54 protein-coding genes (1 of these 54 running past the window's edge) are annotated in these 57,671 nt (G+C 55.2%); 37 read left to right on the plus strand and 17 right to left on the minus strand.

What is annotated here, in order from left to right:
* Positions 1-302: 302 nt before the first annotated feature.
* Complete coding sequence (locus NP590_RS07270) at positions 303-608, minus strand: hypothetical protein (protein WP_256601649.1); 306 nt, start codon at positions 606-608, stop codon at positions 303-305.
* A gap of 56 nt (positions 609-664) precedes the next feature.
* Positions 665-1,069, minus strand: coding sequence for a hypothetical protein (locus NP590_RS07275; protein ID WP_256601650.1), 405 nt, complete (start codon positions 1,067-1,069; stop codon positions 665-667).
* A 180-nt stretch (positions 1,070-1,249) separates the two neighbouring features.
* Here NP590_RS07275 and NP590_RS07280 point away from each other — a divergent pair, with 180 nt between their 5' ends.
* Genes NP590_RS07280 through NP590_RS07290 form a run of 3 tightly spaced genes read left to right on the plus strand, consistent with a single transcriptional unit; the run spans position 1,250 to position 4,010 of the window.
* On the plus strand, positions 1,250-1,483 hold the full coding sequence (locus tag NP590_RS07280; protein WP_196436834.1) for a FeoA family protein: 234 nt from the start codon (positions 1,250-1,252) through the stop codon (positions 1,481-1,483).
* A complete protein-coding gene (gene feoB, locus NP590_RS07285) occupies positions 1,480-3,792 on the plus strand; it encodes a Fe(2+) transporter permease subunit FeoB (protein WP_256601651.1) in 2,313 nt (770 codons plus the stop codon). The genes NP590_RS07280 and feoB overlap by 4 nt, the downstream gene beginning before the upstream one ends.
* On the plus strand, positions 3,789-4,010 hold the full coding sequence (locus tag NP590_RS07290; RefSeq protein ID WP_256601652.1) for a FeoC-like transcriptional regulator: 222 nt from the start codon (positions 3,789-3,791) through the stop codon (positions 4,008-4,010). The genes feoB and NP590_RS07290 overlap by 4 nt, the downstream gene beginning before the upstream one ends.
* 49 nt (positions 4,011-4,059) lie before the next feature.
* Here NP590_RS07290 and NP590_RS07295 read toward each other — a convergent pair whose 3' ends face one another.
* The 3 genes from NP590_RS07295 to NP590_RS07305 form a co-directional block, all read right to left on the minus strand.
* Complete coding sequence (locus NP590_RS07295; RefSeq protein WP_256601653.1) at positions 4,060-4,347, minus strand: hypothetical protein; 288 nt, start codon at positions 4,345-4,347, stop codon at positions 4,060-4,062.
* Between the two features lie 46 nt (positions 4,348-4,393).
* Positions 4,394-5,344 (minus strand): beta-propeller fold lactonase family protein, encoded by a 951-nt coding sequence (locus NP590_RS07300; RefSeq protein ID WP_256601654.1) that lies wholly within the window; start codon positions 5,342-5,344, stop codon positions 4,394-4,396.
* Between the two features lie 66 nt (positions 5,345-5,410).
* Entirely contained in the window at positions 5,411-6,007 is a 597-nt protein-coding gene (locus NP590_RS07305; RefSeq protein ID WP_256601655.1) for an SRPBCC family protein, read from the minus strand.
* A gap of 126 nt (positions 6,008-6,133) precedes the next feature.
* Here NP590_RS07305 and sbcB point away from each other — a divergent pair, with 126 nt between their 5' ends.
* The 9 genes from sbcB to NP590_RS07350 all read left to right on the plus strand — a co-directional run bounded on the left by sbcB (position 6,134) and on the right by NP590_RS07350 (position 15,596).
* The gene (gene sbcB / locus NP590_RS07310; protein ID WP_256601656.1) at positions 6,134-7,567 is read left to right on the plus strand and encodes an exodeoxyribonuclease I; all 1,434 of its coding nucleotides are present in this window, start codon (positions 6,134-6,136) and stop codon (positions 7,565-7,567) included.
* Between the two features lie 438 nt (positions 7,568-8,005).
* A complete protein-coding gene (locus tag NP590_RS07315) occupies positions 8,006-9,376 on the plus strand; it encodes an alginate export family protein (RefSeq protein WP_371927269.1) in 1,371 nt (456 codons plus the stop codon).
* A 60-nt stretch (positions 9,377-9,436) separates the two neighbouring features.
* A complete protein-coding gene (locus NP590_RS07320; RefSeq protein WP_256601657.1) occupies positions 9,437-10,222 on the plus strand; it encodes a sulfite exporter TauE/SafE family protein in 786 nt (261 codons plus the stop codon).
* A 297-nt stretch (positions 10,223-10,519) separates the two neighbouring features.
* Positions 10,520-11,290, plus strand: coding sequence for a molybdate ABC transporter substrate-binding protein (gene modA / locus NP590_RS07325; RefSeq protein ID WP_256601658.1), 771 nt, complete (start codon positions 10,520-10,522; stop codon positions 11,288-11,290).
* Between the two features lie 12 nt (positions 11,291-11,302).
* A complete protein-coding gene (gene modB / locus NP590_RS07330; protein ID WP_256601659.1) occupies positions 11,303-11,989 on the plus strand; it encodes a molybdate ABC transporter permease subunit in 687 nt (228 codons plus the stop codon).
* Positions 11,986-13,059, plus strand: a complete 1,074-nt coding sequence (gene modC, locus NP590_RS07335) for a molybdenum ABC transporter ATP-binding protein (protein ID WP_256601660.1) — start codon at positions 11,986-11,988, stop codon at positions 13,057-13,059. Before modB ends, modC begins: the two co-directional genes overlap by 4 nt.
* 22 nt (positions 13,060-13,081) lie before the next feature.
* Positions 13,082-13,510, plus strand: coding sequence for a TOBE domain-containing protein (locus tag NP590_RS07340; protein WP_256601661.1), 429 nt, complete (start codon positions 13,082-13,084; stop codon positions 13,508-13,510).
* 108 nt (positions 13,511-13,618) lie between these two features.
* Positions 13,619-14,242 (plus strand): inorganic pyrophosphatase, encoded by a 624-nt coding sequence (locus tag NP590_RS07345; RefSeq protein ID WP_256601662.1) that lies wholly within the window; start codon positions 13,619-13,621, stop codon positions 14,240-14,242.
* A gap of 982 nt (positions 14,243-15,224) precedes the next feature.
* Entirely contained in the window at positions 15,225-15,596 is a 372-nt protein-coding gene (locus NP590_RS07350) for an IS66 family transposase (RefSeq protein ID WP_256601752.1), read from the plus strand.
* A gap of 105 nt (positions 15,597-15,701) precedes the next feature.
* Here the strand turns inward: NP590_RS07350 and NP590_RS07355 are convergent, their stop codons facing one another.
* Positions 15,702-16,766, minus strand: a complete 1,065-nt coding sequence (locus tag NP590_RS07355; RefSeq protein ID WP_256601663.1) for an alpha/beta hydrolase — start codon at positions 16,764-16,766, stop codon at positions 15,702-15,704.
* On the opposite strand from NP590_RS07355, the gene NP590_RS07360 reads away from it, so the two are divergent.
* The gene (locus tag NP590_RS07360; protein ID WP_256601664.1) at positions 16,747-17,298 is read left to right on the plus strand and encodes a GNAT family N-acetyltransferase; all 552 of its coding nucleotides are present in this window, start codon (positions 16,747-16,749) and stop codon (positions 17,296-17,298) included. The two genes, NP590_RS07355 and NP590_RS07360, sit on opposite strands and share 20 nt — an antisense overlap.
* A gap of 6 nt (positions 17,299-17,304) precedes the next feature.
* Here NP590_RS07360 and NP590_RS07365 read toward each other — a convergent pair whose 3' ends face one another.
* From NP590_RS07365 to NP590_RS07380, 4 genes are all read right to left on the minus strand, one after another.
* Positions 17,305-18,243, minus strand: a complete 939-nt coding sequence (locus tag NP590_RS07365; protein WP_256601665.1) for a response regulator transcription factor — start codon at positions 18,241-18,243, stop codon at positions 17,305-17,307.
* Complete coding sequence (locus NP590_RS07370) at positions 18,240-21,617, minus strand: hybrid sensor histidine kinase/response regulator (RefSeq protein WP_256601666.1); 3,378 nt, start codon at positions 21,615-21,617, stop codon at positions 18,240-18,242. Before NP590_RS07370 ends, NP590_RS07365 begins: the two co-directional genes overlap by 4 nt.
* Positions 21,618-21,790: 173 nt before the next feature.
* Positions 21,791-22,345, minus strand: coding sequence for an REP-associated tyrosine transposase (locus tag NP590_RS07375; RefSeq protein ID WP_256601667.1), 555 nt, complete (start codon positions 22,343-22,345; stop codon positions 21,791-21,793).
* A 112-nt stretch (positions 22,346-22,457) separates the two neighbouring features.
* Positions 22,458-23,207, minus strand: coding sequence for a hypothetical protein (locus NP590_RS07380; RefSeq protein ID WP_256601668.1), 750 nt, complete (start codon positions 23,205-23,207; stop codon positions 22,458-22,460).
* Between the two features lie 183 nt (positions 23,208-23,390).
* Between NP590_RS07380 and NP590_RS07385 the strand changes: the two genes are divergently transcribed.
* The 9 genes from NP590_RS07385 (at position 23,391) to NP590_RS07425 (ending at position 33,587) form a co-directional block, all read left to right on the plus strand.
* Positions 23,391-24,632: a putative porin gene (locus NP590_RS07385; RefSeq protein WP_256601669.1), complete on the plus strand. Its 1,242-nt coding sequence runs from the start codon at positions 23,391-23,393 to the stop codon at positions 24,630-24,632.
* A gap of 91 nt (positions 24,633-24,723) precedes the next feature.
* Positions 24,724-26,028, plus strand: a complete 1,305-nt coding sequence (urtA, locus tag NP590_RS07390) for an urea ABC transporter substrate-binding protein (protein WP_256601670.1) — start codon at positions 24,724-24,726, stop codon at positions 26,026-26,028.
* Between the two features lie 340 nt (positions 26,029-26,368).
* Entirely contained in the window at positions 26,369-28,144 is a 1,776-nt protein-coding gene (urtB, locus tag NP590_RS07395) for an urea ABC transporter permease subunit UrtB (protein WP_256601671.1), read from the plus strand.
* Between the two features lie 180 nt (positions 28,145-28,324).
* A complete protein-coding gene (urtC, locus tag NP590_RS07400; protein ID WP_256601672.1) occupies positions 28,325-29,437 on the plus strand; it encodes an urea ABC transporter permease subunit UrtC in 1,113 nt (370 codons plus the stop codon).
* A complete protein-coding gene (gene urtD, locus NP590_RS07405; RefSeq protein WP_256601673.1) occupies positions 29,434-30,240 on the plus strand; it encodes an urea ABC transporter ATP-binding protein UrtD in 807 nt (268 codons plus the stop codon). Before urtC ends, urtD begins: the two co-directional genes overlap by 4 nt.
* The gene (locus NP590_RS07410; protein ID WP_256601674.1) at positions 30,240-31,016 is read left to right on the plus strand and encodes an ABC transporter ATP-binding protein; all 777 of its coding nucleotides are present in this window, start codon (positions 30,240-30,242) and stop codon (positions 31,014-31,016) included. Before urtD ends, NP590_RS07410 begins: the two co-directional genes overlap by 1 nt.
* Positions 31,017-31,120: 104 nt before the next feature.
* Positions 31,121-31,426: a hypothetical protein gene (locus tag NP590_RS07415; RefSeq protein WP_256601675.1), complete on the plus strand. Its 306-nt coding sequence runs from the start codon at positions 31,121-31,123 to the stop codon at positions 31,424-31,426.
* Between the two features lie 18 nt (positions 31,427-31,444).
* Positions 31,445-32,296 (plus strand): urease accessory protein UreD, encoded by an 852-nt coding sequence (locus NP590_RS07420; RefSeq protein ID WP_256601676.1) that lies wholly within the window; start codon positions 31,445-31,447, stop codon positions 32,294-32,296.
* Between the two features lie 505 nt (positions 32,297-32,801).
* On the plus strand, positions 32,802-33,587 hold the full coding sequence (locus NP590_RS07425; RefSeq protein WP_256601677.1) for a DUF3825 domain-containing protein: 786 nt from the start codon (positions 32,802-32,804) through the stop codon (positions 33,585-33,587).
* A 278-nt stretch (positions 33,588-33,865) separates the two neighbouring features.
* Here the strand turns inward: NP590_RS07425 and NP590_RS07430 are convergent, their stop codons facing one another.
* A complete protein-coding gene (locus NP590_RS07430; protein ID WP_256601678.1) occupies positions 33,866-34,126 on the minus strand; it encodes a Txe/YoeB family addiction module toxin in 261 nt (86 codons plus the stop codon).
* Positions 34,123-34,374: a type II toxin-antitoxin system Phd/YefM family antitoxin gene (locus tag NP590_RS07435; protein ID WP_256601679.1), complete on the minus strand. Its 252-nt coding sequence runs from the start codon at positions 34,372-34,374 to the stop codon at positions 34,123-34,125. The genes NP590_RS07430 and NP590_RS07435 overlap by 4 nt, the downstream gene beginning before the upstream one ends.
* 129 nt (positions 34,375-34,503) lie before the next feature.
* Between NP590_RS07435 and ureA the strand changes: the two genes are divergently transcribed.
* The 7 genes from ureA to ureG all read left to right on the plus strand — a co-directional run bounded on the left by ureA (position 34,504) and on the right by ureG (position 41,447).
* Positions 34,504-34,806, plus strand: a complete 303-nt coding sequence (gene ureA, locus NP590_RS07440) for an urease subunit gamma (RefSeq protein WP_256601680.1) — start codon at positions 34,504-34,506, stop codon at positions 34,804-34,806.
* A gap of 349 nt (positions 34,807-35,155) precedes the next feature.
* Positions 35,156-35,473, plus strand: coding sequence for an urease subunit beta (locus NP590_RS07445; RefSeq protein ID WP_256601682.1), 318 nt, complete (start codon positions 35,156-35,158; stop codon positions 35,471-35,473).
* Complete coding sequence (gene ureC, locus NP590_RS07450) at positions 35,470-37,173, plus strand: urease subunit alpha (RefSeq protein WP_256601683.1); 1,704 nt, start codon at positions 35,470-35,472, stop codon at positions 37,171-37,173. Before NP590_RS07445 ends, ureC begins: the two co-directional genes overlap by 4 nt.
* 382 nt (positions 37,174-37,555) lie before the next feature.
* Complete coding sequence (locus NP590_RS07455; protein ID WP_256601684.1) at positions 37,556-39,223, plus strand: hypothetical protein; 1,668 nt, start codon at positions 37,556-37,558, stop codon at positions 39,221-39,223.
* Between the two features lie 418 nt (positions 39,224-39,641).
* A complete protein-coding gene (gene ureE, locus NP590_RS07460) occupies positions 39,642-40,073 on the plus strand; it encodes an urease accessory protein UreE (protein ID WP_256601685.1) in 432 nt (143 codons plus the stop codon).
* A complete protein-coding gene (locus tag NP590_RS07465; protein WP_256601686.1) occupies positions 40,063-40,737 on the plus strand; it encodes an urease accessory protein UreF in 675 nt (224 codons plus the stop codon). Before ureE ends, NP590_RS07465 begins: the two co-directional genes overlap by 11 nt.
* 95 nt (positions 40,738-40,832) lie before the next feature.
* Positions 40,833-41,447, plus strand: a complete 615-nt coding sequence (ureG, locus tag NP590_RS07470; RefSeq protein WP_256601687.1) for an urease accessory protein UreG — start codon at positions 40,833-40,835, stop codon at positions 41,445-41,447.
* A gap of 14 nt (positions 41,448-41,461) precedes the next feature.
* Here ureG and NP590_RS20580 read toward each other — a convergent pair whose 3' ends face one another.
* On the minus strand, positions 41,462-41,620 hold the full coding sequence (locus NP590_RS20580) for a hypothetical protein (RefSeq protein ID WP_256601757.1): 159 nt from the start codon (positions 41,618-41,620) through the stop codon (positions 41,462-41,464).
* Here NP590_RS20580 and NP590_RS07480 point away from each other — a divergent pair.
* The gene (locus tag NP590_RS07480) at positions 41,574-42,917 is read left to right on the plus strand and encodes an L-serine ammonia-lyase (protein ID WP_256601753.1); all 1,344 of its coding nucleotides are present in this window, start codon (positions 41,574-41,576) and stop codon (positions 42,915-42,917) included. The two genes, NP590_RS20580 and NP590_RS07480, sit on opposite strands and share 47 nt — an antisense overlap.
* A gap of 3 nt (positions 42,918-42,920) precedes the next feature.
* Here NP590_RS07480 and NP590_RS07485 read toward each other — a convergent pair whose 3' ends face one another.
* From NP590_RS07485 to NP590_RS07500, 4 genes are all read right to left on the minus strand, one after another.
* Positions 42,921-44,048 (minus strand): sensor domain-containing diguanylate cyclase, encoded by a 1,128-nt coding sequence (locus NP590_RS07485; RefSeq protein WP_256601688.1) that lies wholly within the window; start codon positions 44,046-44,048, stop codon positions 42,921-42,923.
* A gap of 233 nt (positions 44,049-44,281) precedes the next feature.
* On the minus strand, positions 44,282-46,840 hold the full coding sequence (gene acnB, locus NP590_RS07490) for a bifunctional aconitate hydratase 2/2-methylisocitrate dehydratase (RefSeq protein ID WP_256601689.1): 2,559 nt from the start codon (positions 46,838-46,840) through the stop codon (positions 44,282-44,284).
* Positions 46,841-46,893: 53 nt separating this feature from the next.
* Entirely contained in the window at positions 46,894-47,508 is a 615-nt protein-coding gene (locus NP590_RS07495; protein WP_256601690.1) for a Uma2 family endonuclease, read from the minus strand.
* A gap of 44 nt (positions 47,509-47,552) precedes the next feature.
* On the minus strand, positions 47,553-48,563 hold the full coding sequence (locus tag NP590_RS07500) for an isocitrate/isopropylmalate dehydrogenase family protein (RefSeq protein ID WP_256601691.1): 1,011 nt from the start codon (positions 48,561-48,563) through the stop codon (positions 47,553-47,555).
* 334 nt (positions 48,564-48,897) lie between these two features.
* Between NP590_RS07500 and NP590_RS07505 the strand changes: the two genes are divergently transcribed.
* From NP590_RS07505 to NP590_RS07535, 7 genes are all read left to right on the plus strand, one after another.
* Positions 48,898-49,767 (plus strand): ion transporter, encoded by an 870-nt coding sequence (locus tag NP590_RS07505; RefSeq protein WP_256601692.1) that lies wholly within the window; start codon positions 48,898-48,900, stop codon positions 49,765-49,767.
* A 184-nt stretch (positions 49,768-49,951) separates the two neighbouring features.
* Entirely contained in the window at positions 49,952-51,694 is a 1,743-nt protein-coding gene (locus NP590_RS07510; RefSeq protein ID WP_256601693.1) for a L,D-transpeptidase family protein, read from the plus strand.
* Positions 51,695-51,891: 197 nt separating this feature from the next.
* On the plus strand, positions 51,892-53,064 hold the full coding sequence (locus NP590_RS07515) for an acetylornithine transaminase (protein WP_256601694.1): 1,173 nt from the start codon (positions 51,892-51,894) through the stop codon (positions 53,062-53,064).
* Positions 53,065-53,071: 7 nt separating this feature from the next.
* On the plus strand, positions 53,072-53,971 hold the full coding sequence (argF, locus tag NP590_RS07520) for an ornithine carbamoyltransferase (protein ID WP_256601695.1): 900 nt from the start codon (positions 53,072-53,074) through the stop codon (positions 53,969-53,971).
* Positions 53,972-54,016: 45 nt separating this feature from the next.
* Positions 54,017-54,655, plus strand: a complete 639-nt coding sequence (locus NP590_RS07525) for a TIGR04211 family SH3 domain-containing protein (protein ID WP_256601696.1) — start codon at positions 54,017-54,019, stop codon at positions 54,653-54,655.
* A gap of 96 nt (positions 54,656-54,751) precedes the next feature.
* Positions 54,752-56,596 (plus strand): dihydroxy-acid dehydratase, encoded by a 1,845-nt coding sequence (gene ilvD, locus NP590_RS07530; protein ID WP_256601697.1) that lies wholly within the window; start codon positions 54,752-54,754, stop codon positions 56,594-56,596.
* Between the two features lie 568 nt (positions 56,597-57,164).
* Positions 57,165-57,671: the 5' portion of an AlbA family DNA-binding domain-containing protein gene (locus NP590_RS07535; RefSeq protein WP_256601698.1), read on the plus strand. The gene runs 327 nt beyond the window's last position; the window shows 507 of its 834 coding nt (coding positions 1-507); it begins with the start codon at positions 57,165-57,167; its stop codon lies beyond the right edge, outside the window.

Raw genomic sequence — 57,671 nt, forward strand, 5'->3', positions numbered from 1 at the left:
GAGGCATTAAAAAATGCGTTTCAATTTGGCAATATGGGTTCTTTTTCGGTGGCGCGGTAGCGCCGCCGAAAAAGTGTGGGAAGTGTTAGTAACACCCACACTTTACCGTGATAACCCACGGTAACTTCCAACGGTAGAATGCGGCCACAGCCCAAGCAAAATCAGGCAACGCATTGAAAAATAACAAATAAAAAGACAAACCCACGGCAAAGTGTAATGTCTAACAGAACACTCAGCGGCTTTAATTTACCCCACGGCAAAGTGTAATATCTAACAAAAATACTCAGTCGTAAAAATATAAGTCATTGTTTTTGTTCACATAGTTTTTTATACGTTTTGACGTGATACCAGCATTTTCCGTGTTCGGATTCGACTAAACCCCACATGTCGCGGTGTGCTTCTGGCGGCATGTCATCATCGGCGTTGTATTTCACTAGCCCCGTCTTGATTTTGTGTTGCTTTTCCATGTTTTTGATAATTGGTTCGGCAATTATTTTTTGCGATTGGTCGGCGGTGAATTTGACAAAATCGTCAAGGAATCCCGCTTCTGACGGCTGGCTTAAGCCGACAAACAATAAAGTTGTCAGTAATTTTGATGTGTTGTTCATGATTTTACCTTTCAGTTCTGCGCGGTTCGATTCTAACCGGTTTGTCTAAAAAGTAATCAATCCATCCTTAAGCCGCGCCTAGCTTTGTGATGTCGTACACAATCCACAGCTTTACGCACAGAAAATGTGAATAACCCGCGCCATGTTTTGAGCCGCGAAATTTCGCGCCTAAGCGCGTCCAGCTCTTCGCGTTGGTCGTGTACGGCTTTCAGCATTGCCGGAGTCCACCGTCGATTTTTCCAGCGTAAAACACCGCGAGAAAACAAAAACCCGTCCCAACCATCGCAACCCACGTGTTTAGAGTCCCATAAAAGCAAAAGGCGCTCCGCAATGGGAGCGCCTTCGGCATCGAATCGGCGGATATCGTCAATCGTGCAACCGATTACCTCGGCTGCACGGGCTTCGTTCAAACCGCAACGATTCCAGCGGGTGTGATAGAAAGAGCTTTTCTTACGTGCCATTTTATTGTCTCCGAAAAAAAGGAAATGGCTCTAACGCAAAATCCGCGCCGACGGCGTCTTTGACTTCGTATAATGTATATTATGTTAAATTAAATAATTATATATATCGTCGAATGCTGATGTGTTATATTGGGTTTTAATGAGAACCATTATTAATAACCTTCTGGCTACAGGCTGCATATGATGACTTCGTTAAAGATGCTGGCGACCGGCGATTCCGGTCGTATCGTGGGTTTTGATCAGGCTGGCGGCGCGTATCGAAAAAAATTGCTAGCCATGGGACTGACGCCGGGAACCGAGTTCACCATCACCCGTTTCGCGCCCATGGGCGATCCGGTGGAAATCAAGCTACGCGGATTTTCCTTATCGCTGCGCAAAAACGAAGCCTCGGTGTTAATGATAGAAAAACTATGAGCCACGAGTTTACGGTCGGCGTCGTCGGTAATCCCAATTGCGGTAAAACCACGCTGTTCAATGCATTGACCGGCTCCCGGCAGCACGTCGGCAATTGGCCCGGCGTTACGGTCGAGAAAAAAACCGGCGAATATCAGTTTCACGGCGAACGCATCGTGGTGGTCGATTTGCCCGGCACTTATTCTCTGGAAGCCGACGACGACAGCGTCTCCCTGGATGAAAAAGTCGCCCGCGATTTCGTGGCTTCCAGGCAAGCCGATTTAATCGTCAATATCATCGACGCCTCCAACATCGAGCGCAATCTATATCTGACTTCGCAACTGATAGAAATGCGGGTACCGATGATTGTGGTTCTGAATATGATGGATGCCGTAAAAAAACGCGGTATTAAAATCGATCTCGACGAATTGTCCAGGCAGTTGTCCTGCCCCGTTGTCGCTGTTGTCGCCGCAACCGGCCAAGGTTTGCGGGAGTTGCGTGAAACCATGCGGCAAGCTTGCCATAAGCCCACGGTGCCCGTCTTATCGGTCGGATATCATCCGGCCATCGAAGCCGCGGTTTCGGCCTTGCACCTTGAATTGACCGCCCAGGCGGAACATTACGATTTGCGCTGGTTGGCCTTGCGCCTGCTGGAAAATGACACCCTGGCCAAACAACTGGCCGGCTGCCGAGCGCAAGCGGTTGCCGAGAATTTGCGCTTGTCCATCGAAACCGAAACCGACGACGAAATCGACATCCTGGCGGCGGACGCCCGTTACGGTCTGGTGAATCAACTGGTTCAGGCATCGGTTTGCAAGCTCAACGAAGTCTCCCGCCATACCACCGAACGAATCGATGCGGTGGTGTTGAACCGCTTTCTCGGCATACCGGTATTTTTACTGGTCATGTATGCCATGTTCATGTTCACCATTAATATTGGCAGCGCTTTCGTCGATTTTTTCGATCAAGCCGTCGGCGCCTTGCTGGTGGACGGCATGAACGCCCTGCTCACTTCCCTGAACTGGCCCGATTGGCTGGTGGTGTTGATCAGTAACGGCATCGGCGGCGGCATTCAGGTGGTTGCTACCTTTATTCCGATTGTGGGTTTTTTGTTTATCTTTCTGTCCGCGCTGGAAGACTCCGGTTACATGTCCCGAGCCGCGTTCGTCATGGACCGCTTGATGTGCGTGATAGGCCTGCCGGGCAAATCCTTCGTGCCGATGATAGTGGGTTTCGGTTGCAACGTGCCCGCCATCATCGCTACCCGCACGCTGGATAATCAACGCGACCGGGTGTTGACCAATCTGATGAACCCCTTCATGTCCTGCGGCGCCCGCCTGCCGGTGTATGCCTTGTTTGCCGCCGCCTTTTTTCCGGTCGGTGGCCAAAACCTGGTGTTCGGCCTGTATCTGTTCGGCATACTGGTTGCGGTATGCACGGGACTGATCATGCGCCACACTCTGCTGCAAGGCGATCCTACGCCGTTTTTGATGGAACTGCCGACTTATCACCTCCCTACCCCGCGCGGTATTTACATCAAAACCTGGGACAGGCTGAAAACCTTTATCGTCAATGCCGGCAAAGTGATCGTGCCCATGGTTCTGGTGCTGAATATCCTGAATTCCCTGGGTACGGACGGCAGTTTCGGGCGGGAAAACAGCGACAAATCGGTATTGAGCCAGATCGGCCGATCGTTGACCCCGGCGTTCCGGCCCATGGGAATTCGGGAGGACAACTGGCCGGCCACCGTGGGTATTTTTACCGGAGTGCTGGCCAAGGAAGCCGTGGTCGGTACCTTGGATGCCTTATACAGCCAAATGGTCCTGGACGCCGAGCAAACGGAAGAAGAACAGGCTTTCGACCTGCGGCGGGCCTTGCTGGCGGCTTGCCAAAGCATTCCGGACAACCTGTCCGAAATTGCCGATAAATTGCTGGACCCCTTGGGTTTGGGGATTGCAGATATCGATGACGTGGCGGCGGCGGCCGAGAAGCAGGAAGTAAAAATAGCTACCTTCGGCGTCATGCAGAATCAATTCGACGGGCAGACAGGCGCTTTTGCCTATTTGTTGTTTATTTTGCTATATGCGCCCTGTGTGGCGGCGACGGCGGCCATCTATAAGGAAACGGGCAGCGGTTGGACGCTGTTTGTGGTGGCCTGGACCACGTTCGTGGCCTATTCGACCGCTACCCTTTTTTATCAAGGCATGACCTTTGCCGAACATCCGGCCAGCGCCGGCTTTTGGTTCGCGCTGCTGGCATTGATGTTCGTTGCCATTGTGTCGTTGTTACGCTTCTACGGCACACGTCAACATACCGGAGTAGTGTCATGATTCTATCGGATTTACGCAACTATCTGCGCGATAAGCGGCGGGTAACGCTGAACGATCTGGTGTTGCATTTTCATGTCGACGCCAATGCCTTGCGCGGCATGTTGGCGAAATGGATCAGCAAGGGTAAGGTGCGGGTATCGCCCACCAGCGGCAATTGCGGTAGCGGTTGTTGCAAATGCGACCCGCTGTTGACGGAGATTTACGAATGGGTAGACTGACGAGAGTCGCCGCTAAAAGCCAGCCCCCTCGCCCATCCCCGTGTCGGCTTTATTTATCGGCCAACCAGCCCTGCAGGGCTTCGATCAATTCCAGGGCTTGTTTCTCGCTGGATATGTTGAATTTGGATTTTTGCTGATATTCGCCGTTGCGTTTTTGATAGCGGCGAATGCTGAATCTGTCCTGACTGTATTGTTCCTTGCTCGGCTCCCAATCCTGATAGCGGTAAATCACCGTGGCCCAGGCGCCCTTGCTCAATACCTTTTTATCCAGTTCCTTAACGGTTTCAATGCCGCCATCTTCGTAGCGGATGGTCAATTCTTCTACGGTCTCAGCCATTTTGTTCTCAACGTGGTTAAATCGCCGCGCAGTGTATCACAAGCCGTCAGGGGCTGATAAATTCACCGAAGGCGCGACTGCCCTCCCCCGTCGCGATGGTATGCACCACTTGCAGGGTTTCGGCGTCGATCACCGAAACATTGTTGTCGAACCAGTTCGCCACATAGACGAAGCGGCCGTCCGGATGGGTGCCGATACCTTCGGGCTTGTCGCCCACTTCGATCACGGCCAGGGTTTTCAAGCTGGCGGTATCGATAGCCGACACGGTGCCGTCGTCCTGATTGGTGACGAACAAAATTTTGTCATCCTTGGCCAACGCAACCGCATACGGCCGCGCGCCTACTTTCAGGGTGGCAATCCGTTTCATGCGCCGGGTATCCAGCACGCTGACATCGTTACTCTCCACGTTGGCTGCATACAGGCGCGTGCCCTTACCGTCGACGGCGATACCGAAGGGATGGGCGCCGACCTTGGTGGTGTTGCGGATACTGAGTTTCTTCAGATCGATTTGAGAAATGGAGTTGTCGACCCGGTTGGCCACATACAGCCATTTATTGTCCGGACTGACGGTCATGCCGGAAGGCGACTTGCCGACGCTGATGAGGCCGATTTGGGCAAAGTCCTTGGTGTCGAACACCGTGATCGAATGCTCGTACCAATCCGCCACGAAAACCCGTTCGCCGGGCTTATCGACGGCGATACCCAGGGACGCGCCGCCGACTTTGACCGTCCGTAACACTTTAAAGGATTTTCTGTCCAATACGGCAAAACCGCCGCCTTCCGGGGTGCTGACGTAAATATGGCTTTTGCCGGGATTGACGGCAACCCCGGCCGGCTTGCCGCCGACCGCGACCGTGTCGACGACCTTCTGCCTTTCGGTATCGATCACCGAAACCGTGTTATCCAGCTGATTGGTGATGAAGGCATGCGGTTGTGCGTTAACAACGCCCGCAAAAGCCGAGATAAAAGCAACAACAGCAAGCGATGGTTTGGGCATGGTCACTCGGGGAGCAGTCGGGGGAGCGGTTTCCATCCGCGGATGGAAACCGGGTGGGGCAAAAATTTAGCGTTTCAGATCGATACTGACTTCGGCCTTGCCGCTGGGCGCCAGCTTCTTGGCCAAGGCTTCCAGGCCGGTGCTCAATACCGCGGTAACCGCCTTGTCGGCGGCTTCTTCGTTCAGCTCGGCCGGTGGATTGTTGTTCACGTAGGCCCGGTAGTATGTGGCCACCCATTCGACTTCGGCTTTGCCGCCCTTGTCCGCCACCGACAGTTCAGCCGCATAGTTGCCGACCGGCAGCACCGGAATTTCTTCGTCCTGGCCGGCATGTTTGATGCTGCCGCTGGAGCTCATTTCGGTGATTTTGTATTTATAAGCCATTTTGCCGTCGTCGTGCGATTTCAACTCTTCGGTGATGGTGCCGCCGTTGGCCAAGGTCAGAGTGCGCACGGCGCCTTTTTCATTACCGCCGCCTTTCACGCTTTTGATGCTGGGGTGCCAGGACATGTCGCCGTAATCCTTGATGACTTCCCATACCTTGGCGGCGGGTGCTTCGATGGTGATGGTTGCGGTCATTTTTCCCCTGACCGGGCCATGGGCGTTAACCATGCCGGTAAACATCAATAAGGCTGCCGAAATAACGAGCGAGGTTTTTTTCATAACACGTTCCTAATGGTGGTCACATAAAGTTGAGCGTGCGATTATAAAATAAATTGCCGGCGCGGGTAGCCGCAAAACCGCCGTTACGGAATTTTTCCCGCTTTTTCAATTTTCATGGTCTTCAGCATGTCCGCAGCGAGTTTTTATTGGCACGATTACGAAACCTTCGGTACCGACCCACAACGCGACCGCGCCTGTCAATTTGCCGGAGTACGCACCGATACCGACTTCAACATCATCGGCGAGCCCTTGATGGTGTATTGCAAAACCGCCGACGACTATCTGCCGAATCCCGAAGCCTGCCTGATCACCGGCATCACCCCGCAACTGGCCACCGAAAAAGGCGTTTGCGAAGCCGAATTCATCGGCATGATTCACGCGCAATTAGCCCAAGCCGGCACCTGCGGTATCGGTTACAACAGTATCCGCTTCGACGATGAGGTAACCCGCAACCTGCTCTACCGGAATTTTTACGATCCCTATGCCCGGGAGTGGCAAAACGGCAATTCGCGCTGGGATCTGATAGACATTGCCCGCGCCGCCCGTGCCCTGCGTCCGGACGGCATCAACTGGCCGCTCAATGCGGACGGCGTTGCCAGTTTTCGCCTGGAAGAACTGACGCTGGCCAACGATATCGCCCACCAGTCGGCTCACGATGCCTTGTCCGATGTTTATGCCACCATCGCCCTCGCCCGCCTGATCAAGCAAAAGCAACCCAAACTTTACGCTTACCTCTACGCCAACCGGCACAAACAAACCGCGCTGGGCTTGTTGGATTTGGGCAGATTCAAACCCCTGGTGCATGTGTCCGGGCGGTTTCCGGCCAGTAAAAACTGTCTGGCCGTCGTGCTACCGCTTTATCCGCATCCGCGTAACGGCAACGAGGTGATAGTCTACGATTTGTCCGTCGACCCGGAGGCCTTATTGGCGCTCTGCGCGGAAGAAATACAACAGCGGCTGTTTACCGCCAGCCAGGACCTGCCGGAAAACGTCGAGCGCATTGCGTTAAAAACCGTGCACATCAACAAAAGCCCGGTGTTGGCGCCCCTGTCGGTAATTCGCCCGGTCGACGAGCAACGCCTGGGGCTGGATTTGGATCGATGCCGGCAAAATTTAACCCGTATCCAGGCCGCCGCCGGCCCCGCGTTGGAGCAGAAGTTGGCGGCGGTTTTCAGCCGCGCATACGCCGATACGCCCGCCGACCCCGATCTGATGATTTATAGCGGCGGCTTTTTCAGCCCCAGAGACAAAGCCGCCATGCAAAAAATTCGTCAGACACCAGCGGGGAAGCTGGCGAACATTGCCGTCGACTTCGACGATGCCCGTCTGCCCGAGATGTTGTTCCGTTATCGCGGCCGAAATTACCCCGACAGCCTGAGCGAGGCGGACGGCGAACGCTGGCGCCAATTTTGCCGCCAGCGGCTACTCGAGGCCGACAGCGCCGGCGGTTTGGCAAGATTCCGGGAAGATTTACGCCGCTTACAAAGTCTGCCCAACCTTAATCAACCACTGTTGGCTCAATTGGAACAATTTGCTTGCGCCAAGCAGCTGCGGTTGTAATCCGTACGCTGCCGTGTACTACCTTCCCGGTCCGGGCCGATTCGGGTTGCCGTCATTTGCCGCTAGCCGCGAAATCCGCTGTCACAAAGCCTACAAAAGATCACGACATGCTTGATTCACAACAGCATCCAAACCCTATCTCATATTAATTTTATATAAAATTCAATCGTTTAACTTATTTTTAGCATTGGCCTAAACATTGCTGTGTAGATGAGCATCATTCGTTATATACTTTTGTACGTTACGAATTGAGCAACTGTACCGTTGTTGGTGCGATTTTCAGGCTTATATTTATGAAGTCATAAAATGATGCATACCCCCTCTGTTTGTCGGTGCTGTAAACCCATTATTTTCGGCCTGCTAGTTGCCGGTGGATTAAACATTATTGCCACTACAGCGGCTCCGGCAGCGGAAAAAAGAACTTACACTAAACCGCCCATGGCCGCTTTCGCGAGTCAGATGTCCGATGCCTTGTTGGGCAGTGACAAGTACGAAAAACCGGTCTGGAATCTGCACGATGCGCTGAATTTGCCTAAATGGCTGGCTGTGTCGGTCGAGCAGCGCACCCGCTACGAAACTCAAGACGGCCAATTCAAGGCCAACGGCAAAGGCGGAGACCAACAAATTGCGCTGCAAACCGACTTGTGGCTGCAAGCCTGCCTGGGCAAATTTCGCGCCGGCGCCGAATTTCTGGATGCCCGCGCGCTGTGGGCCGACAGCGGTTCCGGCGTCAACAACACCCACGCCGATACGGCGGATTTCATCCAAGGTTATGTGGCCTGGGCCGACCAGAATATTTTTTACAGCGGCTACGGCGCCGAAGTCATCGCCGGCCGGCAAACCCTCAATTTCGGCAGTCGCCGCCTGGTCGCCAGAAATGCGATGCGCAATACCATCAACAGCTTTACCGGCGTCAGGCTCAGGCTGGTCGATTACAATCACTGGCAATTCAACGGCTTCGTGACGATGCCTGTCGTGCGTTACCCGACCGCGGCGGCAGATATACTCGACGAAACTCACGAGTTCGACGAGGAAGACACCCACACCTGGTTTTCCGGCGGTATTCTGGAGCTCAGCGAGCTGTTTTGGGGCATCAACAGCGATGTTTACTTGTATCATCTGGACGAAGGCGACAGCCAGCGCAACCGGACCCGCAACCGCCGTTATTTCACGCCCGGCCTGCGTTTTTACCTGAAACCCAGGAAAGGCCAATTCGACTTTCAAACCGAAACCATCGCTCAGTTCGGCACGGTGCGCTCCAGCACCGCCGCCAGCAATGGCCGGGATCTGGATCACGAAGCCTGGTATCAGCATCTGGATGTCGGTTACACCTTCGACTTAGCCTGGTCGCCGCGTCTGGCTTTGGAATACGACTATGCCAGCGGCGATCACGATCCCAACGACAATAAAGACCAGCGCTTCGATACCTTGTACGGCGCCCGCCGTTTCGAGTTCGGCCCTACAGGCATGTATGGCGCCTTCGCCCGCGCCAATATGAACAGTCCCGGTCTGCGCATTACCGCGACGCCCACTCCCGACGTCCTGCTAGGGCTGAGTCATAGGATTCACTGGCTGGCGGAAGACAAGGACAGTTGGACCACGGCTAACCTGCGCGATACCAGCGGCAACACCGGTAATTACATCGGCCAGCAGTTGGAGTTGAGCGCGCGCTGGGATGTCAACAGCAGCCTGAATTTCGAAACCGCCTGGGCGCATTTATTTAAGGGAGCGTTTGCAAGGGAAACCCAAAACGCTCCGAATCCTGAAGACATCAATTACTTTTACGTGCAGAGCCAGCTGCGGTTTTGATGAGAATTGCCATTTACACCAAAATTAGAGACTAACTTGACACTGGGACATGAAGACCGCATGACAAACAACAAACCGGCCGTTTTCGCTGGCGGCGCGCTGATAGGAATGTTGGGAGGGCTGATAGGCTTGGGTGGGGCCGAATTAAGGTTGCCGCAGTTGATCGGTCTGTTCGGATTCGCCTCGCTGGAGGCGGTGATCCTAAACAAGGTCATGAGTCTGATCGTCGTCGCATCGGCCCTGCCATTCAGGGCCGGCACCATCCCGTTCGCCGAGTTGTTGACACATTGGCCGGTAATTCTGAATCTGTTGGCCGGCAGTCTGTTGGGGGCTTGGTTCGGCGCCGGTTTTGCGCTTGGCATGAAGCGCGAAACCCTGTATCGGGTGATCGCGGTGTTGCTGGTGTTGATTTCGGTACTGCTGCTATTCGGCCATAACCCGGCAAACAGTCATCAGCCGGCATTATCCGGCAGTGCGCTGCTGTTGGCCGGAGTCGCGTCGGGTTTAGGCATCGGCCTGGTTGCCTCGCTGATGGGCGTCGCGGGCGGGGAACTGCTGATCCCGACCCTGGTTTTGCTGTTCGGCGTTGACATCAAGCTGGCCGGCAGCCTGTCGCTGGCGATTAGTCTGCCGACGATGTTGATCGGCATCGCCCGCTACCGTAACGACCAAAGCTTTGCGGTAGTGGGCTGCAACCGGAATTTTGTCTTGGTGATGGCGGCCGGCTCGCTGTTCGGTGCCTTCGCGGGAGGGCAATTGGTCGGCACGATAGCCGCCGAAATTTTATTGCCCTTGCTGGCCGCGATACTTGTTATATCGGCCATCAAGGTCTGGCGGCACAAATAAGCTCCTCCTTCTGCGACAACCTCCGGAGGGCGTCGTAAAAGCTCCCTCTCCTCGCGGGAGAGGGCTGGGGTGAAGGGAATATATAATGTAAACAATGATTTATACACCCTCATCCTAGCCTTCTCCCGAAGGGAGAAGGAACTGTTTGGACTTTTGCGACAAGCTCCGTGAGAAGAGGAAGATTTCACGACAAGCCTCCTTGAAAAAAGGGGCAAGGGAGGAGTTATTTTTGACCATATCCTTATCCTGAAAAATGGAGTTTTGAACGCACTATTTTTTTAACCCTTGGAGAACTTTATGCTCAATCATCGTTTTTTCCGCGCACTCGTGCTGGCGGCGTTTATTTTTCCCGCTTCCTCGGCCTGGTCCGCAACTACCATAGTTGCCGTCGCCGCCGACTTCACCAAGCCGATGACCGAAATCGCCGCCGAGTTCCAAAAAGCCACCGGCCACGAGGCCAAGTTGTCTTTCGGTTCGTCCGGCAAGGCCTTCGCCCAAATCCAGAGCGGCGCGCCGTTCGAAGTGTATTTGTCCGCCAGCGAAAAATACCCGGTGGAACTGGAAAAAGCCGGTCTGGTCGTACCCGGCAGCCGTTTCGTCTACGCCATCGGCAAATTGGTGCTGTGGTCGGCGACGCCCGGCTATGTCGACGATAAGGGCGAAATCCTCAAAACAGGCGCCTTCAAACACATCGCCTTGGCCGATCCCACTCACGCCCCCTATGGCGTGGTAGCGGAAGAGGTCATGACCAGCGTCGGCGTGCTGGACAAACTGCGGCCCTTGTTCGTGATGGGCGAAAACATCTCGCAAACCTTCCAATTCGTCACCACCGGCAATGCCGAACTGGGTTTCGTGGCGCTGGCTCAGGTGATCGATCTGAATACCGGCAAAATCGGCAGTGGCTCGGGCTGGTTGATACCCGACGAGTTGCACGGCCCGTTCAACCAAACGGCGGTGTTGTTGCAAACCGGCGCCGAAAATCCGGCGGCACAGGCCCTGGTGGATTTTCTGAAATCGCCAGCCGCGCGGGCCGTGATCAAGAAATACGGCTTTGGCTCACCCGAGTAAGGCGATAAAGCCATGTTGAACGAAGCCGATATTGCCACGCTGTGGCTGACCTTCAAGGTCGCCAGCTTGGCAACCTTGATCATGCTGATGCTGGGTACACCGCTGGCCTGGTGGCTGGCCCGCACCAGTTCGCGCTTCAAAGGCATTTGCAATGCGCTGGTGGCCTTGCCGTTGGTGTTGCCGCCGACGGTGCTGGGATTCTATCTGTTGGTGATGCTGGGACCCAAGGGCCCCGTCGGCCGATTGACCAGCGAACTGGGTTGGGGGACCTTGCCGTTCACCTTTGGCGGTCTGATCGTCGCTTCGGTGTTGTATTCCCTGCCGTTTGTTGTTCAACCTCTGCAAGCCTCGTTCGCCGCCATCGGCAGGCAACCCCTGGAAGCCGCCGCCACCTTGCGGGCCGGGCCGCTGGATACGTTTTTCAACGTGGTGGTTCCGCTGGCCAAACCCGGCTTCATGACCGCCGCGATTTTGGGTTTTGCCCATACGGTCGGCGAATTCGGTGTGGTGCTGATGGTGGGTGGCAATATTCCGGACAAGACCCGCGTGGTGTCGGTGCAAATCTACAATCATGTCGAAGCACTGGAGTACGAGCAAGCCCATTGGCTGGCCGGCGGCTTGCTGCTGTTTTCCTTCACGGTGCTGCTAGTGCTGTACAGCGCGCTGAAGACTCACCCCGTTGCCCATCAACTCAAATGACCACGCCAATCCACGCAAAATTCGAACTCGACTACGGCGAATTCCGCCTCAACGTAGACCTGGATTTGCCCGGCAGCGGCGTCACGGTGCTGTTCGGCCATTCCGGTTCCGGCAAGACCACGCTGCTGCGCTGCATCGCCGGTTTGCAGCAGGCACCGAATGGTTTTTTACAAATCAACGGCGAGGTCTGGCAGGACAGCGAGCGTAACTTGTTTCTGCCGACCCATAAGCGTTCGTTGGGCTATGTGTTTCAGGAAGCCAATCTGTTTCCGCATCTGTCGGTCAAGGGCAATCTGCAATTCGGCTTGAAACGCACCGGCTTGGCCGGTGCCGATTTGACACATATCCTGGAACTCTTGGGCATCGCTCATCTATTGGAACGCTTGCCGGACGGGCTGTCCGGCGGCGAACGCCAGCGAGTAGCCATCGCCAGGGCGCTGGCGCTGAATCCGCAAATTCTGTTGATGGACGAGCCGCTGGCGGCCCTGGATTTCAAACGCAAGCAGGAAATCCTGCCCTATCTGGGTCGCTTGCATCGGGAATTGAACATACCTGTGCTCTATGTTACCCATTCCCAGCAGGAAGTCGCGCAACTGGCGGATCATCTGGTGATCATGGACGAAGGCAAAGCGCTGGCTTCCGGCCCGCTGTCGGAAACCTTGAGCCGGTTGGATGTGCCGCTGGCCCACGATAGGGAAGCAGCGACGGTTTGGCAAGTGACGGTTGCTGGCCATGAAGCGGAATATCATCTGACACGGGTGGCCTTCGCTGGCGGTACGCTGAGTCTGACCCACCTGAGCGCGGAAATCGGTACACCATTGCGGCTACAGATTTACGCCCGCGATGTCAGCATTACCCTGCAAAAACCCAGCGATACCAGCATCCTGAACGTGCTACCCGCCGTCATAACCGACATTGCCGATGATGACAGCGGGCAGAGCGTGGTGGGCTTACTGGTCGGCGATCAGCCATTGCTGGCTCACATTACCCGCAAATCCCGGATGCTACTGGGCTTGCGGGTCGATATGAATGTTTATGTGCAAATCAAGGGCACATCGATACTCAATTAATTCACCCATAAGGAGATTCATCATGAAAGCAAGTGCACGTAATCAATTCACCGGTACAGTTCGCGACGTGATTGTCGGCGCGGTCAATGCCGAAGTTCATGTCGGTCTGAAAGGTGGCGAGATCATCGCCGCCACGGTAACCAAGGAATCGGTCGACGAACTCGGCATCAAATCCGGCATGGATGTCATTGCTATGGTCAAGGCACCGCAAGTCATTATCGTTACCGATTTCGGCGGCTACCAATTGTCGGCCCGTAATCAATTGCAAGGCTTGGTAACCGATATCAAGCCCGGCAAGGTTAACGCCGAAATCGATATCGAATTAAAAGGCGGCGAAAAAATCGCCGCCACCGTTACCAACGATAGTGTGGAAACCCTGGGCCTGGCCAAAGGCAAAACCGCCACCGCGGCATTTAAAGCCGGCGCGGTGATTTTAGCGGTCAAAGCTTGAGTCGAAATCGTTACGCCGAGGTCATCGGCGGATTTACAGCGTCCGCCGGGGGACATGACGATTGAAGCATGGTAAATTAATCTCATCCGAATCAGCACACGCTCCCACATGACCATTCAAAACAAAGCACACCCCTGGCACGGCATCTCGCCGGGTGACAACACGCCCGACATTGTTACGGCCTTTATCGAAATCGTCCCTTCCGATACGGTTAAATACGAAATCGACAAACAAAGCGGCTATTTAAAAATCGACCGCCCGCAAAAGTTTTCCAACATGATTCCGACCTTGTACGGCTTTATCCCGCGCACCTATTGCGCGGAAAGAACCGCCGAATACGCCGCGGCCATGTCGGGCAAAACCGTAGCCAAGGGCGACGGCGACCCGCTGGATATCTGTGTGCTCAGCGAACGCAGCGTCACGCATGGCGACATTTTGCTGCAGGCCATACCGATAGGCGGGTTTCGCTTACTGGACGGCGGCGAGGCCGACGACAAGATCATTGCCGTCATGAAAGGCGACGAGTTTTACCGGCAATGGAACGATGTATCCGATTGCCCGGAGTCCTACATCAACCGCCTGAAGCATTATTTTCTGACCTACAAACATTTGCCCCACGAAGTCAACGCCTGCGAGATTACGCACGTCTACGGCCGCGAAGAAGCTCACGAAGTGATCAGGCGCGCCATAGCGGATTATCAGTACCATTTTTGCTGCCAGGATGCGGAATAGTCGCCGCCAACCTGGTTGAATCCGTTATAAGTCCGATGACGATCGACAGGATTCGGTTGACCAAATTGCAAGCCATCGGCCTGTGGACAATACTGCTGTCGGGCCCGCCATTTCAACCCTGCTCTGCCGCCATCTTGCGGTCGGAGCCCAATACCGGCTGAAATTGTCCAGTCAGGCGGACGGACTGGCAAAAGACACTGAAAACGCTTGAATGCTTTTCAGGCTGATCACTTTACCTTGGCGACACGAAGTTTGACGTCTTGCAACCCAGTAGCACCACCCTCGCCGTGGTTGCCAACGCCTTGAACGATGCTAGCGGAGAGTCGTTGCGGAATGTTAGCGTGCAATCATCGGTAACCGTTACCAGCGTACCCATGCCGGCCGCCGCCTGGTTAATGTCAAGCGGCTTATGGCTTGGGTTGCGACGATCTCGATGCCGGGAAATGTAGTTGGGCTGTTTTTACCCATTCCCCCGAAAAGGTATAAATTCAGCAATATCGGTATTTATTCAGCCCGACGCATCGCAAAAACGTTTACACGGCGAACTTGCCAGCAAAGAATTAAATGACCGAAAAACCGAAGAATTATGATATCGCCGAGGATTTAGGGGCCGGGTATAAATAAAACAAGGAATTCATATGGTTACGAATGGCGCGGTGTGCGAGCATTCGCTGTAAACAGACCCCCTTTGCAACTCCAGGTCATTGGCGGCATCCGGCCAAAAGCAGACAGTTGGTTTTTCTGACGAAGGTCTACTGATTGATCTACAGCCGCCAGCCGTAATCCCAAAAAGGTGCGACCACCTATAGCTTGTTCCTAGCCATGCGAGGCGCAACGATCGCGAACGGTGCGCCTGACCGGCAGCACCCTATAGTCCGCGCATCTTATGGCCTTGGGCTCGGGCGACGAAACGGCTGCTGCAGACCGCGTGCATCCGTGTGTCTAAAAAACCGGAAGGCTAAATCAGACCGCACTGGCCACCCTGCATAAGCGCTATCAGAGGATTCTAAGCCACGGCGAAAAAGAGCTGCCGGAGATTTTGCCCAAGCCTGGCGCTAGACGCGGCAAGCTGGCCAAATCAGATGCGCATAATCTGTGGGAACGACTACAAAAACATGAAGTCGCGGCGTTATTGTTTGCCAAAGACCCGCATGTGGCGTTTACCAAAAATCGTGCTGAACAGGATTTGCGGATGGCCAAGGTCAAACAGAAGCTCTCCGGTTGTTTCCGCTCGGAAGATTATGCGCATGCCTACTGCCGCATCTCCAGCTATCCGCAAACCATGGCCAATAAAGGTTATAACCCTCTCATCGCAATTCAAATGGCGTTCGCCGGGGTGTGGCGGGGGGGATAGGCGTGAGTAGTTACAAAATAACTTGGGCATTCCAAATCCCGTTCGGCCTTCGACAAGCCCGGCGTGAACGGTTCTCAAACGCTTCACGGCAATTTCGTTGTTAGCTCATTGCGCTTGCGGATGCTCCGGCTGGTCGCCGGCCGGGTCGCTCCGCCGCACCAGTTTTTCGAGATTGCGATCGGCGCCCGACGGCAGGTTGGACTTGTTTTCCAGAATCCAATGGGCGATGTCCCGCCAAATCAGCGGGGCTTGCAGGTCTCTGAGCAACATGTGGTAGCCGTTTTCATAGTAGGCGACGGTGCGTGTGCCGGCGGGGCTGTGCAATAACTCTTGCACAAAGCGGCGGGTGGGCTCCAGCGGAACGATTTGATCTTTTTCGCCGTAAAGCAGCAAGGTGTCGCCATGCAGTTTGTCCGCCGAACTCAAGGCGATATCCATCAGGTTGGCCAGCCCGTAGATTGCATCGACTCGGGTTTCCTTGATCACCAGCGGATCGCGGCCCAGGGCTCTCAACATTTCGACGTTATCGGACGGGATGATGCCCAAATCCCTGCCGCTCAACGCCATCCAGGGTACGGTGTGCGACAGTGCCCACAACAGGGATGTTTGATACCAGGGCATGGTCTCCCGCCCCCAGACCGCCGGCGCGGAAAGCACGATGCCGGCCGCATCCGGCCTGTCTCGCCGACTCATGGCGTCGATGATGATCGCGCCGCCCATACTTTCGCCCAACAGATAAACAGGCGTACCGGGGTGTTCGGCTTTGACCAGCGCGGTAATTTGTCTCAGATCGTCGCTATAGACGTCGTTGCCCGCCCAGATGCCGGGCGCCACGCTTTCGCCGAAACCGCGCTGATCGTAGGCGTAACAATAAATATGCTGTTGTTGTAGATACTCCGCCGGTGCGCCGAAAAAGCGCCGGTAGTCATTGAAGCCATGCAAGGCGATAATGACGGCCCTGGGGTTTTCCGCCGGCCAACGGCTCAAGTGCAGCTGGACGCCGTCGGCGGCGATGAAACGGTCGGCCGTCAAGCGGGCCGGGCCTGCGGCGGAGCCGGGGGGCGGCAGGGCCGGCGCGCAACCGGCCACCAGCATAACGAACAACAACAGCCATGCCGTTGAAGGGCGGATTCCGAACAGGTAGAAATATATGCGAGTTATCAATGACATAAGCGAACAGCATGCCGAGGTCACGGGTTTGGATGTCCGGCGGGTGAATGAATCGGCTGAAATGCAAAGCGTCAGCCGGCTGGCCGGAGAGTTATGGCGAAATCATTATATGCCGATTATCGGCCCGGCGCAGGTCGAATACATGCTGGATCGTTTTCAAAGCCCGTCGGCCATCGCGGGGCAGATCGCGGCGGGATATCAGTATTTTATGCTCTACCATGACTCACGGCCGATAGGATATTTCGCCTGGCTGGCGGACAGCGCCGATAGTTCGCTGCAAATCGGCAAATTGTATATCGGCCAAAGCCGACAACGAACGGGACTGGGTAGCCGCGTCATCGCCTTTACGGAGCGCCATTGCCGGACGCAAGATCTGCGGCAAATCTGGTTGACGGTCAATCGCCGTAACCACTCGGCCATGGCGTTTTATTTACGCAATGGTTTTGTCAACGGCGGTTGCTTGCTTCAGGATATCGGCGCCGGCTTTGTAATGGACGACTATCGCATGGTTAAGGAGCTGCCGCCGGCCTGACAAGCGTCAACCCCGCTCCAACACCATCGCCACCGCCGCCGCGCGGGTCGAGACTCCCAGCTTTTCGAAAATGTGCTCCAGGTGTTTATTGACCGTGCGCGGGCTGCTATCCAGGATAATGCCGATTTCTTTATTGGTTTTGCCGCGCGCTATCCACATCAATATTTCCGCCTCGCGCGGGGTCAGTTTCAGTTTGCCGCGCAAGGTTTGCAGATCCCACTCGGCATTGCCGTCCGGCCGCCGCAGTAACAGCAGGTATTCATCCGGATGGCCGCAGGCGCTGATGCTGACAGCAAAACCCGGTAATACCGCATGCTCGGCGGATTCGTCCGCGCCGCTCCGGCGGTTTTGCTGCTGCCATTCTTGAAACCAATACAACAGCTTACCGGGTAACGGATCCTTGAGCCGCCAAGCCGCTTGCAAGTCTTGCCGGGCATTGAAATCCGCCAGCCAAGCCTCGCCGGCGGGCGTCAGCCAGTTCATGCGTCCGCCGCTATCCACCGACATGGCGGCGAACCCGCCTTCGGTCAGCAATTGTTCGGCGCGCCGCAGGTTGCGGGTCTGGCTCAAATGTACCTCGATGCGCGCCAGCACTTCGGCCGGCCGGATCGGTTTGACTATGTAATCCAGCGCGCCTTCGCCGAAGCCGCGCAGCAAATCGTCCAATTCGCTCAGGCCGGTCATGAACAGCACCGGAATGGCCGCGGTGGCCGGATCGGCCTTCAGCCGACCGCAGGTTTCAAAGCCGTCGATACCCGGCATCATCACGTCCAACAAAATGATATCCGGCTTGACGTATTGAATCTGCTCCAGTGCCGCGCTGCCGTCGATGGCCACCAACACCCGGTAATTCGCCTCCGACAGCGTATCGGACAACAGCGCCAGATTGCCCGGCGTATCGTCGACTATCAATACCGTGCCGTTGTGTGCGGAAGAATCCATCATTGTCGTGTCTCCTTATTTACGGGCATATCCAAACATTTCTTGATTTCGGCAATGCGAAAAGTATCGGCCAGTCCCTTCAGCTTGGCAAAAAAAGCCGCGTAACCCGGCTCCTCGCGGCTTAACTGCTCCAGCGTCAGTTTCAAGCCTTGCAGGTCGCCGATACGCACCAAATCCATGCAGGGCTGCAATATCGACGACGGCGGAATCTCGATGGCCGTGGTGCCGGGATGCCGTGGCGGCGGCGATGTATCCCGATATTGCCAATCCAGCGCCAGATGCATTTTCAGCTTTTCCATCAATTCCTCTACATTGAGGGGTTTGGACAGAAAATCGGTGCAGCCGGCATTCAAGGCCACCAGCCGGTCGGCCGGATAGGCATTGGCGCTCAGTACCACCACAGGCATGTCCCAGCCTTGCTGGCGCAATTGAATGGCGGTTTCTATTCCGTCTATACCCGTCATGGAAATATCCAAAACAATCAAATCGGGCGGATTTTCGGCCACCTTAAGCAAGCATTCCTCGCCCGACCCCGCTTCGGCCAAATAAAACCCCAGAGGTTCCAATAAAGCCAGCAATAATTCCCTGTGTTCGCGCTGATCGTCCACCAGTAAAACTTTCCGCCGCCGGCCGGCATAGCCGACAATTTTACTGTCGCCGCCAAGCTCGGTTTCCGCGCCCAGGCTGGGCAGCAACAGCCGCACGCTGAATGTGGAGCCCTGCCCGGCCCGACTTTTCACGCTCAATTCGCCGCCCATCAACTCGGTAATGATCTTGCTGATGGTCAAACCCAGGCCGCTGCCGGCTTCGGCGTTGCCGGTGGAACCGTTGACGCGGGTGAAGGGCTGGAAAATATTCTGCAACTGGCCCTCGTCTATACCGCTGCCGGTATCGACCACCTGAAAATTGGCCACCCCGCCGCTGTAACCGACGCGCAATATCACGTGGCCGTTGGCGGTAAATTTGACGGCGTTGCCGAGCAGGTTCATCAGGATCTGCCCTACCCGCTTTTCGTCGCCGCGTACCCGCTCCGGCAGTGTATTGACGAATTCGCACTTGAACTCCAGGCCTTTCTGTTCGGCCTGAGCCTGAAAACTGTCCACCAGATGCCGGATAAAATCCGGAAAATTGAACGGATGGCTTTTCAACTCGAACTTGCGGGCTTCAATGCGGGCAATATCCAGAATATCCTCGACCAGCGCGCATAAATGCTCGCCGCTGCGTTTCAGGGTTTCCACGGCCCTGCGGCGGTTTTCCGGTATCTCCGGGTCGTTGTGCAAGATGTGTGCATAGCCCAGAATGCTATTCAGCGGCGAGCGGATTTCATGACTCATGCTGGACAGAAACCGGCTCTTGGCTTGATTGGCGCTATCCGCCATCTTGATGGCCTGTTGCAGCTTGCTGTCGGTTGCCTTGTGGTTTTCGATTTCCAGCAACAACAATTGGGTTTGTCTGGCGCTTTCTTCGTGCGCCACCCGCCGGCTTTCCGCGCTCAGAATCAGCAGCCAGGTGCATAAACCGATAAACACCAGCAGCGCCGCGTAGATTTTGAAAAAGTTATACAGCAACAGATCGAAGGCGGCCAAATCCCGTCGCACGCTCAATAAATCCTGATAATAAATGATGCTGATAAAAATCCCGGTCAGCACCGACAGAAACGAAAACATCAGACCAAAGCGCAGCAACCTGAGCCGGGCGTTCAGACTCATGCTCTTCGGCAAGAAGCGCCGGGCGAAGGCTTCCAGATAATCCTCGAAGCGATAGCCGGTTTTACAGACGTCCAGGCAGCGGGCGTCCAGCGTGCAGCATAAAGAACAAATGCTGCCGGCATAGGCCGGACAATAAGCCATGTCCTCCTGCTCGAAGCGATTTTCGCAAATCGAACACTTGGCTTGCGCCTGGGCGGGATCCGCTTCCCGCTCGCGGGCCAAATAACGGCGCGACCGCGTCAGCCACGCCACGCCGGGCGTCAGCATAAAAGCCAGACCCAGCGACATGAAGGCCGAAAACGCCTTGGGATAGTCGCCGAACAGGCCCACATACGCCAGTATGGAAATCAAGGAGGCCAGCGCGGTGGACAGAATGCCGACCGGATTCAGGTCGGTCAGATAGGCGCGCTTGAACTCGATGATTTTCGGACTGAGTCCGAGCGGCTTGTTGATCATCAGTTCGGCCGCCACCGAGCCTATCCAGGCGATAGACATATTGGAAAACAGCCCCAGCACTTTTTCCAGGGCGCCGAAAACGCCGAACTCCATCAACAACAAGGCGATCAACACATTGAACACCAGCCACACCACCCGGCCCGGATGGCTATGGGTCAGGCGCGAAAAAAAATTCGACCAGGCCAGCGAACCGGCGTAGGCATTGGTCACGTTGATTTTGATCTGGCTCAATACCACGAACAGCGTGGTGACCGCCAAGGCCCAGCGCGGATTGTCGAACAACTCGTTGTAGGCCACCAGATACATCTGGGTAGGTTCGTGGGCATGTTCCGGGTTGATACCGTGCCGTATCGCCAGATGCGCCAACAGGGCTCCGGCCAGCTGGCGCATCACGCCGAACACCACCCAGCCCGGCCCGGCGGTCAGCATCGCCGCCCACCAGCGGAATTTGTTGGCGGGAGTTCTGTCCGGCAGAAAGCGCAGAAAATCCACCTGTTCGCCGATCTGCGCCACCATGGAAAACGCCACGGTAGCCGCGCCGCCGAACAGCAACCATTCAAAGCCCTGCCCGCTGCCGGCTATCCAGAAATAGCTTTCCAGGGTTTGCAGCGCTTCCGGCTCCCGCAGCGCCACCGCCACGTAGGGCGCGATCAACAACAACAGCCAGACCGGTTGCGTCCACAACTGCATGCGGCTGATGGTGGTGATGCCGAAGGTCACCAAGGGAATCACAATCGCCGCGCTGACCACGTGAGCCAGCCACAGCGGAATTTCGAAATACAGCTCCAGCGCCAGCGACATGATGGACGCTTCCAGGGCAAACAGCGTAAAGGTAAACGAGGCGTAAATCAGCGAGGTGACCGTGGAACCGATATACCCGAAGCCCGCGCTGCGGGTCAAAAGGTCCATGTCGATATGATAGGTGGCGGCGTAATAGCTGATCGGAAAGCTGGTAACGAATATCACCAATCCGACAATCAGAATGGCCCAAAAGGCGTTGGTAAAGCCGTAATTGATGGACAAAAAACCGCCTATGGCCTCCAACACCAGAAACGAGGTGGAACCGAACGCGGTATTGGCCACCTCGAACTCCGACCACTTGCGGAAACTGCGCGGCGCGAAACGCAGGGCGTAATCCTCCAGGGTTTCGTTGGCGACCAGGGCGTTATAGTCACGGCGGATTTTGGTAATGTTTTGGTGGATGGTTTTCATGTGTTTTTGTGTCGCTGTCGCGGCGAAGGTTTTAAGTCGGGTCTCGGCCCGACAACCGAATGACTTTTCTTTGCTTGGCCAAAGAAAAGTCACCAAAAGAAAGGCCACCCGGATTCCGCCTGATTCCTGTGCTTTTACGAAAACCATCCGTGGTTTTCGCCCTGCGGGCCAGCCTATCGGCTGTTCGAATTTGCTCCCGGCAAATTTGTCGCTTTTGACGAGGGTTTTCGAAGGACCGTCCCTGGCCCTGCGAAAACGAGCGGCATCCATGCCGCTCCCCTATCGGGCCCTATTCGCCAAAAGTTGCGATGCTCGGGGCGGAATAAAATGCAATCCATATGCCGGTCAAAATCGACTTCATCGCGAATTTGATGCTCCCAATACCGGCGTTGCCATAAGGTCGATTCCCGATGTTTTCGTTTAGATGCGTTGATCCATTCGCCCCTCCGGTACGTATCACCACACGCCACGCTCACCTGCCGCTTGATCACGCTCCAACGGGTTGAATAATCCGCTTTGTCGCCCGGCAATGTCCAAATTGCATGCAAATGATCCGGCAACAAAACCCAGGCATCGATGGTAAACGGCCGTTTGATGCGCGTGATGGCAATCGCCGTCCGCAAAGCCTCCCGTATCGGTTCATCGCATAAAATCGCCTGCCGCCGATACGTCACCACCGTGAAAAAATACGTTGCTCCTGGATTTTGCAAGCGGCGGTAACGGGACATTTTGGTTGTTAATTTTTGGTGGTTAAATCAGGATTTGCGGTTTTCCCCGCGTGGGCACAAAAAGCGTGTGCCCACCGGTTTCATGCTCGTTAGGAACGGAATCCTAATCAACTCAGCGCCGTTCATGCCCAAAGGTGAAAATCACCGGATTGCCCTGGTTGTGTATGATGATCTCCTTTTTCAATTCTACATTGTTCGATTGCTCCACGGGCGCGGCCGCCGCGTTTCCGGCATGCGGAACCGGCACCGGCACTTCCTTTACCTCGACCCGTACATCCGGCATCCATTTGGGTTTGAACATACTGCCATGCGCCTGTTTTTGATTTTGCGGGCGCGGCAAATCTTCCAGCAAGTTCAGACAGGCGGTACTCAGCTGGTCCACCAATTTGTCGACGATGCGGGCCTGGCCGTTTTCCGGTCCGAGCGGGCGGGCGCTGAAAGTGGACTTGGCCTCGGCTAGCAATACCTCGCCGTCGATGCGCTGAAAAACGCATTCCACCGGCAAGACATCGGCCTTCTGGAAGTCCAAGGCCCGCGGGTCGGAATTACCGCTGGAAAAGGAAAAACCCACCGGGGTATCGCCGTGGGTTATTTCGCCGATGCGCGCCCGCAACAAATGGCTGTAAGGGCCGCTGTCCGGAAACGGATACTCCCATTCCGCCAGATTGGCCCGCACCCGAGCGGCAATGTCGGAGGCGGACAATTCGAAACCGAACTGTCGCGGATCATCCGCCGCCAGCTCGAATTGAATAGCGCCGATGTTGTCGCCGCCGGCCGGCGTGTCGGCCAGGACGATGGCCGAGCTTAACAAGCCGGCCGACAAACCCAGCAGGGTCAAGCGCTTCATAAAGCAAATCTTCATATTCATTCTCCCTTAAGTTGCTTCGCACTGTACGTAAGGGGCGATTTTACAGCCATACGTCAAATGACTGATCAGTCATTCGCCCGATTGTGGAAAGCGTGCGCAAATTCAAAAATCTCCCCGACGTTTTCGAAAACAGATCGCCGAGCGCGGTTCTTTCAATCCAAAGTGAGGGGAATTCAGATGAGTGGTTTCAAACAAACAGCAAGCCGATCAAACCGGCTGTGGAGCGGTGCGGCTTTGAGCGTGCTGGCGATGGGCCATATGGCCGACGCGCAAGCCGGCGCGACCTTCAAGATAGACGATACCAAATGGGTCAGCGTGGGCGCCGGCTTGCGTACCAGCTTTCGGGCCCAGGAAAGCGGGGCCGGCAGCAACTTCGAAAAATGGAATAACGACTTCAATCTGGACAATATCCGCCTCTACATCAACGGCCAAATTCACAAATACCTGAAAGTGGAATTCAACACCGACTGCCAAACCTGCGGCAACGGCGGCGAGGTGCGGGTGCTGGATGCCATCGGTAAATTCGAGGTAAACCCTTACGCCAACTTGTGGGTGGGCCGCATGCTGGTGCCGGCCGAACGCCGGGAAATGAACGGTCCGTTCTACAGCGCCGTTTATAACATCTTCTCCGCCGGTACCCCGTTCGAACCCTCGGATTACAACTTGACGATCGGCCCGGACGGCAATTCAGCCGGCTCCTTCGGCCGCGACGACGGTGTCACCTTCTGGGGCGCGGCCTTCGACGGTCGCCTGCAATACGCCGCCGGTTTTTTCCGCGGTTTACGCGGCGGCGCCAACGCCGATCACAACATTCTGTATGCCCAACGCGTGGCTTACAACTTTTGGGAGGTCGAGAAAAACCCGGGCTATTACACCTCCGGCACCTATTACGGCACCGGCGGCGACATCCTGACCGTCGCCGTATCCAACCAGTATCAGGAAGACGGCGCCGGAACCACGGCGGCACCGGCCAACTTCCGCGGCACAACCGCCGATATCCTGATGGAAAAAGTCTTGCCGGGCGGTGGAGTGGTCACATTCAACGGCGAGTACAAAAACTACGGCCTGTCCAACGGCTTCGGCCAGGCGGAGCGCGATGCCGCGGTCTCGTTTTCCGCCGGCACATTCGATATGTTCGAAGGCAACGCCTTCGACGTTAGCGGCATGTATCTGTTTCCGCAAAAAATCGGCATCGGCCAGTTCCAGCCCTATCTGCGTTACGTCAACGTTGCGCCCACCACCAGTTCCACTCGGGAGGTTTACGAAGCCGGCATCAACTACGTCATAGATGGCCACAACGCCAGAATCACCGCGAGTTACCAATACGGCGACCTGCTAACCAAGGGCATCAATTATAAATCCACCGCGGCGGGCGAAGATGTCAGCCAGGTAATGGTCGGATTTCAGTGGCAGATTTAATGGCAACGGGGCGAAATCTTTCGTCCAGCCATGTTGAAAGACGGGCGAAGCTATTCGCCCCTACGATTTATCCTCACTTAGGACTACAACGATGAAAATACTGAGCAACTCCTTCCGTAAACTGGCGACCGTCACGGCTTTATCCGCCGCATTGATCGGCAGCGCCACCTCGGCGCGCGCCGAAGAAGACACCATCAAGGTCGGCGTACTGCACTCGCTGTCCGGCACCATGGCGATTTCCGAAACCACGTTGAAAGACACCATGCTGATGTTGATTGACGAGCAGAACAAAAAAGGCGGCCTGCTGGGCAAAAAGCTGGAGGCGGTGGTGGTCGACCCTGCATCCAACTGGCCCTTGTTTGCCGAAAAAGCCCGCGAACTGCTGACCAAGGACAAGGTGGCCTCCATCTTCGGCTGCTGGACCTCCGTGTCGCGTAAATCGGTGTTGCCGGTCATCGAGGAATTGAACGGCATCCTGTTTTATCCGGTGCAATACGAAGGCGAGGAATCCTCCAAAAACGTGTTCTATACCGGCGCCGCGCCCAACCAGCAAGCCATCCCGGCCGTCGATTATCTGATGAACGACCTGAAAGTGGAGCGCTGGATTCTGGCTGGTACCGATTACGTCTATCCGCGCACCACCAACAAGATTCTGGAAGCCTATTTGAAAGGCAAGGGCGTGAAGGATAAGGACATCATGATCAACTACACCCCGTTCGGTCACTCCGACTGGCAAAGCATCGTGGCCGACATCAAAAAGTTCGGTTCGGCCGGCAAGAAAACCGCCGTGGTTTCTACCATCAACGGCGATGCCAACATTCCGTTCTATAAGGAACTGGGTAACCAGGGCGTATCGGCACAGGACATTCCGGTGGTGGCGTTCTCGGTCGGCGAGGAAGAGTTGTCCGGCATGGACACCAAACCGCTGGTCGGTCACCTGGCGGCCTGGAACTACTTCATGAGCGTCGATACCACCAAAAACGCCGCCTTCATTCAACAATGGAAGGACTACATCAAAGACCCCAAACGCGTCACCAACGATCCGATGGAAGCACATTACATAGGCTTCAACATGTGGGTGAAAGCGGTCGAGAAAGCCGGCACCACCGATCCGGACGCGGTACAAAAAGCCCTGATCGGGGTGGAATTCCCCAACCTGACCGGCGGTATCGCCAAAATGCTGCCTAACCATCACATCAGCAAACCGGTGTTGATCGGCGAGATTCAGGACGACGGCCAGTTCGTCACGGTCTGGCAAACCAACAAGGTGGTGGATGGCGACGCTTGGTCCGACTTTTTGCCGGACAGCAAACCCATCATCGCCGACTGGACCGCGCCCATCAGCTGCGGCAACTACAACACCAAAACCAAAAAGTGCTCGGGCCAGAATTACTAAGGACTTCGTCGAAAATAAACTTCCGCGCCGTGTTCCCTTTCCCCATTTGAGGCTGGCGTAAAAGCTCCCTCTCCTTGCGGGAGAGGGTTGGGGTGAGGGGGTAAAATTAATAAGCCATTGTTTTATTTACCCTCGTCCTATTCTTCTCCCCGAGGGAGTAGGGACTGTTTCGATTTTTTCGCCCCCTCCCATGAGTTAGGGCGAGAAATATAAACAAGGAAGTTATTAGAGACGGAACTCCAAAGTCTGATGCAACTACGGGATGGGCGGCTCAACGCCCATCCGCCGATGAAATACCCGGGCGGGCACACAGGTGCCCGCCCTACTCCAGGGAATAGCCATGAACCCGAACTATTTGGAAAATCGCTTGAAAACACTCTTCAGCCAGGCTTTGTCGGCCGCCCCGGCAGCCAAGCTCATGCCCCCCCTGACCATGGGTTTGGCCCCAAGGCGGCTGATGGGCGTTTTCCAGCGTTTTACCGCTCTGGGTTATGCCATGCGTAGCCGTTTGCCGAAAACCGCTTGCTACGCGGTGCCTACCCTAGCCTTGCTGTTTGCGGTTACCGCACAGGCCCAGACAGCGGACGCATTCAGTCAGGCACTGGAACAATTGCGTGTCGGCAATATGTCCGAACGCGAACAGGCCATTGTGCAGCTGGGGGAGGACGGCCGTAGCCTGAAGCTGCTGCGGGCTTTGCGCGACGGACAATTGATGGACTGGAAAACCGAATCCCGCCTGGTAATAGCCGTCGACAGCGTCAAGGGCTATGCCCTGCGCGACCCCTTCGACGGCAAGGCGGTGTTGGCCGAGGTGGATAAAGACGCCGTCGGCAAACTCAACATGACCAATAAACTACGCGGGGTGCTGAGTAAAGCCATCGGCGGCCTGCAATTGAATGCCGAGTCGGCCGATGTGCGGCTGGAGGCGGTCAAGGCCATTGCCAAGGCCGCCGACGACAACGCCTTGCAATTGTTGCGCAAGCGGCTGGAGCGGGAAAATGACGCCGCCGTGCTGGCGGCCATTCAGGAAGCCTTGTGGCTGCGGGATTTGAACGGCGACGACAAACCGGCCCGCTTGGCCGCCATTCAGGCCCTGAAAACCCGTAACAGCCAGGATGCCTACAACCGCCTGCGGCAATTGGCAGAAGCCGACGCGGAAGCCGATAGCGAAGTGACCGAACAGGCCAAGGCCGCCGTGAAAAAAATCGAAAGCCGTCTGCAAAACTATGCAGCGATTGAAACGGTGTTTTTCGGCCTCAGCCTGGGCGCGGTGTTGGTGCTGGCCGCCATCGGCTTGGCCATCACCTTCGGCGTGATGGGCATTATCAACATGGCCCACGGCGAACTGATGATGTTGGGTGCTTACACCACCTACGTGATGCAACAACTGCTGCCAAATTACTTGGGTACGGCGTTGATTCTGTCCATACCGATGGCGTTTTTGGTTGCGGCACTGGTGGGTATCGGCATTGAACGCGGCATCATCCGCTTTTTATACGGCCGGCCGCTGGAAACCTTGCTGGCCACCTTCGGCGTCAGCCTGTTTTTGCAACAAGCCGTGCGCTCAATCTTCTCGCCGCTGAACCGTAGCGTCTCCACGCCGGACTGGATGAGCGGTTCCTGGCAGATCAACGACTTTCTGTCGCTGACCTGGAACCGCTTCTACATCCTGATCTTCTGCCTGCTGGTGTTCACCGCGCTGCTGCAAATTTTGAAGCGCACCAAGCTGGGTCTGGAAGTGCGGGCGGTGGCGCAGAATCGCGGCATGGCGCGGGCGATGGGCATCCCGACCTCGCGGGTGGATGCGATGACCTTCGGCTTGGGTTCCGGCATCGCCGGCGTGGCCGGGGTGGCCTTGAGCCAGATCACCAACGTCGGGCCGAATCTGGGCCAGGCCTACATCGTTGATTCCTTCATGGTGGTGGTGTTCGGCGGCGTGGGTAATTTGTTCGGAACGTTGGTCGCCGGGTTTTCATTGGGCATCGCCAATAAGGTGTTGGAGCCCTATGCCGGAGCGGTGTTGGCGAAGATTTTGGTGTTGGTGTTCATCATCTTATTTATCCAGAAAAAACCCAGAGGCCTGTTCCCACAAAAAGGCCGGGCGGCGGATGGTTAAACACGCTAACTGTAGGCCGGAATAAGCCGATAGGCGTTTCCGGCGAACCAGACTTGCCGGAACGCTACGCTTATTCCGGCCTACTGAGTTAAAAACGTAGGGTGGGCACGCCAAATGCCCACGCGGAACAGATGCTAACGGTGGGCGACCCGCCCATCTTATAACCCGACGGAACCGATAATGAACCTATTCAAACAAGACAAAACCTACGGCTCGGTAATGTCCGCACTGGCGGCGGTCACCCTGCTGATTCCGCTGTGCAACCTGATCTTCCCCGAAGATTCGGCCCTGCACTTTTCGGCTTACTCGGTCTCGCTGATCGGCAAATACCTGTGCTTTGCGCTGCTCGGCCTGTCGCTGGACATGGTCTGGGGCTATGCAGGCATTCTGGTACTCGGCCAGGGGGCTTTCTTCGCTTTGGGCGGATACGCCATGGGCATGTATTTGATGCGGCAGATCGGCACCCGAGGCGTGTACGGCAACGCGGAATTGCCGGACTTCATGGTATTTTTGAACTGGACCGAACTGCCCTGGTATTGGCACGGCTTCGGCAATTTCGGCTTTGCGATGCTGATGGTATTGCTGGCGCCGGGCTTGTTGGCCTTTGTCTTCGGCTGGCTGGCGTTTCGCTCGCGGGTCACCGGGGTGTATTTGTCCATCATCACGCAGGCCTTGACTTACGCCCTGTTGCTGGCCTTCTTCCGCAACGAAATGGGCTTCGGCGGCAATAACGGCCTGACCGACTTCAAAGACATCCTCGGCTTCAACATCCAGTCCGACGGTGTGCGCACCACGCTGCTGTTTTGCACCGGCCTGAGTCTGATCGGCGCCTTGCTGCTATGCCGCTGGATCGTCAACAGCAAGCTGGGCCGGGTGGTCACGGCGATTCGCGACCAAGAATCGCGGGTGCGCTTTCTGGGTTACCGGGTGGAGCTGTTCAAGCTTTGGGTGTTCGTGTTCGCGGCCATGTTGGCCGGGCTGGCCGGCGCGCTGTACGTGCCGCAAGTCGGCATCATCAATCCCAGCGAATTCTCGCCGCTCAACTCGCTGGAAATCGTCATCTGGGTGGCGGTCGGCGGGCGAGGCACTTTGTACGGCGCCATCATCGGCGCGGTGCTGGTCAACTACGCCAAAACCGTGCTGACCGGCTTGATGCCGGACGCCTGGCTGTTCTGCCTGGGCGGCGCCTTCATCCTGGTGACGCTGTTGCTGCCCGACGGCATCGTCGGCCTGCTGCACCGCCGCATCAAACCCAAAGACATTGAAGAAGCCCTGCTGGGAGAACCGACATGATGAGTCAAATACTGGCGCCCAAGGGTGCCGCCAGCCCGCAATTCCACGATTTCGTCGATACCCGGCACGGGCCGATCTTGTACCTGGAAGACGTCAGCGTCAGTTTCGACGGCTTCCGCGCCCTCAACCACCTGTCGCTGTATATCGACGCCGGCGAACTGCGTTGTTTGATCGGCCCCAACGGCGCCGGCAAAACCACCTTGATGGACGTGATTACCGGTAAAACCCGCCCGGATAGCGGCGAGGTTTTCTTCGGCCAAACCATCGATTTGCTGAAGCTGGACGAGCCCGCCATCGCCCAGGCCGGCATCTGCCGCAAGTTTCAAAAACCCAGCGTATTCGACGCGCTGACGGTGTTCGAAAACCTGGAACTGGCCCTGAAAACCGACAAGCGCACCTGGCCCACCCTGTTCAGCAAGCTGAACGGCGAACAACGCGACCGGATTCAGGAAGTCATGCTGCTGATCGGTTTGGCCGGCCTGAAAAATCAGCCGGCCGGCATCCTGTCGCATGGGCAAAAACAATGGCTGGAAATCGGCATGCTGTTGATGCAGGAACCCAAGGTGATGCTGGTCGACGAACCCATCGCCGGCATGACTCATCAGGAAGTCGAGCGCACCGCCGAGTTATTGTTGTCTCTGCAAGGCAAGCATTCCATCGTGGTGGTCGAACACGATATGGAGTTTGTGCGCAGCATCGCCCGCAAGGTCACCGTGCTGCACGAAGGCTCGGTGTTGACCGAAGGCAGCATGGACGAGGTGCAAAACGACCCTCGCGTCATTCAAGTTTACCTGGGGGGATAATGTTAACTATCAGCGCATTGCAACAATATTACGGGGCCAGCCACACTTTGTGGGATCTGGATTTGAGCGTGCCGCAAGGCGCCTGCGTCTGCCTGATGGGCCGCAACGGCGTGGGCAAAACCACCTTGCTGAAAGCCATCATGGGCCTGATTCCGGTCCGCGACGGCAGCATCGACTTCGACGGCGTGGAACTGGCCAAGGCCAAGGCCGAATCCCGCGCAGAGCTGGGCATAGGCTATGTACCGCAAGGCCGGGAAATCTTTCCGCTGCTGACCGTGGAAGAAAATCTGAAAACCGGTTTGCGCGCCGCTGGCAAACTGGGCATCAAAAAAGTCCCCGATGCAATTTACGACATTTTCCCGGTATTGAAACAAATGCTGAAACGCCGCGGCGGCGACCTGTCCGGCGGCCAGCAACAGCAATTGGCCATCGGCCGCGCCTTGGTGTTGAATCCGCGCCTGTTGATCCTGGACGAACCCACCGAAGGCATTCAGCCCAACATCGTCAGCGAAATCGGCGACGTGATTATCCGCTTGAATCGCGCGCGCGGCATCGACACCGCTAAACCGGACGGCGAAGCGGTTGGCGAAGTGCACCAGGCCATTGCCAGGATTAACAAGGAACTGGGCGTTACGGTGTTACTGGTCGAACAAAAACTGCCGTTTGCGCGCAAGGTGGCCAATCAATTCTGCATCATGGACCGAGGCCGGCATGTGGCTGTGGGAGCGATGGAGGAATTGGCCGACGATATGGTGAAGCGGTATTTGACGGTGTAAACGCAATACCCATGTAGGGTGTGCATCCACCGAGTCGAGGTCATTCAGGCGGCTGCGTTGCACTTATCCACCCTACCCTTTACAGCCCATTGGGAGAACTTACGATGAAATCTGAAAAATATCTATTTGCCTTCGGTGCACTGCTCTTGGTATGGTCGATGCGGGGCGAGGCACATGACAGTCATGAGGCTGTGATGGAAGGCGGCAACCTTATGCAATTGACCCACGCCCTTCTCCACCCAGTCTTGGAAATCCCTTATCTGCCGGCCTTTTTGATAGGCACATTGATTGTGGGACTCGTGCTGCGTCCGGTTATATTGCACATAGCCAGACACCGAATTGGCAGCAAATCTGTTTATCCGACCGTTATGGAAAAACCAGCCATCGCGCCGAAGACCGATAATTTGTAAACCGACACCTTACCCGCCATGCGTCCAGACTTTGCAGCCCCTTCCCATCCTGATCCCATAGCCGAATCGTCGATATGGGCAGCGGAGTTAAAACTGGGATTTACGCAGCGCGGCGACAAAACCGTGTTGGCCAGACGCGAGCATCGCGGCCCGCTGACCGTGCAGCGACCGTTTTACCCGGAAGGCGGTGTCTGCCACGTCTATCTGCTGCACCCGCCCGGCGGCGTAGTGGCAGGCGATCAGTTGAGCATTACTGCCGCTGTCGACACCACAGCTCAAGCACTCATCACCACACCCGCCGCCGGCAAGTTTTACCGCAGCGAAGGCTGCGAAGCCCGGCAAACTGTCAATCTCAAGGTTTCAGAAAACGCCAGCCTGGAATGGCTGCCGCAGGAAACCATCGTCTACCAAGGCGCGCGCCTAAATTCCAGCATGCATATCGAGTTGGCCGTGCACGGCCGCTTTATCGGCTGGGAAATCTTGGCTTTGGGCCGCCCCGCTGCCGGCGAAGGCTTCGACAACGGTACCGCGACCCTAAACTGGCACATCAGCCGCGCCGGGCGTTTGTTTTACCTGGAACGCTTGCGCCTGGATGCCGAAGCCTTCCAAGCCCGCTGGGGTTTATTCGGTCATTCGGCCTGCGGGACGCTGTTTGTTTATCCGGCTACACCTGTGCAGTTGGCGGCGGTGCAGGAACTGATTGGCGATGAGGCGAATCGAGGGGTGACTTTGATTGAAGGGTTATTGATTTGTCGGGGGTTGGATCTTAGGGCGGATTTGTTGAAGGGGTTTTTTGAAGAGGTTTGGGGATTGGTAAGGGGGGATGTGGTTGGTAGGGAGGTTTGTGCGCCGAGGATTTGGGCGACGTAACCGATTTTGATTTTGTGTGGGTTTTAGCTCCCTCTCCCTCCGGGAGAGGGTTGGGGTGAGGGGGTATTTGGTGTCGCTGCCGCGACGACTTTTTTAAATGTCGGGTCTCGGCCCGACAGCCGAGGTACTTTTCTTTGGACGGCCAAAGAAAAGTACCCAAAAGAAAGGCCGCCCCATGCCGCTTGATTCCTGCGCTCCGAAGGGTTTGATCGGGGTTTTCGGAAGGGCTATCCATAGCCCTCCGAAAACGCGATGCATCCCTGCATCGCCCCTGCGGGCTGATCCGCCCAAACCCTTCTGTGCTCGGCGCGGCATAGGGGATTAACCTCGTCGCGCGGAGAATAGTTGTTGTGTGATTTTGTAGTTTGAGTTTCAAGTTCTGTTGTAGGATGCTGCCAATGTTAGGACGCGCATCTCTCGCGAACGATGTACGTCATCTAGTTGAGTACCTCTAAACGCTTATTCAAAATAATGTCCAAATTTCACAATAGTGGTAAACCTTTTTATGGAACAAAATAAACCATATGACTTTCCTACAGATTTTTATGACTTCTGCTTTATGCCAAAATTCGATGAAAATATCGAGTATTTAAGAGGCTTAGCTGAGTATGAAGATTGGGAATATCAAAACACACCAGCAAACCATGCTCATCCAATCCTGAGAAATTATATTAAGTACACCTATCAGAGAATCGCGGAAGAGAAAAAAATATCTGTAACAACTGACGAAGAATTTTGCTGCTGGAACACAGGATTAATTACACAGTCTCAAGAACCTATATTTATACTTTTCGAAAAAAATAAATTAAGCAATTCTAAGCCCTATTGGCACTTCTGGAAATTTTGTAGAAAAGGCGAATGGGAGCTTAATAAATTTTCATCAGTACCTGAGATGGCTCACTATTTTGATGATCCATCAGTTTTAGTCTTTGATTCTCGTAAAGAACTTAGAGTAAATGCTGAACACATTATTGCTGATAATATTGGTCGATTCCCTAATTCCCTGCAAAGCATGAATCCGTACGGATTACAGAATTTAGTTAAAGGTGCAATAGATTCTGCTATTGAAAGAGCCCGAAGAAATTATAAAACTGCTATTCCTCAATATTACCAAGGCAGTATCCAATTACTTTTACCAATATCATTACTAGATCCAAAGAAGGCTGATTTAGCTTTGGTAGTTGATCGATTCACTGATTTTTATAGAGGTTCAACTTGTTTAACTTTGGATATGGCATACAACAATGCCAGACAGTTAGCTAGGCCTGATCGTGATTGGTTGATACCTTAACTAAGAGGGACGGTTGTCTCCCCTGATGCCGCGCCGAGCACCGGAGGGTTTGAGCGGATTTGCCCGCAGGGGCGATGCAGGGATGCATCGCGTTTTCGGAGGGCTATGGATAGCCCTTCCGAAAACCCCGTTCAAACACTTCGGCGCGCAGGAATCGAGCGGCATGGGGCGGCCTTTCTTTTGGGTACTTTTCTTTGGCCGTCCAAAGAAAAGTACCTCGGCTGTCGGGCCGAGACCCGACATTAAAAAAACCGTCGCGATAGCGACACAAAACAAGCTCAATACTCATAGTGAAACCGCAACTGCGCAATCAACAAGGTATCCCCGGCAACTTTATAGACGATTCGATGCTCGTCGTTAATCCGCCGCGACCAATAGCCGGACAAGCCGTGCTTCAAGGGTTCCGGCTTACCGATGCCCTCGAAAGGCTGGCGCTGGATTTCCTTGATCAATTGGTTGATACGTTTAAGTATGGCCTTATCCGTGGTTTGCCAGTAAAGGTAGCTGTCCCAGGCATCGGAGGAAAAAGTGATTTTCACTCGATCAACTTGCGCTCCGTACCTTGGCCGGATTCCAGCTCGGCGATGGATTCCAGCAAGCGGCGGGCGTTGGCTGGGGAGCGCAGCAGGTAGGCGGTTTCCTCCATGGCTTGGTAGTCTTCCAGAGACAGCATTACCACCGGGGATTCGCTTTTGCGGGTGATGATGATAGGGGCATGGTCGGCGCAAACCTTGTCCATGGTTTTAGCCAAATTGGCGCGAGCGGCGCTGTAACTGATGGCGTCCATTGATGCTCCTGTTGTACGAAAAAGTGTACGATAGCTTAACGCCGACGGTTGGCTACTGCAAATTGGAAACACGCGTGGGCACGATTAAACGTGCCCACCCTACGAAAACGTCACATTAACGAAACGACTATGCAATTAACCCCCAGAGAAAAAGACAAACTCCTCCTCTTCACTGCCGCCCTCCTCGCCGAGCGCCGCAAGGCCAGAGGCCTGAAACTCAACTATCCGGAAGCCGTGGCCTATATCTCCGCCGCTATCATGGAAGGCGCCCGCGACGGCCAGAGCGTAGCCGAGTTGATGGCCTATGGCCGAACGCTATTGAGCATCGACGACGTGATGGACGGCATCGCCGAGATGTTGACCGAGGTGCAGGTGGAGGCGACGTTTCCGGATGGGACGAAATTGGTTACTGTCCATGAACCGATTGTTTAATGTTGTGGCGCTAAGGCAATGGCTTTTATTTGAAGTCGGGCCTCGGCCCGACAGCCGAGGTACTTTCTTTTACTTGCCTAAAAGAAAGTACCCAAAGAAAACGGCACCCCATGCCGCTTCGATCCTGCGCCCCGAAGGGTTTGAGCAGGGTTTTTCGAAGAGGCATCCAGCCCCTGCGAAAAACGCGATGCATCCCTGCATCGCCCCTAACGGGCAATTCCGCTCAAACCCTTCGGTGCTCGGCGCGGCATCAGGGGAGAAAAACCTCTCGCTAGCAAAACGAATAACAAAATTTAGCGTGGGCACGAGTTTCGAGCCCACGCGGAAAAACGATTATAAGGAGCCCAATATGATCCCCGGAGAAATCTTCCCCGCCGACGGCGAGATCGAACTCAACGCCGGCCGCGCCACGGTTAAAGTCCTGGTCGCCAATAGCGGCGACCGGCCGATTCAGGTCGGCTCGCATTATCATTTTTACGAAACCAACCCGGCCTTGCATTTCGACCGCAGCGTGGCTTTGGGCTTTCGGCTGGATATTCCGGCCGGCACTGCGGTGCGTTTCGAGCCGGGCCAGCAGCGCGAGGTGCAGTTGGTGGCGTTCGCCGGCGAACGTAAAGTCTATGGCTTTCGCGGCGAAGTAATGGGTGCATTGGAGAAAAGCGCATGAGCACAATCATCAGACAAGCCTATGCCGACATGTTCGGCCCCACCACCGGCGACCGTATGCGGCTGGCCGACACCGACTTGATCCTGGAAGTGGAAGCCGATTACACCGTCTACGGTGACGAGGTGAAATTCGGCGGCGGCAAGGTGATTCGCGATGGCATGGGCCAAAGCCAGCTGGGCAACGATCAGGCTGTGGATTTGGTGATTACCAACGCGCTGATCATCGATTACTGGGGTGTCGTCAAGGCCGACGTCGGCGTCAAGGACGGCCGCATCTTTAAAATCGGCAAGGCCGGCAATCCGGACGTGCAGCCCGGCGTCGACATCATCGTCGGCCCAGGCACCGAAGTCATTGCCGGCGAAGGCCAGATTCTGACCGCCGGCGGCATCGATGCCCACATCCATTTCATTTGCCCGCAGCAGATCGAGGAAGCGCTGTGCTCCGGCGTGACGACGATGATCGGCGGCGGAACCGGACCCGCCACCGGCACCAACGCCACCACCTGCACGCCGGGGCCCTGGCATATCCAACAAATGCTGAAAGCGCTGGACGGTTTACCGATGAACTTTGGTTTGCTGGGTAAAGGCAACGCCAGCCTGCCCGGCGCGTTGGCAGAACAAATCCAAGCCGGGGCCATGGGCCTGAAACTGCACGAAGACTGGGGCACCACGCCGGCGGCGATCGATTGTTGCCTGAGCGTGGCCGAGCGTTTCGATGTGCAGATTGCCATTCACACCGACACGCTGAATGAATCCGGTTTCGTGGAAGACACCATCGCCGCCTTCAAGGGCCGCACCATCCACACCTATCACACCGAAGGCGCCGGCGGCGGCCATGCCCCGGACATTATCAAAGCTTGCGGTCTGGCGAATGTACTGCCCTCCTCGACCAATCCGACCCGGCCTTACACGGTCAACACGGTCGATGAGCATCTGGACATGCTGATGGTCTGCCACCACCTCGACCCCAGCATCCCGGAAGACGTGGCTTTCGCCGAATCGCGCATCCGCCGCGAGACCATTGCCGCCGAAGACATCCTGCACGACCTGGGGGCGTTCTCGATGATTTCTTCCGACTCGCAAGCCATGGGCCGGGTCGGCGAAGTGATTATCCGCACCTGGCAGACCGCGCATAAAATGAAGGTTCAGCGCGGCGCGTTGTCCGGCGACCCGGCCAGCAACGATAACCAGCGCATCAAACGCTACATCGCCAAATACACCATCAACCCGGCCATCAGCCACGGTATAAGTCATGAAGTGGGTTCCATCGAAGCCGGCAAACTGGCCGATCTGGTGCTGTGGCAACCGGCCTTTTTCGGCGTCAAACCCAGCTTGATCATCAAAGGCGGCCTGATCGCCGCCGCGCCGATGGGCGACGCCAATGCCTCGATACCCACCCCGCAACCGGTGCATTACCGGCCGATGTTCGGCAGCTTCGGCCGCGCTGCCGCCAACACCTCGATGATCTTCCTGCCGCAAGCCGCCGTCTCCGCCGGCGTGGCCGGACAATTGGGTTTGCAAAAACGGGTCGGCACGGTGCGCAATACACGGAACATCGGCAAATCGGATATGAAACTGAACGACTACCAGCCGGTGATGGAGGTTTGTCCGCAGACTTATCAGGTCAGGGCGGATGGGGTGTTGTTGACTTGCGAGCCGGCGGTGGTTTTGCCGATGGCACAGAGGTATTTTTTGTTTTGATTTTGGTTTTTGGTGTCGCTGACGCGACGGCTGTATGTTTGAAGTCGGGTCTCGGCCCGACAGCCGAGGTACTTTTCTTTGCTTGTCCAAAGAAAAGTACCCAAAAGAAACGACACCCCATGCCGCTTTGATCCTGCGCGCCGAAGGCTTTGAACGGGGTTTTCCGAAGGGGCTTCCCAGCCCCTACGAAAAACGCGATGCATCCCTGCATCGCCCCTATCGGGCTAATCCGTTCAAACCCTCCGGTGCTCGGCGCGGCATCAGGGGATTAAACCCGTCGCGGTGGATAAGGTATTGTATGAATTTATAATTGAGGCGTAGGGTGGGCAAATTTGCCCACCCTACCGGGCTATTAAACAATTTTGCAAGTCATAGGAATTTAATGTTTGCTAAACCACCACTTCTTACTATTCAGCAAGGTTCGAAAGGTACGTTTGTATCCTGGTTAGAAGACCTAGGTCTTAAAGATTTTCTGACAAATCATCCTTTGCCTAAGCTAGTGGAATGGGGATGGCTTGTTCCCCAATATCGAGTTGTTTTCCCAGTCGACTATTTTTTAGCTTGGCAAAACTTCCCATTATGTCCTGCCCAAACAGATCCTGATAAACCCGCATTTGATATTGAAGATTATTTATGGGCTTCGGATTGGTGTATTAATGATGATCGCAATCCTCTTTGGTTTTTGCACCCTTTTTTTCATACTGACGATGCAACTCATGAATTTCTTCGCCGAAACGATTTTTTAACAACACCAATACCAGAATCATTTATTCACCCCTATCGCTCCATCTTAATAACTCCCTATGCTGACTATTTATTTCATTGGCAAGCCTATGCACTGATTGACGTTATATGTAAAGCCGATTATTTTCAGCCTATTCTCAATACACCAGATATTGAAGAACGTGCCCAATCCGTTATACGGGGCGCTACACAACTTAAACAAAATGATATAAAGCCTACTGATGTACTCAGCGAGTCTAATAACTGGGGTGGATTGGCCGAGCCGATGACATGGCTCTCTCATTACCGCGCGTTTCGCGACGCCTTGTTTGGCAATGAAGATCAAAATCTACACATAAAAGGTGCGAAACAATTAGCTGAGCATTTAGGTATCAATGCAGAAATACTTGAAGATGCTATCGAAACAAAATTACTGAGATTGGCAAAACGTTGGCTATGGGCTAACGAAAAGTACTGTAAATGGACGCTCCAAGCTTGGCCTTATCTCCAGCAAGACATCAGGCTCGCTTTAGAATGGCTTTACATCCTGAACGACAATGACCTTGCCTTCTATTTGGATAAGTGGGCCTATTCGTCTTTTGGTGAACGAGAATGGGTGGACTTAAGAAAAGTTTTACCCTATGAATTTTTTCAAGATAAGCAGTATTTTTTACTTTATTTGCCTTTTTATGAAAAGCATTATAAGGATATTTTGCCAACAAACGAAAAGCTGAAACAATTTGTCGACAGTCTTCAATCAACTAATAAATCTTTTGGTAGCTTATTAAATGCATTTCGCCAGCTTCACGAAAACTTAGAATATTACCCTGAGCAAAAGGGTGGTTTGGACTTTCGAACATTACGTCCCCTTGATTATTACTCGTTACTGGCGATACGTGCCGAAAGTTGTCTTCGTTACGCGTTAGGTTATGACCGAGAGGAGAATATTTCGCAAGAGAATGATAAAAAAGGGTTGACTGATTACATAAGAGAACTTGCTAGACAAAGAAATATATCTGATAGCGTCGTTGATTTTTTCGAGCAGAAAAAAAATAATAATGGTCAAAAATATACAAAAGCCGGTCAATATACTCAACCAAAAAAATCGAATGACCCTATCGGTAAAATCATGCAAGTTGAATGCGCCGATGAAAGGAATACTTGTTTGTTGAAAGCGTTTTTATCTTGTCTTTTAGCTAGAAACTATTTTGCTCACCATACCTATTTAGACAAGGAATTGATACGAACTGAAAAATCAGCTTTTATGCTAACCGGTATTTTAACTACGGTTCTAGTTCTGTTGGATGACACGGTCGATTATAGTTAAGTCGCATACTCTGCGTGTTCTATGGTTCCCACGCTCTGCGTGGGAACCATAGGATGCTAGCTTTCCCGCGTGGGCACGAAAAGCGTGTGCCCACCCTACGTTTGTTGGATTTTCCATTGAATTTCGGTAGGGTTTTTGTCCCCTGATGCCGCGCCGAGCACCGGAGGGTTTGGGCGGATCAGCCCGAAGGGGCGCGGCAGGGACGCCGCGCGTTTTTCGTAGGGGCTGGATGCCCCTTCGAAAAACCCCGCGCAAACCCTCCGGAGCGCAGGATCAAAGCGGCATGGGGTGGCATTTTCTTTGGTTTCTTTCTTTTGGCCAAACAAAAGAAAGAAACTCGGCTGTCGGGCCGAGACCCGACTTTAAAACAATCCGTCGCGACAGCGACACAAAACCAAAAACCAAACAGCAAAACAAAATGCTAAAACTCACCGAAACCACTAACACCGAAGACCAGCCCGACGACACACTCACCCTCCCCTACGACGCCCGGCAAAAATCCCGCCAACCGGCCACCACCCAGGGCGGCATTCAAGTCGGCGTATTTCTGCCGCGCGGGCAAACGTTACGGCACGGCGCGGTACTCACCAACAACCAGGGTTTCAAAGTCAAAATCGAAGCGGCACCGGAAGCCTTGTCGGTGGTGAGATGCACCGATCCCTTGCTGTTCGCCCGCGCCTGCTACCACCTCGGCAACCGACACATCGCCCTGCAAATTTTGCCGGACGAACTGCGCTTTCTGACCGATCATGTGCTGGATCAAATGCTGATTGGTTTGGGTTTAAGCGTCGAACATCAAACCCTGCCGTTCGAACCGGAAGCCGGCGCTTACCACAGCCATGGTCACTAATCTGTCCTTGCTGAGGCTGTTGCAACTGGTCAGCCCCAGTTTGCCGATTGGCATGTACAGTTATTCGCAAGGGCTGGAAACGGCGGTGCATGACGGTTGGCTGACCAACGCCGTGCAAACCGGCGACTGGCTGCGCGGCCTGCTGCACAACGGCTTGGGCAAGGTCGATGCGCCGCTGTTGGCGCGCTTGTACGATGCGTGGCAAAGCGGCGATATGGCCGCCGTCGAGCACTGGAGCCAGACTCTCAATGCCTATCGGGAAACCGCCGAATTGCGCGCCGAGGACAAGCAGACCGGCCAAGCCTTGGCGCGTTTACTGGTCAATTTGGAGATGCCGGAAGCCCAGGCTTGGCAGAAGCGGCCCGACGCGACCTTGGCGACACTGTTTGCATTGGCGGCGGTGCGCTGGCAAATCGACAAGGCCGACGCGGTTAGCGGCTATTTGTGGGGTTGGCTGGAAAACCAGGTATTGGGCGCGATCAAATTGGTGCCCTTGGGGCAAGTGGCCGGCCAGAAATTGTTACAGGATTTGGCCGGCGAATTGCCGGGCTTGGGGGAGCAGGCATTAATACTGAGGGACGACGAGATCGGCGGCAGTTGCTTCGGTCTGGCCTTGGCCAGCAGTCGGCACGAGATACAGTATTCGCGGCTGTTTCGGTCGTGAAACCATGAGCTCAAAAAATGCTTTTATGCAATTATCCACCCGCACTTAGCAATCGCTGAATAGTTACGCTTTTATTACTACTCGAGAAAAACACTATGAACAACAAACAAGTCTTACGTGTGGGCATAGGCGGCCCGGTCGGTTCCGGCAAAACCGCGCTGGTGGACGCCTTGTGCAAGAAAATGCGCGATCAATTTCAGATCGGCGTGGTCACCAACGATATTTACACCCGCGAAGACCAGCAGTTTTTGATCCGCAGTCAGGCGCTGCCGGAACAGCGCATTCTGGGGGTGGAAACCGGCGGTTGCCCGCATACCGCCATCCGCGAGGACGCTTCGATGAATCTGGCGGCGGTGGACGAATTGTGCGAACGTTGGCCCGAGCTGGATTTCGTGATGGTGGAAAGCGGCGGCGATAATCTCAGCGCCACCTTCAGCCCGGAACTGGCCGATCTGACCATTTACGTGATCGACGTCTCGGCCGGCGACAAGATTCCGCGCAAGGGCGGCCCCGGCATCACCCGCTCGGATTTATTGGTCATCAACAAAATCGATCTGGCTCCGCATGTCGGCGCCTCGCTGGAGGTGATGAACCGGGACGCTAAAAAAATGCGCGGCGCCCGCCCCTTCGTATTCAGCAATATCAAAACCGGCCAGGGCGTCAACGAAATTGCCAGCTTCATCGTCAATCAGGGCATGCTGGGGAGCTAAGCGCGCGGGCACGATCATTGCTGTAAATTCGACTGAAACGTCGGTTTCGATTTTTTGATCGGTATTTTTTTCACTATCCGGGCGGCGGCAATGGCTATCAGCGTTTTCGATATTTTTAAAATTGGCATAGGCCCTTCGAGTTCGCATACTGTCGGGCCGATGCGGGCGGCCATGGCTTTCGCTGGCAAATTGGAACAGCAAGGCCTGCTGCAAAGCAGCCGGCGGGTCACTGTGGAACTGTTTGGTTCGCTGGGCGCGACCGGCAAGGGCCACGGCAGCGATAAAGCCGTGATGTTGGGATTGGAAGGCGAAGCGCCGGATTTGATCGACCCGGCCGTGATTCCGCACCGCTTGGCGGCGATCCGCGAAAACGGCGGTTTACGCTTGCTGCAACGCCATGCCATAGCCTTCAACGAAAAAACCGATTTGCTGTTTCAGCGCAAGTCCCTACCCTACCATGCCAACGGCATGCGTTTCACCGTTTTCGATGCAACGGGAGCCGAATTGGTGCAAGCCGACTATTATTCGGTCGGCGGTGGCTTTGTGGTTACCGGCCCGGATGCCGCCGCCGACAAAATCACTCACGACGACGCCCGCCTGCCCTACCCCTTCAAAACCGGCGACGGTTTGCTGAAATTATGCGCCGCTCACCGTAAACCCATCAGCGCGCTGATGCTGGATAACGAAAAGGCCTGGCAAAGCGAAAGCAAAATTAGGGAAAACCTGCTGCATATCTGGCGTGTCATGCAGGCTTGCGTCGAACGCGGCCTGCGCGAAGAAGGCACCCTGCCGGGCGGTATGAAGGTCAGGCGGCGGGCCGCCAATTTATACCGGCAACTCAGCGGCGAAATCCCTCGGCTGACGCCCAGCCTGCCGGTCGGCACCATGGAATGGGTGAATCTGTTTGCGCTGGCGGTCAGCGAGGAAAATGCCGCCGGCGGCCGGGTGGTGACGGCGCCGACCAACGGCGCCGCCGGCATCATTCCGGCGGTGCTGCATTATTACTGGCGCTTTTGCGACGGTGCCGACGAAGACGGCGTGATCCGGTTTTTATTGACGGCGGCGGCCATAGCGATTTTGTATAAGGAAAACGCCTCGCTGTCCGGGGCTGAAGTCGGCTGCCAGGGAGAAGTCGGCGTTGCCTGTTCGATGGCCGCTGGCGCCTTGGCGGAAGTATTGGGCGGCAGCCCGGAACAAGTGGAAAACGCCGCCGAAATCGGCATGGAACATAATCTGGGGCTGACCTGCGACCCAGTCGGCGGCTTGGTGCAAGTGCCCTGCATCGAGCGTAATGCCATGGGCGCGGTCAAGGCCATCAACGCGGCGCGAATTGCCTTGCGCGGCGACGGCAGTCACTTCGTATCGCTGGACAAAGTCATCAAGACCATGCGGGAAACCGGCGCCGACATGAAAACCAAATACAAGGAAACCTCGCGCGGCGGTCTGGCGGTCAATTTGATCGAATGCTGAAAATCAGGCCTGTTGCAGCAGCGGCTTTTCCAAGATGACGCCGCTGCTTTCCACCCGGTTGCGGCCGTTGTGCTTGGCTTTGTAGAGGGCCGCGTCGGCGGCATGTATCAATTGAGCGGCCGTTTCCGCCACGCTGTGTTTGTGGCTGAGTTTGCTGTCGAAAGTCGCCACGCCGATGGAGATGCTGACCGGAATGGCGCGGCCGTTATATTCGATAGGCAAACCGGCAATACTGCCGCGTATGCGCTCGGCAATTTCCTCGGAGATGTTTTCGCCGCTGCCGGACAACAGCGCTACAAATTCCTCGCCGCCGTAGCGCGACAACACGTCGTTGCTGCGCAGTTGTTTTTTGATGGCCGCCGCCACCAAGGCCAACACGTGGTCGCCGGCCTGATGGCCGAAATTGTCGTTAATGCGCTTGAAATAATCGATATCCAGAAACAGGCAGGACAGGGGTTGGCGGTTGCGCAGGCCGCGGTCTATTTCTTCGTCGATACGCTGTTCCAGAAAACGCCGATTGTTGACGCCGGTTAAGGGGTCTATCAGGCTGGTGCGACGCATGGTCTCGAAATTCAGGGTATTTTCCAGGCAGATACTCAACACCGAAGCCAGATGTTCGATAAAGTCGGTGGCCATGGTGCGAATGAAACGGTCCTGACGGAAACTGCCCAGATTCAATGAACCCAGATATTTACCGCGCCGCACCAAGGGAGCCAGTATTACCGACGACGGCCTTTCGGTTTCGCCGGGGAAAAACGGTTCGTAGTTTTCCGGGTGGTAGATGCCCAGCAACGGCCGGTGGGTGTAGTCGAAAAACTTTTTGAACAGGCCGTCGTCGTTGACCAGCACAAGGCCTTTTCGATTTTGGTAGGGATAATGGTCGCTACTTAAGTAGGCCGCGATTTCCTGGGTAGGGTCGAACAAAAACAGGCTGACGATTTCCAGATCGAACAGGGATTTACTTTCATCCAATATGTAATCGATCATCTCTGTCAGGGTACTCAGCCCCAACAAGCGCATTTCGAAGGCTTGCAGGCGTTTTAAAGTCAGGCTGTTATGTTGCACCCGGGTCAGCATGCCGTCTAAATGGCTTTGCAGAACCCGCAAGTCGGCTGTGATATCTTCGTCCAATGTTTCAGTCTCGACGGAAATTACTGATGCATTAAGGTTAGCAGCAATCTGAAAATCTGCCCGCTCCCGGCAAGTGCGGGGCCGAACGCTGAAGGGAAGAATCAGGCGGGGCAAGCTGGGCTGCCGGCGACAAAGATGTCGCCGGCGAGGTGTTCCCGTCCTCCCGTCGGCGGGCAAGCTCGCCGCCGGAGCTTTCTGTCAGGCTTCGGAATGATGCCAGCCCTTCATGACGCTTAAGCTACCTGATCGGCCTTTTCCTGAAAACTGGGGATTTGATTAAAATTCAGGTAACGGTAAGTATCGGCGCTGGTTTCGTCGATGCTGGCGGCGTATTGCAGGTATTCCGCAACGGTGGGAATTTTGCCCAACAGGGAACACACCGCAGCCAATTCCGCCGACGCCAGATAGACATTGGCGCCGTTGCCGAGACGGTTGGGAAAGTTTCGGGTCGAGGTGGAAACCACGGTCGAGCCTTCCGCCACCCTGGCCTGATTACCCATGCACAGCGAGCAACCTGGCATTTCGGTGCGGGCACCGACCTTGCCGAAGGTGCCGTAATAGCCCTCTTCCACCAATTGATTTTGATCCATTTTGGTGGGTGGCGCCACCCACAGGCGGGTCGGCAAGGCGCCGGCTTTTTCCAGCAATTTGCCGGCGGCGCGGAAGTGGCCGATGTTGGTCATGCAGGAACCGATGAACACCTCGTCGATTTTGGTGCCGGCCACTTCGGACAAGGGTTTGATGTCATCCGGGTCGTTGGGGCAAGCCATTAAAGGTTCGGTGATCTGGTTCAGGTCGATTTCGATGATTTCCGCATATTCCGCGTCGCTATCGGCTTCCAGCAGTACCGGTTTTGCCAACCAATCCTGCATGGCCTTGATGCGGCGTTGTATGGTTCTGGCATCGCCGTAGCCTTCCGCAATCATCCATTTCAACAGGGTAATGTTGGAATTAAGGTATTCGCGAATCGGCGCTTCGTTCAGCTTGATGGTGCAGCCGCCGGCCGAGCGTTCGGCCGAGGCGTCGGACAATTCGAAGGCCTGTTCGACTTTCAAATCCGGCAAGCCCTCGATTTCCAGAATGCGCCCGGAAAATACGTTCTTTTTGCCCTGCTTGGCCACGGTCAGCAAACCACGCTGAATGGCCGCGTAAGGAATCGCATTCACCAAGTCGCGCAAGGTAATGCCGGGTTGCATTTGGCCCTTGAAGCGCACCAGTACCGATTCCGGCATATCCAGCGGCATCACGCCGGTGGCGGCGGCAAACGCCACCAGACCGGAACCGGCCGGAAAGGAAATACCGATCGGAAAACGGGTATGCGAATCGCCGCCGGTGCCGACCGTATCCGGCAGCAGCATGCGGTTCAGCCAGGAGTGAATCACGCCGTCGCCGGGGCGCAAGGACACGCCGCCGCGAGTCATGATGAAATCCGGCAGAGTGTGCTGCATTTTTACATCCACCGGTTTCGGATAAGCAGCGGTATGGCAAAAGGACTGCATCACCAGGTCGGCGGAAAAGCCCAGGCAGGCCAGGTCTTTCAATTCGTCGCGGGTCATGGGGCCGGTGGTGTCTTGCGAGCCGACCGTGGTCATGCGCGGTTCGCAATAACTGCCGGGCCGCACGCCGGGTAAACCGCAGGCCTGACCGACGATTTTTTGCGCCAGTGTGTAGCCCTTGCCGGTATCGGCCACCGCCGCCAGTTGGCGAAATACGGCCGAGGCCGGCAAGCCCAGGGCCTTGCGCGCCCTGTCCGTCAATCCACGGCCTATAATCAACGGAATCCGGCCGCCGGCCCGCACTTCGTCCAGTATCACTTCGGTTTTGAGTTGAAACTCGCAGACCACTTCATCGCTGTCATGGCGTTTAATCAGACCGAGGTAGGGATAAATGTCGATCACATCCCCCATTTGCATGGTTGTGACGTCGCACTCGATAGGCAGCGCGCCGGAATCTTCCATGGTGTTGAAAAAAATCGGGGCTATCTTGCCGCCGATGCAGACACCGCCGGCTCGTTTATTGGGGATATGGGGAATATCGTCGCCCATGAACCACAACACCGAGTTGGTGGCGGATTTGCGCGACGAGCCGGTGCCGACAACGTCTCCGACGTAAGCCACCGGAAAGCCCTTGGCTTTCAATTCGGCGATCTGTTGCTCTGCGTTGACGATGCCTTCGCGCGGCATTTTCAGCATGGCCTTGGCATGCAGCGGAATGTCCGGCCGCGACCAGGCATCCGGCGCCGGCGACAGGTCGTCGGTGTTGGTTTCGCCGCTGACTTTAAACACCGTGACGGTGAGTTTTTCCGGCACTTCCGGTTTGGCGGTAAACCATTCGGCATCGGCCCAGGATTGCAGCACCTGTTTCGCATGCGCATTGCCGGCCTCGGCCTTTTCCTGTACGTCATGGAAGGCGTCGAAGATCAGCAAAATATGCGGCAGCGCCTTGGCGGCAAGCGGCGCCAAGGCGGCATGATCCAATAGCTCGATCAAGGGCGCGATGTTGTAACCGCCCAGCATGGTACCCAACAATTCGGTGGCTTTTTCGGCGGAAACGATGGGCGATACCGCCACACCCTTGGCCACATCGGCCAAAAATGCGGCCTTGACATAGGCGGCTTCGTCGACGCCGGCCGGCACCCGTTCCGCCAGCAGCTCCAGTAAAAAGGCCTCTTCGCCGGCCGGCGGCTTTTTCAATAACTCGACCAGAGCTGAAACCTGTCCGGCATCCAGCGGTTTGGGAACGATGCCTTCGGCGGCCCGTTCGGCTACGTGTTTTCGGTATTCTTCTAACATGAGCTTAATCCTGCAAATAACGGCCACTGGAATCCGGCGGCCGGTAACAATAATTAAATGGGGTGGCTTTCGCGTTGAAGCGATTGCTGTTCCAGCAAAAACGCCCGAACATCCTCGTTTTCAACCCGATCGTAAATCTCGGCCACGGTCAGCGTAATATCCACGGATTGGAAGAATACCTCGTCACCGAGAAAATAGTGATTGGACACCCAGCCTTCGCTGCGGCGGCAAACTTCTACATCGACGATGTCCTGTTCGATCAGCACGTATTCCAGCAAACTGGGCAAACTCTGGTATAGACGCCGCTTAAGGGTTTCGTCCATGCGCCGCGTGGATTTGGATAACACTTCAACCAGCAACCTAGGTGCATCGCTGTAATATTCGTGCGGCTGACTCTCTTCGCAAACCACCATCGCATCGGGATAAAAAAAATGATTTCCTACTTTGACTTTCAGATCGGAGCTAAACGCTTCACAGGATTTTCCACGCAATTGGTTGCGGAATTCAGCCGCGATGTTCAACGCAATCCGCTCATGATTTCGACTAGCACCGGACATGGCATACACGGCGCCATCGATATATTCATGTTTGATATCGCTCAGCAATTCGCCCGCAAGATAGTCGTCAATACTGATCCATGCATCTTGACCCTTTTGCCGCGGACTCATGCTAACCTCCGATTCTTGGTAGTTCCACTCAAACCGATAATACCTTACGCCATCGCATCGACGATGGCCTGCCCCATTTCCTTGGTACCGCAGTTGCTATTCGGATTCAAGTCGGGCGTGACGTATTTGCCCTCGTTCACCACTTTTTCGATCGCGTGCAGCATGCGCATGCCGGCTTCGTGCTCGCCCAAATGGTTCAGCATCATCACCCCGGCCATCATTACGGCGGTAGGGTTAGCGATGTTTTTGCCGGCAATATCCGGAGCGCTGCCGTGCACGGCTTCAAACAAGGCTGCGTCCTTGCCGATATTGGCGCCCGGAATCAGCCCCAGTCCGCCCACCAAGCCGGCGGTCAGATCGGACAAAATATCGCCGAACATATTGGTGGTGACCACCACATCGAATTGCTCGGGCTTCATCACCATGTGCATGCAGGCGGCATCGATGATTTTTTCATCGAATTCAATTTGCGGGAATTTTTTGGCCACTTCACGGGCAGTATTTAAAAACAGACCCTGGGTAAATTTGAGGATATTGGCTTTATGGCAAACCGTAACCTTTTTGCGGTCATTATCGATGGCGTATTTGAAGGCATATTCAACGATGCGCTCGGAACTGTCCTTGGTCACCACGGCCAGACTTTCGGCGATGTCTTTTTGCGGCGTCAGATAATGTTCCAGCCCAACGTATAAACCCTGGGTATTTTCCCGCACCACCACGATGTCGACATTGTCGTAACGGGTTTTCACGCCGGGCCAGCTTTTGGCCGGACGCACATTGGCATAAAGATCGTATTTTTTACGCAACTCCACGTTGATGCTTCTGAAGCCTTCGCCGACCATGGTGGTCAACGGCCCCTTGAATGCCAGCCGGGTTTGGTCTATGGATTCCATGGTGGCGTCGGGTAGGGGATTGCCGGTTTTTTCGTACGCAGCCATGCCAGCGTCCGCTTCGATCCAATTAATTTTGGCGCCCGATGCATCGATGACCGCAACCGCGGCATCCATGATCGATGGCCCGATCCCATCACCTTTAATCAACGTGACGTTGTGCATTCACTCTCTCCTGGGTGTATTTAAAGTTTAATGATAACAGTTTCCCATCCGGCGGGCAGCCGCGTGCTTTGGCTACACTCGCAAGGAATGTAAAAGTTGCCATCGACCGGAACTGAATATTTAGCAATTTCAATACCAGAAAATCAGCTTTTATCCTCGGCCATATAGCGTGCCGGATTTATCGAAAACCGATTTTTTTGCACCAAGCTCGATTGTTACACGTCCTTTATGGTGCATGGTTAGCCGTCAAGCCCATTGTTGGCTAAAATGCACAACGACCCCAACAAGCCCGCATTACCGGCGCGAGCAAACCACTATTCGAAAGCATCGAAAAATGAAAACGATTTATAAGAATTCCGCCGCCACTGAAGGCCTTGTCCTGGCTCCGTGGCGCGAAAAACTGAATGAAGTGATTTTCGGTTCGGAAACCGCCGCCGGACGCAATTTCGATCTTACTTTGATCGTATTGATAGTACTCAGTACGCTGGTGGTTATCGTCGACAGCGTCGAAGAATTTCACGACCGCCATGCCCTTATCCTGGACTCGTTGGAATGGCTGTTTACCCTGCTGTTCAGCCTGGAATATGTGTTACGGTTATTGTGCGTCAGACAACCGTGGCTATACATGCGCAGTTTCTACGGCTTGGTGGATTTTTTATCCATTTTGCCGAGTTATGTGGGCTTGTTCTTTCCTGGTGTGCAATACACCAGCGTGGTGCGTATTTTGCGTTTGCTGCGCATTTTTCGGATCCTGAAACTGTCGGTTTATCTCAACGAAGCCAACCTGCTGAAAACCGCGCTGTTCAATTCCAGTAAAAAAATCATGGTGTTTCTTTACACGGTATTGACGCTGGTGGTGATCTGCGGGGCCTTGATGTACGTGATAGAAGGCAAGGAAGCCGGTTACAGCTCAATCCCGGTAAGCATGTATTGGGCCATAGTCACCTTGACCACGGTGGGTTACGGCGACATTGCTCCGCAAACGCCGCTGGGGCAAATCACGGCATCCTTCATCATGATCATGGGCTACGGCATCATTGCGGTGCCCACCGGCATTTACGGCGCCGAATTGATCAAAACCGTCAACGAGGCGAATCTCTCGAACGAGGCCTGTCCGGATTGCGGCGGCATCGGCCACGACATAGACGCCAACTTTTGCAAATATTGCGGCCACGATCTCGGCGATCTGCCCTCTCATCATTGAACAGCCAAGCGCGTCGCTCAAGCACAGACCTTGCAAACCAGATGCACGCGGGCGGCGGAATTCATCAGAGATTTTGTATGTTTCCGCTCCCCGAGCTGAAAATTGTTGTATAAAGTCAAAAACCCAACCGCAACCCGTTATTCCGTGTTGAAATTTTAAGTATCCGCCTATCCGATCGAATCCCATGAAAACTTCCGGCTTGAAAAAACTGTCGATCAACCTTGGCCTGATGCTGCCGATTGTGTTGTTTTTAGTCTTTTCCGCCCGACCGAACCCCACGACCGCCGAGGAAACCGACACCGGGAACGATGCCGATAACGCCATAGCGGCCTTGCTGGAAGGCAGACAAAACCATTTGTTGGCCAAAGCCGATTTTTCCAAGCATGCCGATGTGCTGAGCGATCTTTACCGCTTGAATAACAACCAACTGCTGTGGCTCGGCGAGACGCGCGCGGAAACCAATATCGAGCAGGCGTTGGCCATGCTCGGCAGCGCGGACCAGGAAGGTCTGGATCCCGTCGATTACGACACCGAAGCGCTGAAGGTCAATTTGCCACTGGCGCTGACGTTGCCGCAAACCTCCATCGACGAGCTTGCCAAATTCGATACCGCTTTATCCATAGCCTTGGTGCGCTACGCCAGCGATTTGCATCATGGCCGCGTCAACCCGCAACAACTTAGGTATCCAACACCATTCGGCAACAAGGCCGCCATCGGTCTGGCGGATTTGATCAAAAAAGCGCTGGACAATCGCCAATTGGCTGAATTGCCGGGGCAACTGCAACCCAAGTTCAAACAATATCAGCAACTTAAAAACATTCTGGCGACTTTTCGCGCGGCCCCCGCCGATGCGGACCATGAAACCCTGGTTTTCCAAAAACCGCTGCGCCCCGGCGAAAACCACCCGCAAATGGCGCAACTGCATGAGCGCCTGATTACGCTGGGTGCCCTGCCGGATCGGGAACACGGCAAACCGGCGGAAAAAACCTACAACAAGGTTCTGCAGGAAGGCGTAAAAAACTTCCAACGGGAAAACGGTTTGAAAGCCGACGGCGTAATCGGCGACGAAACCGCCGCCAGACTCAATCAATCCCTACGGCAAAAAATTTCCCGGATAGAACTAGCTATGGAGCGTTTACGTTGGCTGCCCGACGACATCGCCGGACCGATGATTATCGTCAATATACCGGCATTCCAGTTGTGGGCCTTCAATTCGCCGGACGATTCCGACATATTGAACATGAAGGTCATCGTCGGCAAGGCCCTGAAAAACCAGACCCCGGTGCTGTTCGAGGAAATGAAATATCTGGAATTCATGCCTTATTGGAACATCCCCAAAAGCATCATGGACAAGGAAATTCTGCCCAAGCTGTATACCGACTTCAGTTATCTGCAAAATCAGGACATTGAATTGGTACAGCGTTCGGCGTCCGACAAAACGGAGTCCTGGGATAACATCTTCGACGACATTCGACGCGGGCGGGTACGGGCCAGACAGCGGCCCGGCAAGCGAAATCCCTTGGGCAAGGTGAAGTTCATTTTTCCAAACAAGGAAGACGTCTATCTGCACGATACTTCCACCCACAGCCTGTTCAGCCGCAGCCGACGCGATTTCAGCCATGGCTGCGTCAGAGTGGCGGAAGCGGAAAAACTGGCGGAATTCGTGTTGACCAACCAACCCGAATCCAGTTGGGACAGCACGGCCATTCAGGAAGCAATGTCCGGCTCGAAAACCCGCCGCGTGACCCTGAAAAAACCCATCCCGGTGTTGTTTTTCTATGCCACCACCTTTGTGGATCACAACAACCAAATCCACTTTTACCGAGACATTTACGAGCAGGACGCGGCTTTGGAAAAAGCGCTGGGCAAATTCCCGAATTCCGAAAACGACAGCTTGCTGACCGCGAAAAACACCACCTCCAGCTAAACAGCGCCATCGGAATCATTTAACCTGGCGGCTTGCCGAATAAAAGCGCTTCGGCAAGCCTCGGTCGCCAAACCGGCCCGCCTGTCCATTCGCTGGGCCGGCAAAACTAACGATTGCTTCCCTTATCCCAAAAAAATATAATCGCGGCTTTTTTAAAATCGTTCGGCTTTTTTAACTTACATCAAAAACTCAGCAAAATGACCTCCCATATCATGCCCACATATGCCCGGCAGGCAGTTACTTTCGATCGCGGCGAGGGTGCGTGGCTGTGGGACAGCAACGGCAAGCAATATCTGGATGCCTTGGCCGGCATCGCGGTGTGTAACCTCGGCCATGCTCACCCCTCCGTATCCCGGGCTTTATGCCATCAAAGCCAAACCTTGATTCATACCTCGAATCTATACGGCGTTAAGTTGCAAGCCGAATTGGCGGATCATTTATGCCGACTGAGCGGCATGGACAACGTGTTTTTTTGCAATTCCGGCGCGGAAGCCAACGAAGCAGCGATTAAAATCGCCCGTAAATACGCGCATCAGCAAGGCATCGAGGCACCGGTCATCATCACGCTGGAAAAAAGCTTTCACGGCCGCACCATGGGCTCGCTGAGCGCAACCGGCAACAGCAAGGTCAAGCAAGGTTTCGCTCCGCTGCTGCCGGGTTTTGTCCACGTGCCGTATAACGATATCGAGGCTATCCTTGCCGCCATACGCCTGGACAAAAACATCGTGGCAATTCTGGTGGAGCCCATTCAGGGCGAGGGTGGCGTCAACATCCCCGCCGCCGATTACCTGAATCAAATCCGCGCCATCTGCGACCGGCACGGGTTGCTGATGATGCTGGACGAAATCCAGACCGGTATCGGTCGGACCGGCCGGTTTTTGGCCTATCAGCATAACGATATCCTACCTGACGTCTGTACGCTGGCCAAGGCGCTCGGCAACGGCGTACCGATAGGTGCCTGCATGGCGCGCGGCAAGGCCGCCGGCATTTTGACCGCCGGCAACCACGGCTCCACGTTCGGCGGCAGCCCGCTGGCGTGTAGCGCGGCTCTGGCGGTCTTGGAAACCTTGAGTTCCACCGATCTGATTGCCGATGCCGTCCGCAAGGGAAAACGCATTTGCGACGTACTGAGCCAACTGCTTGAGGGCCACCCGCATATCGTCTCCATTCGTCATCTAGGCCTGATGATAGGTATCGAGCTGGACACGCCATGTACCGAACTGGTCGGCAAAGCCCTGGCAAAAGGCTTATTGATCAACGTCACGGCCGACAGCACCATACGTCTGTTGCCGCCGCTGGTGATCGACGACGCACAGATAGAATTACTCACGGATACATTGTCCGTGCTTATAAAAGAACACATTCATTAGTGAACCTATGCAACCCAGACACTTTACCAGCCTGCTGGATTTGAGCAGCAGCGAATTAAGGCAACTGATTCATCGGGCCATCGAATTAAAAGCCCACCGCGACCCCGATTATCAACCGCTGAAAGGCAAGGTACTGGCCATGGTGTTCGAGAAATCGTCCACCCGCACCCGGATTTCCTTCGAAGCGGGAATGGCGCAATTCGGCGGCAGCGCGATATTTTTATCGCCGCGCGATACCCAACTGGGCCGCGGGGAGCCGCTGGAAGACAGCGCCAAGGTCATCTCCAGCATGGTCGATTGCATCATGCTGCGCACCAACGAACACGATACCGTTACCACTTTCGCCGAATACTCGCGGGTTCCGGTCATCAACGGCCTGACCGATTTGCTGCATCCCTGCCAATTGTTGGCCGACATGCAGACTTATTTCGAACACCGTGGCGACATCGCCGGCAAAACCGTGGCCTGGATAGGCGACGGCAACAACATGTGCCATTCCTATATCAACGCCGCCCGCCAATTCGATTTTAAGCTGAACATCGCCAGCCCGGCCGACTACGGGCCGCTGCCAAGCATCGCCGATGCGGCGGCCGACAGGGTGGCGTTTTTCGATACGCCGGCCCTGGCGGCGCAACAAGCCGATTTGGTGGTCACGGATGTCTGGGCCAGCATGGGCCAGGAGAGCGAACAGAAAAAACGCGAATACGCTTTCCGGACTTTTCAAGTCAATCAAGACGTAATGCAAGCTGCCCATCCCGACGCTCTGTTCATGCACTGCCTGCCGGCCCATCGCGGCGAGGAAGTGACGGCGGAGGTCATAGACGGCCCGCAAAGCGTCATATTCGACGAGGCCGAAAACCGCCTGCATGCGCAAAAAGCCCTGCTGGAATTTCTTATACGCCCGTAATTTCGCTAGAATCCATCGTTCGATCAGTTGATGAAGAGTACCTCCGTGAAAAAATCCATCGCCAGTTTTATTGTATTCGTTGCAACCTGCGGTCTGGCGCAGGCCAAAACCGGTTACGTGACGGATAGCATCGATATTCCGCTACGCAGCGGCGAGAGCGAGCGGAGCAAAATCGTCAAAATGCTCCCAAACGGCATGGCGCTGACTTTGTTGGGCGACAATACCGAAAACGGTTACACCTATGTGCAAGCCGCCAATGGCGCGGAAGGTTATATTCTGACCCGTTACATCAGCCACGAACCCATCAGCCGCAGCCAACTGGAAGCGGCCACCAAGAAACTGGAAGCGCTGCAGGAAGAAAACAAGGCGCTCAAAATCGCGCAAACCGACGGTCAACAGATCAGCAAGGAACGCGACAGGCTCAACAGCGAGCTGACCGAGTTGCAGCAAACCGCCGCCAACGCGATTCAACTGAAGCAACAACGCGATCAACTGCAGGAGCGCGTCGTCACCGTGGAACGGGAACTGCAGCAACTGAAGCGCGAAAATCAGGCCCTGACCGACAACACCAACCAGGACTGGTTTTTGTACGGCGGAGGCCTGTCGTTGTTCGGTGTGCTGCTGGGTTTTATTCTGCCAAAACTAAGCTGGCGGCGCCGTTCCGGCGGTTGGGACACTTTTTGATTTTTTAACGGATTCGGCCGCGAGCCAGTCCCGCGGCCAATCAACACTTTTCCAAGCGGCGCCCCAACGCCGCTGATTGCCTTGATTGGAATTACCATGCCCGCATATCGTTCACGTACCACCACCCACGGCCGCAACATGGCGGGCGCCCGCTCCTTATGGCGCGCCACAGGCATGAAAGACGGCGATTTCGACAAGCCTATCATCGCGGTAGCCAACTCCTTCACCCAGTTCGTGCCCGGCCACGTGCATCTGAAGGATCTAGGCCAGCTGGTGGCGCGCGAGATCGAACTGGCCGGCGGCGTGGCCAAGGAATTCAACACCATCGCGGTGGACGACGGCATCGCCATGGGCCACGACGGCATGCTCTACAGTCTGCCCAGCCGCGATCTGATTGCCGACAGCGTCGAATACATGGTCAATGCACATTGCGCCGATGCGCTGGTCTGTATTTCCAATTGCGACAAAATCACGCCGGGTATGCTGATGGCGGCGATGCGCATTAATATTCCGGTGATTTTCGTCTCCGGTGGTCCGATGGAGGCCGGCAAGACAAAACTGGCGGGATCGGAAGAAATCAAGAAGTTGGACTTGATCGACGCCATGGTGATGGCGGCGGACAGCAAAGTGTCCGACAGCGATTTGGCGCAAGTGGAACGTTCCGCTTGCCCGACTTGCGGCTCCTGCTCCGGCATGTTCACCGCCAATTCGATGAACTGTCTGACCGAGGCGCTGGGCTTGTCCTTGCCGGGTAACGGCACGCTAGTCGCCACTCACGCCGACCGCGAACAATTGTTCAAACAAGCCGGCCGCCGCATTGTCGAACTGGCCAAGCAATATTATGAACAAAACGACGCATCGGTGCTGCCGCGGGCGGTCGGCTTCAAAGCCTTCGAAAACGCCATTGCATTGGACATCGCCATGGGCGGCTCGACCAACACCATTTTGCATTTATTGGCCGTTGCCCAAGAAGCCGGCATTGATTTCACGCTGGCCGACATCGACCGCATGTCGCGCGTGGTGCCGCAGTTGTGCAAGGTTGCGCCGAATACCAACAAATACCACATCGAAGACGTACATCGGGCCGGCGGCATCATGGCGATTCTGGCCGAGCTTAACCGGGCCGGTAAACTGCATACCGATGTTCCCACCGTGCACGCCAAAACCCTGGGCGAAGCCTTGGCGCAATGGGATGTGACGGCTAAGCCAAGCGATGAGGTGACAACTTTTTACATGGCCGGCCCCGGCGGCATTCCGACCCAGATAGCCTTCAGCCAGAACGCGCGCTGGCCCAGCCTGGATCTTGATCGCGCCGAAGGCTGTATCCGTTCCTTTGAACATGCTTTCAGCACGGAAGGCGGTCTGGCGGTTCTGCACGGTAACATCGCGCTGGACGGCTGCGTAATCAAGACCGCCGGCGTCGACGACAGTCTGCTGGTATTCGAAGGCACTGCCCATGTGGTGGAATCGCAAGATGAAGCCGTGGAAAACATCCTGAACGACAAGGTCAAGGCCGGCGACGTGGTGGTGGTGCGCTACGAAGGCCCCAAGGGCGGCCCCGGCATGCAGGAAATGCTTTATCCAACCAGCTATATCAAATCCAAGGGTTTGGGCAAGGCCTGCGCGCTGTTGACCGACGGCCGCTTTTCCGGCGGCACCTCCGGCTTGTCTATCGGCCACTGCTCGCCGGAAGCGGCGGCCGGCGGCGCCATCGGTTTGGTGCGCAACGGCGACCGGATTCGCATCGACATTCCCAACCGCGGCATCAATGTATTGGTCAGTGACGAGGAGCTGGCCCAGCGCCGCGCCGAGCAGGATAAATTGGGCTGGAAACCGGCCAAGCCGCGCGCCCGCAAGGTTTCGGTGGCGCTCAAGGCCTATGCCCATTTTGCCACCTCCGCCGACAAGGGCGCGGTGAGGGATTTGTCTAAGCTGGAATAGCGCAAAGCCGAATTAGCCGAACACGCTAGCGCTTATTTCTTCTTATTTGGCCGAAAGTTTGACTTAGGATTCCGTCCCTTTTATGTCCCTAACCTTCTACGGCGGGGAGAGGGTACAGATGCGGAAGTTATTTTGGCGGAATTCCGATACCCTTCGCCACTCAAGTTTCCGCGTCGGTGTGTGGGTCAAGGGCCGCGGTAAATACCTGTATGTGGGATTAGTGACAGTCAAAGCCTTTGCGAACCCCTACTATTCGGCGATTGTGACGTGTAGGGTGGATAAGCCCCGCGCATCCCATGATTGACGGATGCGCTTCGCTTATTCAGCTTATGTTTGTTTTACACCGTTTTGACTAGATACTTAAATTCAGTCAGCCTTGGAGTCAGCAAACCGCTGGGGCTGTTGGTTGGTGAAAAGTAGAAACGCAACCCGTAAGTGCCGGTTTTTGCATTTCCCTTACACTCTCATTTTCCGAAACCATGCATACCGCATCGAAATCATTGCCATCATGCATCTACGCAAACAAGCCAATTATTGGCAATCGAGAAAATAAATTACAAATCCCCTCGTGAAACGCCTTCTTCTAAAACTGCTCACCATCTGGAAACAAAAACTTAAAATTTACTTCATCGCGGCGTGGATAGGCGCCGGCGTGGGGATTTTTCTACTGGCGCCCAGTTACGATTACGTCAGTTCGCGCGAAAACAATGCCGATGCCTTATCGTCCATGGAATACGTGTTGACCCAATTCAAGGAAATCATGACGGGTCAGATCAACCAGAATAATATCATTCTGTTTTACGCCGAAATCGGCGCCTTCCTGGGGCTATTGTCGCTGGGTATTTACCGCGTACTGCACAAGCGCCTGCTGGATCTGGATGCGCTGAAGTCCGAACTGGATAAGGATCTGCCGTCCATCATCCGCCAGGGTGAAGGTCCGCTGCTGGAATTCAAATCCTCGTTGCGCTGGGACATGCGGGAACAACGCATCAACCGCAATCTGGAAGCCGTGGTGATGAAAACCGTGGCCGGCTTTTTGAACAGCCATCTCGGCGGCACCTTGCTGATAGGCGTG

This window comes from Methylomonas subterranea (assembly GCF_024505185.1).
In the GTDB taxonomy this organism is placed as follows: domain Bacteria; phylum Pseudomonadota; class Gammaproteobacteria; order Methylococcales; family Methylomonadaceae; genus Methylomonas; species Methylomonas subterranea.

Coding starts and splice junctions, on each gene's coding strand:
- NP590_RS07270 (WP_256601649.1), bottom strand. CDS start 608: ATGAACAACACATCAAAATTACTGACAACTTTATTGTTTGTCGGCTTA.
- NP590_RS07275 (WP_256601650.1), bottom strand. CDS start 1,069: ATGGCACGTAAGAAAAGCTCTTTCTATCACACCCGCTGGAATCGTTGC.
- NP590_RS07280 (WP_196436834.1), top strand. CDS start 1,250: ATGATGACTTCGTTAAAGATGCTGGCGACCGGCGATTCCGGTCGTATC.
- feoB (WP_256601651.1), top strand. CDS start 1,480: ATGAGCCACGAGTTTACGGTCGGCGTCGTCGGTAATCCCAATTGCGGT.
- NP590_RS07290 (WP_256601652.1), top strand. CDS start 3,789: ATGATTCTATCGGATTTACGCAACTATCTGCGCGATAAGCGGCGGGTA.
- NP590_RS07295 (WP_256601653.1), bottom strand. CDS start 4,347: ATGGCTGAGACCGTAGAAGAATTGACCATCCGCTACGAAGATGGCGGC.
- NP590_RS07300 (WP_256601654.1), bottom strand. CDS start 5,344: ATGCCCAAACCATCGCTTGCTGTTGTTGCTTTTATCTCGGCTTTTGCG.
- NP590_RS07305 (WP_256601655.1), bottom strand. CDS start 6,007: ATGAAAAAAACCTCGCTCGTTATTTCGGCAGCCTTATTGATGTTTACC.
- sbcB (WP_256601656.1), top strand. CDS start 6,134: ATGTCCGCAGCGAGTTTTTATTGGCACGATTACGAAACCTTCGGTACC.
- NP590_RS07315 (WP_371927269.1), top strand. CDS start 8,006: ATGGCCGCTTTCGCGAGTCAGATGTCCGATGCCTTGTTGGGCAGTGAC.
- NP590_RS07320 (WP_256601657.1), top strand. CDS start 9,437: ATGACAAACAACAAACCGGCCGTTTTCGCTGGCGGCGCGCTGATAGGA.
- modA (WP_256601658.1), top strand. CDS start 10,520: ATGCTCAATCATCGTTTTTTCCGCGCACTCGTGCTGGCGGCGTTTATT.
- modB (WP_256601659.1), top strand. CDS start 11,303: ATGTTGAACGAAGCCGATATTGCCACGCTGTGGCTGACCTTCAAGGTC.
- modC (WP_256601660.1), top strand. CDS start 11,986: ATGACCACGCCAATCCACGCAAAATTCGAACTCGACTACGGCGAATTC.
- NP590_RS07340 (WP_256601661.1), top strand. CDS start 13,082: ATGAAAGCAAGTGCACGTAATCAATTCACCGGTACAGTTCGCGACGTG.
- NP590_RS07345 (WP_256601662.1), top strand. CDS start 13,619: ATGACCATTCAAAACAAAGCACACCCCTGGCACGGCATCTCGCCGGGT.
- NP590_RS07360 (WP_256601664.1), top strand. CDS start 16,747: ATGCGAGTTATCAATGACATAAGCGAACAGCATGCCGAGGTCACGGGT.
- NP590_RS07355 (WP_256601663.1), bottom strand. CDS start 16,766: ATGTCATTGATAACTCGCATATATTTCTACCTGTTCGGAATCCGCCCT.
- NP590_RS07365 (WP_256601665.1), bottom strand. CDS start 18,243: ATGATGGATTCTTCCGCACACAACGGCACGGTATTGATAGTCGACGAT.
- NP590_RS07370 (WP_256601666.1), bottom strand. CDS start 21,617: ATGAAAACCATCCACCAAAACATTACCAAAATCCGCCGTGACTATAAC.
- NP590_RS07375 (WP_256601667.1), bottom strand. CDS start 22,345: ATGTCCCGTTACCGCCGCTTGCAAAATCCAGGAGCAACGTATTTTTTC.
- NP590_RS07380 (WP_256601668.1), bottom strand. CDS start 23,207: ATGAAGATTTGCTTTATGAAGCGCTTGACCCTGCTGGGTTTGTCGGCC.
- NP590_RS07385 (WP_256601669.1), top strand. CDS start 23,391: ATGAGTGGTTTCAAACAAACAGCAAGCCGATCAAACCGGCTGTGGAGC.
- urtA (WP_256601670.1), top strand. CDS start 24,724: ATGAAAATACTGAGCAACTCCTTCCGTAAACTGGCGACCGTCACGGCT.
- urtB (WP_256601671.1), top strand. CDS start 26,369: ATGAACCCGAACTATTTGGAAAATCGCTTGAAAACACTCTTCAGCCAG.
- urtC (WP_256601672.1), top strand. CDS start 28,325: ATGAACCTATTCAAACAAGACAAAACCTACGGCTCGGTAATGTCCGCA.
- urtD (WP_256601673.1), top strand. CDS start 29,434: ATGATGAGTCAAATACTGGCGCCCAAGGGTGCCGCCAGCCCGCAATTC.
- NP590_RS07410 (WP_256601674.1), top strand. CDS start 30,240: ATGTTAACTATCAGCGCATTGCAACAATATTACGGGGCCAGCCACACT.
- NP590_RS07415 (WP_256601675.1), top strand. CDS start 31,121: ATGAAATCTGAAAAATATCTATTTGCCTTCGGTGCACTGCTCTTGGTA.
- NP590_RS07420 (WP_256601676.1), top strand. CDS start 31,445: ATGCGTCCAGACTTTGCAGCCCCTTCCCATCCTGATCCCATAGCCGAA.
- NP590_RS07425 (WP_256601677.1), top strand. CDS start 32,802: ATGGAACAAAATAAACCATATGACTTTCCTACAGATTTTTATGACTTC.
- NP590_RS07435 (WP_256601679.1), bottom strand. CDS start 34,374: ATGGACGCCATCAGTTACAGCGCCGCTCGCGCCAATTTGGCTAAAACC.
- ureA (WP_256601680.1), top strand. CDS start 34,504: ATGCAATTAACCCCCAGAGAAAAAGACAAACTCCTCCTCTTCACTGCC.
- NP590_RS07445 (WP_256601682.1), top strand. CDS start 35,156: ATGATCCCCGGAGAAATCTTCCCCGCCGACGGCGAGATCGAACTCAAC.
- ureC (WP_256601683.1), top strand. CDS start 35,470: ATGAGCACAATCATCAGACAAGCCTATGCCGACATGTTCGGCCCCACC.
- NP590_RS07455 (WP_256601684.1), top strand. CDS start 37,556: ATGTTTGCTAAACCACCACTTCTTACTATTCAGCAAGGTTCGAAAGGT.
- ureE (WP_256601685.1), top strand. CDS start 39,642: ATGCTAAAACTCACCGAAACCACTAACACCGAAGACCAGCCCGACGAC.
- NP590_RS07465 (WP_256601686.1), top strand. CDS start 40,063: ATGGTCACTAATCTGTCCTTGCTGAGGCTGTTGCAACTGGTCAGCCCC.
- ureG (WP_256601687.1), top strand. CDS start 40,833: ATGAACAACAAACAAGTCTTACGTGTGGGCATAGGCGGCCCGGTCGGT.
- NP590_RS20580 (WP_256601757.1), bottom strand. CDS start 41,620: ATGGCCGCCCGCATCGGCCCGACAGTATGCGAACTCGAAGGGCCTATG.
- acnB (WP_256601689.1), bottom strand. CDS start 46,840: ATGTTAGAAGAATACCGAAAACACGTAGCCGAACGGGCCGCCGAAGGC.
- NP590_RS07495 (WP_256601690.1), bottom strand. CDS start 47,508: ATGAGTCCGCGGCAAAAGGGTCAAGATGCATGGATCAGTATTGACGAC.
- NP590_RS07500 (WP_256601691.1), bottom strand. CDS start 48,563: ATGCACAACGTCACGTTGATTAAAGGTGATGGGATCGGGCCATCGATC.
- NP590_RS07505 (WP_256601692.1), top strand. CDS start 48,898: ATGAAAACGATTTATAAGAATTCCGCCGCCACTGAAGGCCTTGTCCTG.
- NP590_RS07510 (WP_256601693.1), top strand. CDS start 49,952: ATGAAAACTTCCGGCTTGAAAAAACTGTCGATCAACCTTGGCCTGATG.
- NP590_RS07515 (WP_256601694.1), top strand. CDS start 51,892: ATGACCTCCCATATCATGCCCACATATGCCCGGCAGGCAGTTACTTTC.
- argF (WP_256601695.1), top strand. CDS start 53,072: ATGCAACCCAGACACTTTACCAGCCTGCTGGATTTGAGCAGCAGCGAA.
- ilvD (WP_256601697.1), top strand. CDS start 54,752: ATGCCCGCATATCGTTCACGTACCACCACCCACGGCCGCAACATGGCG.